General features: G+C 69.7%; 31 protein-coding genes. 20 read left to right on the plus strand and 11 right to left on the minus strand.

All coding sequences use genetic code 11. The features are described 5' to 3' along the window. Window positions 1-506 precede the first annotated feature (506 nt). Entirely contained in the window at window positions 507-1232 is a 726-nt protein-coding gene (locus QLQ12_RS44130) for an HAD family hydrolase (protein WP_282767058.1), read from the minus strand. A 197-nt stretch (window positions 1233-1429) separates the two neighbouring features. Here QLQ12_RS44130 and QLQ12_RS44135 point away from each other — a divergent pair, with 197 nt between their 5' ends. Beyond that, window positions 1430-1822, plus strand: a complete 393-nt coding sequence (locus QLQ12_RS44135) for an HflX-like GTP-binding protein (protein ID WP_282767059.1) — start codon at window positions 1430-1432, stop codon at window positions 1820-1822. 312 nt (window positions 1823-2134) lie between these two features. Then, on the plus strand, window positions 2135-2923 hold the full coding sequence (locus QLQ12_RS44140) for a hypothetical protein (protein ID WP_282767060.1): 789 nt from the start codon (window positions 2135-2137) through the stop codon (window positions 2921-2923). A 209-nt stretch (window positions 2924-3132) separates the two neighbouring features. On the opposite strand, the gene QLQ12_RS44145 is transcribed toward QLQ12_RS44140, so the two are convergent. Next, a complete protein-coding gene (locus QLQ12_RS44145) occupies window positions 3133-3558 on the minus strand; it encodes a DUF6228 family protein (protein WP_282767061.1) in 426 nt (141 codons plus the stop codon). 403 nt (window positions 3559-3961) lie between these two features. Continuing rightward, window positions 3962-4870, minus strand: a complete 909-nt coding sequence (locus tag QLQ12_RS44150) for an SDR family oxidoreductase (protein ID WP_282767087.1) — start codon at window positions 4868-4870, stop codon at window positions 3962-3964. Between QLQ12_RS44150 and QLQ12_RS44155 the strand changes: the two genes are divergently transcribed. The 4 genes from QLQ12_RS44155 (at window position 4799) to QLQ12_RS44170 (ending at window position 6617) form a co-directional block, all read left to right on the plus strand. Then, complete coding sequence (locus QLQ12_RS44155; RefSeq protein WP_282767088.1) at window positions 4799-5140, plus strand: MmyB family transcriptional regulator; 342 nt, start codon at window positions 4799-4801, stop codon at window positions 5138-5140. The two genes, QLQ12_RS44150 and QLQ12_RS44155, sit on opposite strands and share 72 nt — an antisense overlap. Window positions 5141-5376: 236 nt before the next feature. Further along, complete coding sequence (locus tag QLQ12_RS44160) at window positions 5377-6012, plus strand: aldo/keto reductase (RefSeq protein WP_282767062.1); 636 nt, start codon at window positions 5377-5379, stop codon at window positions 6010-6012. Next, the gene (locus QLQ12_RS44165; protein WP_282767063.1) at window positions 5931-6212 is read left to right on the plus strand and encodes an aldo/keto reductase; all 282 of its coding nucleotides are present in this window, start codon (window positions 5931-5933) and stop codon (window positions 6210-6212) included. The genes QLQ12_RS44160 and QLQ12_RS44165 overlap by 82 nt, the downstream gene beginning before the upstream one ends. Before the next feature lie 39 nt (window positions 6213-6251). Further along, window positions 6252-6617, plus strand: a complete 366-nt coding sequence (locus QLQ12_RS44170; protein ID WP_282767064.1) for an ankyrin repeat domain-containing protein — start codon at window positions 6252-6254, stop codon at window positions 6615-6617. 25 nt (window positions 6618-6642) lie between these two features. Here QLQ12_RS44170 and QLQ12_RS44175 read toward each other — a convergent pair whose 3' ends face one another. Next, window positions 6643-7521, minus strand: a complete 879-nt coding sequence (locus tag QLQ12_RS44175) for a hypothetical protein (protein ID WP_282767065.1) — start codon at window positions 7519-7521, stop codon at window positions 6643-6645. A 117-nt stretch (window positions 7522-7638) separates the two neighbouring features. Between QLQ12_RS44175 and QLQ12_RS44180 the strand changes: the two genes are divergently transcribed. After that, on the plus strand, window positions 7639-8559 hold the full coding sequence (locus QLQ12_RS44180) for a trypsin-like serine protease (RefSeq protein ID WP_282767066.1): 921 nt from the start codon (window positions 7639-7641) through the stop codon (window positions 8557-8559). Between the two features lie 262 nt (window positions 8560-8821). Here the strand turns inward: QLQ12_RS44180 and QLQ12_RS44185 are convergent, their stop codons facing one another. From QLQ12_RS44185 to QLQ12_RS44195, 3 genes are all read right to left on the minus strand, one after another. Then, the gene (locus tag QLQ12_RS44185) at window positions 8822-10600 is read right to left on the minus strand and encodes a hypothetical protein (protein WP_282767067.1); all 1779 of its coding nucleotides are present in this window, start codon (window positions 10598-10600) and stop codon (window positions 8822-8824) included. 271 nt (window positions 10601-10871) lie between these two features. Further along, window positions 10872-12110 carry a serine/threonine-protein kinase gene (locus tag QLQ12_RS44190; protein ID WP_282767068.1) on the minus strand — a complete coding sequence of 413 codons (1239 nt, stop codon included), beginning with the start codon at window positions 12108-12110 and terminating at the stop codon, window positions 10872-10874. A 137-nt stretch (window positions 12111-12247) separates the two neighbouring features. Then, the gene (locus QLQ12_RS44195) at window positions 12248-13192 is read right to left on the minus strand and encodes a CPBP family intramembrane glutamic endopeptidase (RefSeq protein ID WP_282767069.1); all 945 of its coding nucleotides are present in this window, start codon (window positions 13190-13192) and stop codon (window positions 12248-12250) included. 279 nt (window positions 13193-13471) lie between these two features. Between QLQ12_RS44195 and QLQ12_RS44200 the strand changes: the two genes are divergently transcribed. The 3 genes from QLQ12_RS44200 (at window position 13472) to QLQ12_RS44210 (ending at window position 17499) form a co-directional block, all read left to right on the plus strand. Next, window positions 13472-15106 carry a hypothetical protein gene (locus QLQ12_RS44200; RefSeq protein ID WP_282767070.1) on the plus strand — a complete coding sequence of 545 codons (1635 nt, stop codon included), beginning with the start codon at window positions 13472-13474 and terminating at the stop codon, window positions 15104-15106. Window positions 15107-15286: 180 nt separating this feature from the next. Continuing rightward, complete coding sequence (locus QLQ12_RS44205) at window positions 15287-16771, plus strand: hypothetical protein (protein WP_282767071.1); 1485 nt, start codon at window positions 15287-15289, stop codon at window positions 16769-16771. 38 nt (window positions 16772-16809) lie between these two features. Beyond that, window positions 16810-17499, plus strand: coding sequence for a hypothetical protein (locus tag QLQ12_RS44210; RefSeq protein WP_282767072.1), 690 nt, complete (start codon window positions 16810-16812; stop codon window positions 17497-17499). Window positions 17500-17542: 43 nt separating this feature from the next. Here QLQ12_RS44210 and QLQ12_RS44215 read toward each other — a convergent pair whose 3' ends face one another. The 3 genes from QLQ12_RS44215 to QLQ12_RS44225 all read right to left on the minus strand — a co-directional run bounded on the left by QLQ12_RS44215 (window position 17543) and on the right by QLQ12_RS44225 (window position 21766). Next, window positions 17543-19267 (minus strand): glycerol-3-phosphate dehydrogenase/oxidase, encoded by a 1725-nt coding sequence (locus QLQ12_RS44215; protein ID WP_282767073.1) that lies wholly within the window; start codon window positions 19265-19267, stop codon window positions 17543-17545. Between the two features lie 105 nt (window positions 19268-19372). Beyond that, window positions 19373-20890 carry a glycerol kinase GlpK gene (gene glpK, locus QLQ12_RS44220; protein ID WP_282767074.1) on the minus strand — a complete coding sequence of 506 codons (1518 nt, stop codon included), beginning with the start codon at window positions 20888-20890 and terminating at the stop codon, window positions 19373-19375. A 45-nt stretch (window positions 20891-20935) separates the two neighbouring features. Then, window positions 20936-21766 carry an MIP/aquaporin family protein gene (locus QLQ12_RS44225; protein ID WP_282767075.1) on the minus strand — a complete coding sequence of 277 codons (831 nt, stop codon included), beginning with the start codon at window positions 21764-21766 and terminating at the stop codon, window positions 20936-20938. Window positions 21767-21960: 194 nt separating this feature from the next. On the opposite strand from QLQ12_RS44225, the gene QLQ12_RS44230 reads away from it, so the two are divergent. The 6 genes from QLQ12_RS44230 to QLQ12_RS44255 all read left to right on the plus strand — a co-directional run bounded on the left by QLQ12_RS44230 (window position 21961) and on the right by QLQ12_RS44255 (window position 31047). Next, complete coding sequence (locus QLQ12_RS44230; RefSeq protein ID WP_282767076.1) at window positions 21961-22728, plus strand: IclR family transcriptional regulator; 768 nt, start codon at window positions 21961-21963, stop codon at window positions 22726-22728. Between the two features lie 43 nt (window positions 22729-22771). Next, the gene (glpK, locus tag QLQ12_RS44235; RefSeq protein ID WP_282767077.1) at window positions 22772-24289 is read left to right on the plus strand and encodes a glycerol kinase GlpK; all 1518 of its coding nucleotides are present in this window, start codon (window positions 22772-22774) and stop codon (window positions 24287-24289) included. Between the two features lie 395 nt (window positions 24290-24684). Next, window positions 24685-29754, plus strand: coding sequence for a DUF6531 domain-containing protein (locus QLQ12_RS44240; RefSeq protein ID WP_282767078.1), 5070 nt, complete (start codon window positions 24685-24687; stop codon window positions 29752-29754). 18 nt (window positions 29755-29772) lie between these two features. Beyond that, entirely contained in the window at window positions 29773-30075 is a 303-nt protein-coding gene (locus QLQ12_RS44245; RefSeq protein WP_282767079.1) for a hypothetical protein, read from the plus strand. Next, on the plus strand, window positions 30072-30683 hold the full coding sequence (locus QLQ12_RS44250; protein WP_282767080.1) for a hypothetical protein: 612 nt from the start codon (window positions 30072-30074) through the stop codon (window positions 30681-30683). The genes QLQ12_RS44245 and QLQ12_RS44250 overlap by 4 nt, the downstream gene beginning before the upstream one ends. 67 nt (window positions 30684-30750) lie before the next feature. Beyond that, entirely contained in the window at window positions 30751-31047 is a 297-nt protein-coding gene (locus QLQ12_RS44255; protein WP_282767081.1) for a WXG100 family type VII secretion target, read from the plus strand. Between the two features lie 54 nt (window positions 31048-31101). Here QLQ12_RS44255 and QLQ12_RS44260 read toward each other — a convergent pair whose 3' ends face one another. Next, window positions 31102-35403 carry an FtsK/SpoIIIE domain-containing protein gene (locus QLQ12_RS44260; RefSeq protein ID WP_282767082.1) on the minus strand — a complete coding sequence of 1434 codons (4302 nt, stop codon included), beginning with the start codon at window positions 35401-35403 and terminating at the stop codon, window positions 31102-31104. A 190-nt stretch (window positions 35404-35593) separates the two neighbouring features. Between QLQ12_RS44260 and QLQ12_RS44265 the strand changes: the two genes are divergently transcribed. The 4 genes from QLQ12_RS44265 to QLQ12_RS44280 all read left to right on the plus strand — a co-directional run bounded on the left by QLQ12_RS44265 (window position 35594) and on the right by QLQ12_RS44280 (window position 40498). Further along, a complete protein-coding gene (locus QLQ12_RS44265; RefSeq protein WP_282767083.1) occupies window positions 35594-37000 on the plus strand; it encodes a hypothetical protein in 1407 nt (468 codons plus the stop codon). 538 nt (window positions 37001-37538) lie between these two features. Continuing rightward, window positions 37539-38564, plus strand: a complete 1026-nt coding sequence (locus QLQ12_RS44270; RefSeq protein WP_282767084.1) for a ScbA/BarX family gamma-butyrolactone biosynthesis protein — start codon at window positions 37539-37541, stop codon at window positions 38562-38564. Continuing rightward, a complete protein-coding gene (locus QLQ12_RS44275; protein WP_282767085.1) occupies window positions 38557-39315 on the plus strand; it encodes an HAD family hydrolase in 759 nt (252 codons plus the stop codon). Before QLQ12_RS44270 ends, QLQ12_RS44275 begins: the two co-directional genes overlap by 8 nt. Before the next feature lie 22 nt (window positions 39316-39337). Continuing rightward, on the plus strand, window positions 39338-40498 hold the full coding sequence (locus QLQ12_RS44280) for a cytochrome P450 (protein WP_282767086.1): 1161 nt from the start codon (window positions 39338-39340) through the stop codon (window positions 40496-40498). The last annotated feature ends 21 nt before the right edge of the window (window positions 40499-40519 follow it).

Genomic DNA, 40519 nt, shown 5'->3' on the forward strand with positions numbered 1-40519 from the left:
CAACTGCTCGGCCAGCCGCCGGATCGTCGGTTTGGGGTCCGACTCGCGATACAGGCGCACGGCACGCGCCCGCAGTTCGTCGGGGTACTTCTTCGGTGCTGCCACAGATGCTTCCTTCCCATGATCAGTCGATCATGTTTGAGAAGCTCCGTTGAAGCGGGGGGAACTCACCTTGGCCGGAAACCCTGCGCTGCTTCCAAATCACATCGATACCCTCCTGGTATGGCCCACTCGCCTTCTCGCGAGTAGCCGGTCACCCGTCCTGCCCGCCCGACGTGCTGCTCGCCATAGCGACGGATCCGACCAGCTCAGGGGAAGCCATCATCGACGTCGCAGTACACGGATCGCGAGTTTCCCATCCTCTGCTTGCTGTAGTCAGTGACACTCCCGTTCCCTGACCAGCACGATTGCGTCAACCGGAGACCAAATCGTGGTGCAGATGCGCCGTCGTGTCTGCTCATCCAGCCGCTGTCATTGCGCGTCGCACCTTGGCGCGGCTGTCTCTGTCAGCTCCAGTCCGCGTTCTCGGGCCGGGCGAGCCTTTGTGCTGGACAAGGTGAGGCCAGGTCCGCCTGACGGGCGAACTCGGCCAGGACCGCGTCGAGAGACAAAGCCACGGCACTGGGCAGCAAGAGGTCCGCGGCCATGAAGCGGGCATGGTCCGCGTGGGGGTTCGGTATCGCCACACAGCGCAGCCCGGCCGCGCGCGCCGCCGCGACGCCGTGCGGGGTGTCCTCGAACGCGAGTGCTTCCCGTGCGGGCAGCCCGAGCCGGTCCAGCGCGATGTGATAGACCGCCGGATCCGGCTTGTATGCGGCCACCTCATCGCCGGTCGCCACCACCTCGAATCGTGCCCGCAGCCCGGCCTGATCCAGCATCGTGCCTACGTGGGTGATCGCGGAACTGCTCGCCACCGCCAGCCGCAGCCCCAACTCCGCGGCTCGGTCCAGCCAGCCGATGATGCCGGGAGCCGGTTCCAGCGCCGCGTTCAGTCGTGATCGATGCGCCATCCGCAGCCTGTGGCTGGACTCCCGGTCGTAGCCCGGTCCGACAGCGGCGGCGAGCGCGGCGTATCGCGACTCGTTCGTGTCGCCGCCGTGGTCGGCGAAGAACCCGGCGGGATCCAGTTCCAGGCCGTGCCGCCGCCATTCCCCGCGCCAGCTCTCCAGCAGCGTGGTCTCCGTGTCCATCAACAGACCATCGAAGTCGAAGAGCAGCGCCTTGGTCGTCACTCGGTCAGTATCGCCCCCTGCCTTCACGTCAGCTCCTTGGCCTCGGCGCCACGGGCCACATCTGTGCGGTTGCTCCGAATCCGCGATCCGTTCACCGCGAACACGGATTAGTAGCCTCGCTCGGCCGGCATCCTCCCTTGCCGTCGGCAGGGCGTGCTGACGGCCCGCGAGGTGACGGCGCTTCGTAACGTTGCTTCATGATGGGAAGCCGAGGTGGGCGGCCGGGCAGCCTGGTGCGGGGCGCCGACGTGATGCTGGTCGGATTGTTCTCTGCCAAGGACACGCAGGTGGACGCGAAGCTTGACCATCTGGCGGCGTTGGTGGAAGCGCTCGGCGGACGGGTGGTTGGTCGGCAGGTTCAGAGGCGGGGCGTCTCGCGCGGCGGCGCGAGGAAAATGACCTCGCCGTTCTCTCGGCGGACTTTGCTCAGCTCGGGCAAGGCTCGTGAAGTCGCGGACGCCTGCCGGTCAGCTGGGGTGGAGGTAGCCGTTTTCGTCAACCCGTTGACCGAGCATCAGCGGACCGTCCTCGGGGATCTGTTCGGTTGCCCGGCGATCGGCAGTGACGACCTCAGTGAGCACCTCGCCTGAACAACCGCTCATAGCCGCCGGCCGTGCACGCCGGCCGCCGATGAGCATGTCGCGTGCCGTAACGGGAGCTGGTGGACGCCGGTGTCCGACTTTGGGCCGATGTGAGTGCTTCGGTAGGGCCGGCGTGAGGCTCACAGGCCATCGGATGTGCCGGATCGGGTCGAAGGAAATCGCTGCAGCGGGAACTTCTCGGTGAAGGTCCTAGGGGGATTGCGTGGAGGGTTTGTGTCAGGTCTTCCGTAGGGGCGACCGCTGGCGCAGGGTCTTCGCCATACCTGCTGACATGTGGGCAGTCAATTGTGGAGAAGCCGGATGGATTTTTTGCGGGACCCCATCGTTTGGCAAGACGAGGAACATCCTCAGAGAGGATTTCCTGCGGTGCGCGCCAAGCCCGGGACGGCAGTGTGGAGCCGTCGCGGCTTGCTTCAGATAGCCCTTGGCTGTTTCGGTTGGCTGCTGGTGGCAGTCCTATGGATCACTCAGGGGCCTCCTTCGGAGGGCTCCTACCTCAGCCGGTGGATCTGGTTGGCGGTTTTCCTTTCCGCTGCGGCGGTGTCGACCACAGTCATCCTGAATGCTTTCATGAAGCGATCGTGGGGAGTCGCCATGGTGACTTTGGCCTTGGCCGCTACCGCCGTTGTCGCCACTACCCGGCACAGTCCGCAGAGCGACCACACCGGCCCTTACGGGAAGGCCCCAAAATCCCTGCCGGCGCTGGAGGCGCTGGCCCGTGAGCACGTGACCCATCTGGCAGTACACGACTGGTGCCGGGCGTATTCGGACAACAGAGAACGACGGGCAGACCAGGGCTCCAGGAGGTGCCCGGACGGGTACAAGCCGTTCGGCGATGCATCGGAGAAGCGGTTTTCTGAGCTGCGGCGTAAGCTGGATGCCTTTCCGTACGACGTGAGTGGGGTAGCGATCGAGTATGGGCCAAGCGGCGAGATACGCACGGCGACACTGACCCTCGACACCATCTATTTAGGGCATGAATGGCTCACTTACGATCCTGGTTACACGCTGCCCAGGGATATCCCACGCGAACGTGGGTACCATCGAATCGACTCGGACTGGTACCATGGCTGGGAGGACTGGAATTAGCTAGAGCATGTTTAAATGGTGATGGACCCTCCCTCAGTACGCAACAGCAGCAATCTCCACGCTCGTTAACGTCGGTCATCACGGCAACATCGTGTCGCCTATCCGGACCCGCAAAGCATGGCTCCGCGATCATCGGGAACACACGCCTTCCCGAGGTGGGCCCTGAGCATCGGCTTCTGCCGCGAGCCGAACGATGAGGCCGGGAGAGGCTACGCCAGGAAGGTGGCAACCTCGGCGGCGAAGCGTTTCGTATCCTCGCCGGCATCGAGTTGTACACAGGCGGAGGCTTCCCAGGCGTCCGCCTCGTAACCTCGGGGCCCACGAACGGCGAATCGGAGTGAGACATGGCCTCGTCGGTCGTGGGTTGCGTCGATGCGGAGGTCATGCTCCAGCGACCTCCAGCTGCGAACGCCGTCCCACCCGACATACGACTCCGCGAGTTCGGCCGTCCAGGCGGGAAGCGAGTCCCCGCCGAGCGTGCGGATCGCCCCGGTGGCACTGATACCGGCGTCTTCGATTTCGCACAGGAAGTCGAGGACCTCGTCGTTCCAGGGCCTCTCGACAGCACGAAGGCGCACACGCCCACGCCCTGGCTCAGCGGTGATCTCGAAACCGTCGTCCAACTGCGTCAACACGGGTTGATCATGCCATTTCCATGTGGTGGGGACCGAGAGCCGTCCGCCGCGACCGGCGCAGCCTGAGTCAACTCTCGTGCCACCGATCGTGTGCGGCACTGCAGGTCCGTCACGCTCCGCGTCGACTCGACGCACGCTCGTGCCGAGTAGCGGATGTTCGCCCATCGAGGGTTCATGCCGACGGCATTCGCGTCAGCTGCTTGCGACGGTGTGCCGGCGGTGGCTGAGGCCGAAATCGACGGACCCCGATGGTCAGGACGGTCATCGCCGGCTGGGTGTTCAGCCCTGACGAGGAACTGATGCCGGTGCTGCTGGCATATCCGCCGAGGGTGACGAGCGCGCCCGGCCGCTGTGCGGTTGGCGGGTCGCTTCTGCTGCCGATCAGGGGGACCTGTGTTGGTGTTCAGGCGTCGTGGGCCAGTGACGACGACAGCTCTCGGTGGGCGCCGGCCTGCTCCAGCAGCGTCTTCGCCTTCTGCTCCAGCGCACCGACGGCGTCGGCGCCGGCCACCCACCGTACCGGCGGCTCCTCAGTGCCGGTGAGCTGCACCAGTACGGCGGCGAGCTTGGCCGGGTCGCCGCCCTGCAGACCGTTCATGCCGCTCCACGCGGCCACGGTCTGCTTCGTGCGCTCGGCGTAGTCGGCGATGCTCGACGCGGCGTAGCTGGTGGACTCCGGGGTGAGCAGGTCGGTTCGGAAGAAGCCGGGCTCGACGATCATGGTGCGGATCCCGAACGGTGCGATCTCCGGCGTGAGGGACTCCATCCAGCCTTCGACGGCGAACTTCGACGCCGCGTACGCCGAGGTGAACTCCGCTCCGAGGAAACCGGCGACTGACGAGATCGACACGACCAGCCCGGAACGCTGGGCGCGCATCACCGGCAGCACGGCGCGGGTGACGTTCAGCGGGCCGAACAGGTTCGTCTCGACCTGGGCTCGGAAGTCGCCGGAGGTGATCTCCTCGAAGAACCCGGCGATGAAGTTGCCGGCGTTGTTGACCAGCACGTCGATGCGGCCGAACCGGTCGACCGCAGCCTGCACGGCGGCCTGTGCGCCGGCGGGGTCGGTGACGTCGAGCCGCACGGTCAGCAGATCGGCGGCGGCACCGACAGCCTTCTCCACCTTGTGCGGGTCACGGCCGGTCGCGACGACGGCGTACCCGGCTGCCAGGGCGGCCTTCGCGATGTCCACGCCCATGCCGCGGCTGGCGCCGGTGACGAGGAGAACCTTTGGGAACGCATCACCACCTTCACCGTCGCCATGCTGCGCACCGAAGCCGGCCGCGACCCCTACGATCGAGCGTTGACCGATCTGGTCGGCGAACTCTGCACCCGCAGCGAGGAATTCCGGACCCGTTGGGCCGACCACGACGTACGGCTGCACAGCACCGGTATCAAACAGTTCCGCCACCCGGTTGTCGGCGACCTCGACCTGAACTTCGAGACCATGCAGTTGACCGCCGACCCGGGCCTCGTGATGACGCTGCTCAGCGCCCCGGCAGGATCCGCCGACGATGACGCCCTGCGCCTACTGGCCAGCTGGGCGGTCACCAGGGAGCAGGCCTCCGCGACGCCCGAGTAGCACCGAACAGGCATCGCCTGACGATCGAGCGAAACCGTACCGGTGAATGGTGGGCTCCCAGTACACCCTCCAGCAGTAACTTCTCTGTCCCCGTGAACCGGCGTTTCCTGGAAGTGCTTGCCGCTCGGGGTACGTCGCCGACAACGTTTGTGCTCGTAGGGACCTGCCCGCGCGTGTCCTTCATCGCCGAACTGTGGGCGATGCCCAACTCACCGTCGTTGAACCAGGAGTCAGACATGAAGAACGCACGCCTCGGCGCCCTGGAAGTCTCCCGCATCGGCCTCGGAGCCATGACCATGGCGGGCACCAACACCAGTGAGGGCGGCCTCGACCACGCCGAGTCGATCCGCACCATCCACCGCGCGCTGGATCTCGGGGTCACCCACATCGACACCGCCGAGATCTACGGTCCGTTCCTCAGCGAGGAGCTCGTCGGTGAGGCGATCAAGGGACGCCGCGACCAGGTGAAGATCGCCACGAGGTTCGGGCTGGTCTCCCACACCGGTGGCGGCCCCGGCGTCGTCGACAGCAGCGCCGCCAACGTGAAGGCCGCCGTCGAGGGATCACTCAAGCGGTTCGGCACCGATCACATCGACCTGTACTACCAGCACCGCGTCGACCGCAACACCCCGATCGAGGAGACCGCCGCCGCTGTTGGCGACCTCATCGCGCAAGGCAAGGTGCTGCACTTCGGTCTCTCCGAAGCCTCGCCGGAGACCATCCGTCGCGCGCACGCCGTCCAGCCGGTCACCGCCCCCTGCAGACCGAGTACTCGCTGTGGACCCGCGACGTGGAAGCCGAGATCCTGCCGCTGCTGCGCGAACTCGGCATCGGCTTCGTACCGTACTCACCGCTCGGGCACGGCCTGCTGACCGGACAGATCCGCACCGTCGACGACTTCGCCGACGACGACTGGCGTAAGACCAACCCGCGGTTCACCGGCGAGAACTTCCGGCGCAGTCTCGCCATCGTCGACGAGGTCACCGACATCGGACGCCGCCGCAGCCCTCGAACGCGATGCCGCTCGATGCCTTTCGTACGCGCCGCGCCGAAATGCGACGTCGGCTGCTGACGCCGTTGTTACCGCCGAAGGCGGTGGCTACCATCCGGCGTGACGACTTTGCCGCCCGAACCGTCCTGGACCACCCCGGACACGCCTTTGACGCCGGCGCACCATGCCGTGGAGATGGAGGATCTACCGCGGCTGCGGGAACTGCTCGACGCGGGAGCGGACGTCGACGACCCGAACGCCCAGGGCATGACGCTGCTGCATCACGCGGTCGACGTCGAGGGCGACGGGGCCTTGCAGGGAAACCGTCCGGCCCATGTGGACGTCACGGCGTTTCTCCTGCTGCGCGGCGCGAACCCGGAGGCGAAGGACGACGGCGGTGCGACTCCCCTGGATCTGGCCCGGGAGTACGGGCACTGGCTCGCTGTGGAACTGCTCATGGCTTGGCAGGCGCGCCGGCCCGACTGAAACGGCGCATGCCCGCCGCGGGGCCCTACCACCGCCAGCCGATGCCCAGCAGTCCGCCTGTCATGTCGGCGGCCACCAGATGAACGGCGTGGTGGGAGGAAAGGGCCAACTCGCCGGTACGGCGGCGTTCGGCGGCCAGACCGGCCTGGACGAAGCTGTAGCAGGACGCCGGCAGCGCCGAGGGGTGAAAGCGCACCTCCAGCAGGTACTGCGCGACCGCATGGCGGAATCCGTAGGCGTGCGCGGTGCTGGTCCCCGGAGACCGGTCCCGGGTCAGGGTCTCGAAGACCCAGGTATCCCCGACGTGCAGCGCCTGGCCGAAGAGCAGCTCGGCGACCAGCACCGGAGCCCGCTGGTGCCGCAGCACTCGCCCCACGCGGCAGTTCTCCAGCGCCACCAGTTCGGCGGCGGGGGACGAGCCGTCGGTGTCGCCGAAGTGGCGCACGACGTACCGGTCGACACCGTCGCGCGACGCCCGCACACAGGTGCGCTGCCACAGCGAGGACGATCGGCGCTGGTCGTCGACGCGGACCTTGTCCTGGCGGCTGAGCACCTCGAGATCGGTCCGGCGGGAGCCCGGCAGCGCGTCGAGCAGCTCCGCCAGTGCACCGTCGCGCTCGGCCAGCCCGGTTCGCGGCGGGGGGTCGGTGGGGGCCTGCAGCAACGCGGCGAGCGCACCGGGCGGCAGCCGCAGAATCTCGCTGAGCGCCTCGACGGCGAGCGGCGAAGACGGACGGCTGCGGCCGTGCTGCCAGTCGCTGAGCGTGGAGAGCCCCACCGGGACGCCCCGGGCCCCGAGCCGGACCCGCAGCCGGTCGAGGGTGAGGCCGCGAGCGGCCACGGCGGCACGCAGGGCGCGATGGAACGGCCCCGTGTGCAGCAGCGTGGCGATGTCGCCCGTCACAGCCCCGCATTATAGGCCAGGCATCGACGCACATCGAGCGACGAAATTCCGGTTCTTCCACGGCCGGGCGAGCAGGTATAGAAACTTAACAATTCCTGTCCTCGTCCGGAGGTGCCCATGCGCCTACGTCAGCTCAGCATGCCCCTACTCGTCGCCGCCTTTGTCGGTCTGACCGCGCCCGCGGCCGGAGCGGCAGACGGCAACCGCCCTCCGCCCGTCGATCCGCGTATCGTGGGCGGGCAGCCCGCCACGGAGGCGTACCCGTTCGCCGCCTCCCTGCAGAGCCGCAGCGGCGGGCACTTCTGCGGAGCCGCCCTCATCCGCCCGGACTGGTTGCTCACCGCCCGGCACTGCGTACAGGGGACCACCCCGTCGAACGTGCGGGCCCGGATCGGCTCGAACGACCGCACGTCCGGCGGGACGGTCAAAATGGCCGTACGCATCGTGACCAATCCAGCCGGCGCCAGCGACGTGGCGGTCGTGCAACTCTCGTCGCCCGTGCCGTACCCGCCGGTGGCCATTGCGCCGAGCGTCCCGATCGGTGCGCAGATCCGATTGCTCGGCTGGGGCGCGACCCGCGATCCCCACCCCGGGCCGCCGCCGACCGTCCTCCAGCAGCTCGACACCACGGTGCTGCCGGACAGCCGCTGCGGCACCGGCGGGCCGCAGCTGTGCGTCGGCAACGTCGACGGCTGGCGCGGCGCCTGCTACGGCGACTCCGGCGGGCCGGCCGTCCTGCGCGCCGGTGGCGGCTGGCGACTCGCCGGGACGACCACCGGCGGCACCTCGGCCGTCTGCGGCCAAGGCCCGTCCATCTACATGGACGCGGCCACGCATCGTGGTTGGATCGAATCGGTCGTCGGCGGGAGCACACCGCCCACCGACCCGCCGCCGGGTGGGACCTGGGCCGCGTACACCGCCTACACCGCGGGCGCGGTCGTCACGTACGGCGGCACGGGCTATCGCGCACTCCAGGCGCACACCTCGGCGCCCGGATGGGAGCCGCCCCACACGCCCGCCCTGTGGCAGCCACTGTGACCCACCCACCAGGCCGCGACCGCCGGTCGCGGCCTGGTGGGTGGTTCGCGGGCCGACGCGGCGAGTCCAACGCCACGGGTGTGCGCCCACAACTCGTCAGTCAGGGATCCGGTCCTTCGCCCGATCTGCTTGACATCAGGACTGTCGATCGGGGACGGCATCAGCGCGCCTGGTAGAGGTTTGCTGATGCCGCCCGCGTCATCGGTCGCCGGGTACGGCGGCCCGGATCGTCGGTTGCCGACGAGCTTCCGGAGCGCCGACCTTACGGACGATCGGGTTCCGGCTCCAGCCTGGTGGTGAGGACAACGACGGAGTCGGCGGCGACCGACACCGGCCGGCCCGTGTCGAAGGTGCCCCTCACCTGGCCGTCGGAGACCGGGAAACCGGTGGCCGGGTCGGTGGGTGCCTTGGACGGGCTGTAGACGTACTTGTCCATGATGATCTCCCCGGTCGGTGCGGTGATCGGCACCGAGGCGGTCCGGTTGCCCCGGTTGACCAGGACGAAGGTCCAGCCGCCGGCCGGCTGGGGGAGTTTCGCGACGAGGACGCGTACGTCGGCGGGGTCGTCGGGGGCATACATGGTGGAGCCGGCCGGTAGGTAACGCGACAGCAGGCTCCAGGTGTAGAACCACGGACGCAGTTGCTTGTCGTCGTCGGCCTGGAAGTGGTCCCACATGCCGCACTGCGTTTCCGGCTGATATCCGTCCAGGCACCAGGCCAGGGCGCCGTCCACGCCGGCACGAGCCTCCTGCACGGCAAGATCGGCCATGCGCACACCGTGCGCGTACTCGCTGACGAACCGGTAGTCCTTGACGCCGCCGGGCAGTTCGGGAGCCTTCATGCCGGTCTCACCCAGGATGATGGGGACACCGCTACGGGCGGCCCGAATCTGGCCGACCGCGTTGGCCAGGACCGCCTCGGGGTAGTCGGGGGCCGCATTCAGGTCGACCTCCCGGGTGTAGAAGTGTGTTTCCAGGCCACCCACCCGAACCCGTTCCTCCATGGCCGCTTCCAGCCACCAGTCGTTGACTGTCGGATCCTCCTTGTCGCTCGGGTGGATCCAGCCGCCGGTATGTGATTCGGTCAGGCGCAGGTTGTTCATCGGATCGGTGAAGGTGCCGGTACCGACGGTGGCGTCGAGAACGGAGATCGCCCGATCCACGCCGGGATGCGCCGGCATGACCAGCCTCAGGAACTGGGTGCCCCGAGGAATCTGCGTGCCGGACGTGTCGGTGCGATATCGCGGGTTGTCGGCCACGGTACCGCCGTCCGGGCCGGGCGTGTGCGTCACCTCGATCTTCGTCCAGGCCCGGCGGTCCGGCGAGCCGTAGAACTCCCAGTCGTGGACGTCGGGGGTGCTGGCGTAGAAGCGGGCGGTGAAGCCGGTCAATTCGGGGGTGCTCCACGTCAGGCGCTGCTCCTGTGCCGCCCCGGCGTTGCCCGGTACCGCCTCCAGGCCGAGGTCACCGTCGTAGGCCGAGATGGGCGCCTCGCCGGTGTCGGGACCGCCGATCAGGTTGGTGGGAAGGTCGCGCTCCTCGAACGCGTTGCGCAACTTCTTGGTCGCGGTGACCCAGTCGGCGTAACGGTAGTCCTTGACGCCCGTCTGACGTACGTTCGGCTCGTTGACGCCGTTGTACCGGATCAGGTTGGTGTATCCGCGGCGCCGCAGCTCGGTGACCAGGTCGGCCTGTACGGCGGCCGTGTTCCGGTGCGTGTACGGGTCGGTGTCAGTGCTCGGCATGACGCCCCACATGCCGAGCTCGACCGGGATCTTCTCGGTGCGGTAGTGCTCGAGCACCCGGTACAGGTTCTTCATGGCGTTGCTGTCCCAGTCGTACTCGCCGACGGTGCCGAGCGGATTGAACCACTCCCGGTTGAGCATGATCCGTACCCGGCCGGGGCGCATGTAGTTCACCCGCTCGACCATCCGGTCGAAGGCCGTTTTGGTCCAGGCCCCGCCCGCCTGCGGCCCCCGGTAGATCGGGTCCTGGTTGTACCCGAGCCCGACCCAGGAACTGCCGACGGGCCGCAGCGGCACGGCAGCGCCTTCACTGTCCACACCGGCCCGGACCGGACCGGGCGGGACTAGTAAGGCACCGACCGCGCTGATTACAGCGGCCGAGGCAGCGAGGATCCGTCGCGAACCAGTTCTGCTGCGCATGCAGGAGCGCTCCTGACGTGAGAGGAAATTGCGTCACACCATCATCACGTACAGTCAACAGAGCCTATGTAAGAGGGTGGTAAGCGGAACGTTCGGACCGGATCTGCTCGCGAGTGGAGAGTGCTGGCGTTGGCGTGGCCTCCACCCGTCAGGGCCGCTCCTCGGCGGTGACGGTGAGCGCCGACATCCCGGCGGCCGCGTTCACGTCGATGCGGTCCGTGGCTCCGGCCCAGCTCGCCGGGGTGAACAGCGAGCCGGCGGCGACCCGCGAGTGGCTGCGCCCGTTCAGCACGACCTGGTCGGCGCCGCCGCCGACGCGGACCCGCACCGGGACCCGGCCGGCCGTGCGAACGTCGAAGAGGCTGACACCGCCCGTCATCCGCACGCTGAGTGTCCCGTCGGGGCGCGGCAGGGTCAGATTGATCCGGCTCGCGCCGCCGGTCAGGTCCACCCCGCTGACCCCGCCGCCGCTCAGGTCGATCGTGCTGAGGCTGGCGCCGCCCGCCACCCGCAGGTCCCAGCGCACCCGTGAGGTCAGCGTGATGTCGACCGTTCCCGGGCGGTGGCCGCCGGCCCGGTCGAGGAACAGCCGGACCCGGCCGTCCCGCTCGGCGACGCGCGGCACGACGGCGCTGTCCCGCGGCGTGCTTACCGCGTAGAGACGGTCGCCGAGGTCGGCGGTGCGCAGCGTGACGGCCGTTGCGCTGTCGGCCACGTCGAAGCCCGCCGTCGTGCGGCCGTCCAGCGGCGCCGTCGCGGTATGGCCCGGCGCAGGGAGGTCCGCGACGGGAGGTGCCGAGGGTTCGGCGGAGGGTGCGGCGGGTTCGACGGAGGCCGGGACGCCGGAGTCGGCCGCGCCCGGGTCAGCCGGGGCGGCGGCCGAGGCGCGGCGGTCGGTGTCGCCGCCGGAGGCGTCGGTGCCGCGGCCGACCAGAGTGATGACGCTCGCGCCGGTGAGCAGCAGGGCGGCGCTGGCGAGGCCGACCCCCACCATCCAGCGCCGCCCTGGCGCCCGGCCGCGCGGAGGGTTGGCCGGTGCCGTCCCCGCGTCATCCGGACCGGTCACGGGCGCGGCCTTGTAAGACGAGACATCCGCGAGCTCAGCGGCGCCGAGCGCGGCATCCTCGGGAACGGAGTCCATGATGACGGGCCACTCGACCGTGGGATCGTCACCCGGCTGCGGCGCGTCGGGACGGCCCGCGGGTGGGTCGGCGGGGACGTTGCCGAGGATACGCGGGCTGGCCTGCTCGCCGGTCACCATCCAGGAGGCAAGCCGCCCGCCGGCCTCCTGCGAGGGTGCGCCGGCGGGCGGTGGTGGTGCTGCGGCCGGCCCCGGCTCGCCGGGGGACTCGGCGGCGTGGTCTGCGGTCCGTGGACTCTCCTGCATGGGGGGCCTCCCTGCTGTCGGTTCCACCTACAGGTACGCACGGGAGCCACCCGGTGGCCGAGTCGGTGCCGAAGTTTCCCGGCACGCGTCTTTGCCTGGCGGGCATCCCGGCCGCCGGGGGCGTCTGTGGCCGCGTGTCAGGTGGTCGGCGACGCCGGTTTCGGCTCGGCCCGAAAACGGCCCCGCTTCCACGCCATGACGAGGGCCGCCACGCCGACGACCATGCAGACGAGCAGGGCCGGCAGCGACGCCTCGGGCCCGAAGGCGCCGCCGGTGAGCCACTCGGGTGCGTCCGGCCGGGCCACGCTGCGCGCGATCGGGTCGTCGAAGGTGCTGCCGGAGACGGCGGCGCCGAACAGGTAGCCCTGGGTGAAGTTCCAGGCGATGTGTACACCGATGGAGACCCAGATGCGGCCGGTGAGCGCGTAGAACGCGGCGAGCATGATGCCGGCTTCCACGGCGATGCAAAGGGTGGCGACCACGGAGGCTTCCGGGTTGGCCAGGTGGCCGGCGCCGAACGCCACGGCGGAGACAGCGAGGGCGACCCATGGCCCGAACGCCCGCCAGACCAACCGGAACAGCACCGCCCGGACGAGCAGTTCTTCAAAGACACCGGCCTGGATCGCGAGCCCGGCCGCATGCCAGGCCGGCGCGGCGCCCAGAAACGTGACGTCGTACAGGCCGGTACCCGCCAGGATCGCCATGACGACCACCATCAGCAGCACCCCGATCGCCAGACCGATCGCCACACCCGTGAGCGCGGGGCGGGGCGCGATCTCACTGGCCGCACGATTCTCGCCGAGGCGAACCGCCACCGCATACACGGCCAGCACCAGCAGCGCGCCGGCCGCCCGCACCGCAAACTGGCCGGCGTCGCTGGAGGCAAACAGCGACCCGACGGCATCCGACCACACGCCGAACGCCATGGCGACGACGAAGATCAACCCGACCATCCAGCCCAGCGCGCGCAGGGGGCGCCAGCGACCGGAGTGCAGTACGCGGTGGTCGCCCAGGACCGGAGGAAAACCAGCGCGGTCGCTCGGGCGCGGCACCGGCCCGCCGATGTTGATCTCGTTCGTCACGGGGCGCAGCGTACGGTCTCTCCCGTCCCGCGGCACCGGCGGACGCAGAGGCGTGCCCCCACATCGTCGTTGCCTCGGGTGGAGCCCGGCACCGACGGTTCGCCGCCAGGGCAGGGTTTGGGCCGTCACGGGACACGTAGCGCGGAGATGATCGCCCACAGGCGGCTCTGCACGCCACCAGTCGAACGGCGATCAATGACACTCGGTGGCTTGCCATGTGGAGCTTCGTGACGGCAGGATCTCTCCCATGATCAATAGAATTGAGCTTGCCGGTATTCGGTGAGCATGTTCGAGGCCCGGGTGGACCGGGTGCTGGGTGCTGGCCCGTTCTGCGAGATCGGCCGGCCGCGCGTGACCACAACCTCGCCCAACACGGCTCTCATCGCGATCGGCGGGGCGCATGTCTGGCGGCAATGGCATGGTCGGGACGTTTCTCCCCGATCCCGGCCGGATCCTGGTTGGCATCCCACGGCGGTCTACCGCTCCGACGATTTCACCTGCCTTTTCCAGGTGACTACGCGATGGCCGGTCAACGCGCTCGCCTTCCATCCCACTCTGCCGCTATTGACGATCGGCACCGGCGCGTACGACGGCGGATGGGCCTACGAAGGCGAACTGCTCCTGTTGAACCTCTCCACCGGCGCTACCGTGTCGCTGCTGGAATATCCCCGGGAGGTCCGTCAACTGACGTGGCAGGATCCGGAGACTCTCGCGCTGGTGCTGGCGATTCCCTGCGACGAGGACAAGGAGACGTTCGGCACCACGGCTCTGGCCTGCACCATCCGGCGCGACGACTGGGACCGGGCCACCGACGGCATGCTGCGAATGCCGTACGGCGAAGAGCCTTACATCGACGAATCCCGTACGGATCCCGCTGCCGCTACCGCTGTCATTGAACAGCTGTGCACGGAACGAGGATTCGCGTGGACGCCCCGCCTCGCGGTCTGGGCGATACAGGCTCTCACCGATGGTCATGTCCTCGCCGCACTCGAAGGCATTGCTCTGGAGTGTTGGACACCGACGTCTGAAGACTGTGCCTGGCGGTTGCCCGCCGGCGGCACCGGCTACCAGGTGACCACGCTGCCGGACGAACGAACAGGACTGGTTCTGACACAGGCCCTGGGCAGTTCCCACGGCGGCCGGTGGAGGAACGAGCCGAGTGTCGTGGTGGAGGTCGACTTAGGTAACGGTGCTGTCCAGGCGACACATCAGGCCGCCTCCCGCGCGATCCTGGTGTCCCGGGCGGACGGCTGGTGGGCGTTGCGCTGCACTGCCGCGAAGGCTGGCGCGGTCATGCTGGTCGACCCGAACAGTGCGCGCCGGCGCAGGGTCCAGATGGGACGCTACGACGTCTTCAATCACTACTTCGACATCCGGTACGCCCCGGACCTGCTATTTCTTCAGGGTCTGGGCGATGAACCCCACCAGGACAAACGGGTGGTCGCCGTTGACACACCGCACGGGCGGGTGCGGCAGCTATTTCCGCTTGAATGGGATACGGCGCGCGGTGGGCACCTGTTCGGTGGTTGTGGCGCCTACCTCGAAGATCGTGCCGGGCCGGCGCTCGTCCATGCCGGCACCGTTCACGACGGCGCCGGGATGTTGCCCGGGAACGCTTTCGTGGCACGCCGCACGTATCCGACGGGCGAGCCGCAGTGGGTCTTCACGACCGACGACCAGGCCACCGCACTCGACGTGGACGACGACTTCGTCTACGTCGCGTTCAACTCGGGCGAACTGGTCATCCTGCGCGCCGAGGACGGCGCGGTTCAGGTACGGCAGCAGCTACTGGTGAACGGCCACCGCGTTGTCCCGCTCTCACTTGCATGCGCGGGAGAGAACCGGGTTGTGATCGGCACCCTGGACGGCCGGGTGCTCGACTGTTCGATCACAGCCTTGCCACGGTCGGAGTAGCCCTGCTCGGTTCGGCCCCCCAGCCGGATCTACATCGACCGCGGATTCTCCGGCACCAGCCGCAGGAACCGCGCTGGCTTGCAGCCTGTGCGTAGCGCCGCACCGTCCGGAAGCACAGACCCGTCTGCCTGCTGACGGTATTGAGTGGTTCCCTGCGATCATCAGAGCCTGAATAGCGGTGTGACGCTCGCGTTCGCCCACGTTAATCCGCCGCTGCTCACCGACGGCATCTCGGATCTGATCCCGCAGCACTGGCGTGACGATGCCGGCCATCGCATCCGCGGGCCGGCGACGCAATTCGTCGGGCAGGGGTGCTGCGGTGTCCTCCTCGTCAAACGGGTGCCACTGAGAGACCCGGAACGGCGTACGGAGAATGTCGGCCCGGCCGAGGTGCCGCCTGGTTCACCCGGGCGAGTGCGTTGCCGACGTAACGGCCCGGATCCGGGTCGGCCGAACGAGAATCGGTGGGTGTTCGGGTGCCTTCCGACCAGTAAGGCGGACGCCATGCCTGTTGATCGGATGGCATGGTCCCGTGGTCTCGCGTTTGTCCTGGTCGCCGCGTCGTGTCTGGCGGCCGGGGGATGCACCGGCTCCGACGAGTTGGAGTCGGCAGGACCGATGAACGCGAGCCGGCATCCGTTGGCGGCGTCGGGTTCGCCGTCGGTGGACCCGATCCGAAGCGAGCCGACGCCGGGCGATCCGGTGCCGGAGACCGTCGCGACGTGGTCGTCTGCGGCTCAACCAGTGAGAACCAGCGGTACACGCCTTCCGGTTGCGGCCGCCCGGAGCCGGCTGGCCTCGCCGAGCCCGAGCGGCCTCAGCACGCCGGTCGCCTCCACCTCGCCCGTCGCCCTCCCTGCAGTACTGCCGCCCGGTGGCCAGCCCACGGCCACATTGGCGCCGAGCGGATCAGCCACACCGCATCGCCGCTTTCCCCGAGGCTGGATTCAGTACGTAGGCGACGGCGTCGACTGGGGAGGCACCGAACCCGATTGCCGCGACACGCACGTCGCCGGCGCGAACGGCCTGACCGTCACCGTGGAGCGGCTTCAGTTGGCGGACCTGTGTTTCACAGGGTTCGCCCGAAGCCCGGTTCCCGTCATGACGTTGATCTCGCCGACCGGAGCGCGGGAGGTCTTCACCGGAGAGTGGCAGTCGCCCGGCGACTGGGTCTGGCGGCTGCAACCGGGGCTGGCTGGTGGTCCCCTCCCGGGAATCGGGACCTACACCATCGAAGTCGCCGGCCACCTGCAGGAGTCTGGTGGCGTCAAGAAGGCCGTCGTCTCGTCAGGTCGCGTCATAGTGGTGCCTGCCCGGCTGCCACGCGTCGCCTTCTCCGGTGGCCGAGGGCAGTGGACGACGTCGCTGTACAGGGGAGAGGCGATCCTCGTACAAGTGGCCGGCTATCCGCCGGACAGCGAGGTCCATATCGCTGTCGACGACGACAACCACCGCCCGGCTGCACGCCTGCCGAGTGTCCGGGTCGGCCGTAACGGCGAGGGCGCGGTGCGGTGGTCGGTACCGACGACGGCCGCCAGCGGATGGCACGTGATGCGGCTGAGGCCAAGCCCGGAGGAGCCGTATTGGTGTTGGGTCGAGACATGCGCGGCGTTCGCGGTCACCGAAGAGGTGGGCAGACAACCTTCCGGAGGCGCCAGCCCGTGATCCGGCTCGCGGGCCCGGCGGATCCATCCCCGACGCCGATGAGCCAACCGGAGCAGCCTGCCGCCGGTTCGGCTCTCGACTGGGCTGTGCGGTACGCGGTCCCGCTGATGGCCGGCGTCGGCGTGCTGCTCTACGGAATGCTGCGCCTCGCCTACGTCTTCTTCTATCTGCAGCTGCGAGCCACTCCCCAGGATCTCGGGTATGGCTACGTGGAAATCCTTTCCAGCCAGCTCGTCGGCACGATCGAGCTGGTCCTCGTGCTGACCGCCGTACTGGTGGCCGTCGCTCTCACCGGGCGCGGCTTGCGCCGTACGGCGATGATCCTGACCGGGCGTGCCCGGCCGGCGCCGGCCCACCGGCCGTGGACACGCTTGGTACTCCAGGCCGGCGGGGCGGCGGTGGTGATCGTTCTGACCTTCCTTCCCGCGGCGGCATGGCTGTGGGGCACCGAGGCGCGGCACGGCTACACCGTCCGCAGCGTCTACCTCGCCCGGACGGTGCGAGTCCCGGTGCTGGCAGTACAGGCCCTGCCGGCCGTGGTCGCCTGGAGCACCGACACCCCCTCCACGTTGCAGGATCTGATGACTCGGCGATGCCTGCTCTATCTCGGGCAGGCGGCCGGGACGACCGTGTTCTACGACGTGAAGAGCAGGGAGAGCCTCCGGGTCCCCTCGGCGCAGATCATCGTCGCCATCCAGAACACGGACGGGGTCCCGTTGGACTGCTGACAGGTCGATCGGCGCACCGCCGGGGCCGATGCGCCGGCGGTGGTCAGGCTGGCAGGGCGGCCGCCGGCACCACCTCCGGTGCCTCCGAGCGGGCCGCGTCGGCGGACTCGTCGTCCGGCTGTTCGTGGGCGGCGCGTTCGGCCCGCACCCGCGCGGTGTAGTGGGCCACCTCGCGTTCCACCTGCTCAGCTGTCCAGCCCAGCGGCTCAGCCATGAGCGCCGCGGCGGACCGGGCCGCTTGGAGACCCCGGTCGAAGGTCTCGATCGAGATGTGGGTGCGCCGTGTCAACACGTCCTCCAAGTGCCGGGCCCCCTCAGCGGTGACCGCGTAGAGCACCTCCACCCGCAGGTAGTCCTCCGCGCCCTCCATCGGCTCGGCCAGCGTCGGGTCATCGCGCAGCAGTTCCAACACCTCGTCGACGAGCGTGCCGTAGCGCCGCAGCAGGTGCTCCATCCGCTCGACGGACATGCCGTGCTGTTGTGCCAGCCCCTGGCGCTGGTTCCACCGGGCCACGTACCCGTCGGCGCCCAGCAGCGGCAGCCGGTCGGTGCAGGACGCGGGCAGTCCACCGCCGAGGCCGCGTACCGCCTGATCCACGGCGTCGCGGGCCATCACCCGGTAGGTGGTGTACTTGCCGCCCGCGACCACGACCAGGCCGGGCGCGGGGGTGGCCACGGAGTGTTCCCGCGACAGCTTGGCGGTCAGCGCCGACTCCCCGGACACCAGCGGGCGCAGCCCGGCGTACACGCCCTCCACGTCGTCGCGGGTCAGCGGGGTGGCAAGCACCGCGTTGACATGCTCAAGCAGGTAGTCGATGTCGCCGCTGGTCGCCGCGGGGTGGGCCTTGCTCAGGTCCCAGTCGGTGTCGGTGGTGCCGATCAGCCAGTGCCGTCCCCACGGAATGACGAACAGGACGCTCTTCTCGGTGCGCAGGATCAGCCCGGTCTCGGAGCGGATCCGGTCCCGCGGCACCACCAGGTGGATGCCCTTGGAGGCGCGCACCTGGAAGTGCCCGTCCGCACCGATCAGGGCCTGGGTGTCGTCGGTCCAGACGCCGGTGGCGTTGATGACCTGCCGGGCCCGCACCTCGTACACCCGATCGGTCTCCAGGTCGTGCACCCGCGCCCCGACCACCCGGGCACCGTCGCGCAGGAAGCCGACCACCTGGGCCCGGGAGACGGGGTGCGCGCCGTGCTGCGCGGCGGTGCGGACCAGGAAGGTCACCAGCCGGGCGTCGTCGACCTGGGCGTCGTAGTATTGCAGCGCACCGGTCAGCGCGTCCGGGCGCAGCGACGGGCAGGCCTGCAGCGCGCCGCGGCGACTCAGGTGCCGGTGGGCAGGCACACCGCGGGAGTTCCCGCTGGACAGGCTCATGGCGTCGTACAGCAGGACGCCGGCGCCTGCGTAGAGCCGCTCCCAGCCGCGGTGGCGCAGTGGGTAGAGGAAGGGCACCGGACGTACCAGGTGCGGGGCCAGCCGCTGCACGAGCAGACCGCGTTCGCGTAGGGCTTCCCGTACCAGCCCGAAGTCCAGCATCTCGAGGTAGCGCAGGCCGCCGTGGATCAGCTTGCTGGACCGGCTGGAGGTGCCGCTGGCCCAGTCGCGGGCCTCGACGAGTCCGACCGACAGACCACGGGTGACCGCGTCGAGTGCGCAACCGGCGCCGGTGACGCCGCCGCCGATCACCAGGACGTCCAGTTCATGGCCACTGCCGAGGACGGCCATGGACCGGTCGCGGGCGGCCGGTGACAGTGTTGCGGAGTGCATCTGATTCTCGCTTTCGGGTCGGGCACCCCTGGGGCCGGCGCCGCTTGATCCCGGACGGCCGGCGCGGGGGCCGCCGGCCGTCCGGGTGTAGAGGGTGGGCGCGGGTCAGCCGACGTCGACCCAGTCGAGGGTCCGCTGCACGGCCTTCTGCCACCCGGCGTAGCCCTTCTGGCGCCGCTCCGAGGACCAGGACGGCTGCCAGCGCTGGCTCTCGTTCCAGTTCTCCCGCAGCTCATCGGTGTTCTTCCAGAACCCCACGGCCAGGCCGGCCGCGTACGCCGCGCCCAGCGCCGTGGTCTCCGCGACCACCGGCCGGCTCACCGGCACGCCGAGGATGTCCGCCTGCAACTGCATGCACAGATCGTTGGCGGTGACCCCGCCGTCCACCTTCAGGGTTTCCAGGTGTACGCCGGAGTCCTGCTCCATCGCCTCGACAACGTCGCGGCTCTGGTAGCAGATGGACTCCAGGGTGGCCCGGGCGATGTGGGCGTTGGTGTGATAGCGGGACAACCCGACGATCGCGCCCCGGGCATCGGAGCGCCAATAGGGCGCGAAGAGCCCCGAGAACGCGGGCACGAAGTACGCGCCGTCGGTGTCCTCGACCTGCCGGGCCAGGGTCTCGCTCTGCGACGCGCCGCTGATGATGCCGAGCTGGTCGCGTAGCCACTGCACCGCCGAGCCGGTGACCGCGATCGACCCCTCCAGGGCGAACACGGGCGCGTCGTCGCCGAACTGGTAGCACACCGTGGTGAGTAGGCCCGCCTTGGACCGGACGATCTCGTGGCCCGTGTTGAGCAGCATGAAGTTGCCGGTGCCGTAGGTGTTCTTCGCCTCGCCGGGGGCGAAGCAGACCTGCCCCACTGTGGCGGCCTGCTGGTCGCCGAGGTCGCCGGTGATCGGTACCGCGCCGGCGAAGGGGCCGTGCGGCACGGTGCTGCCGTACGAACGGGGGTCGGACGACGGGCGGATCTTCGGCAGCATGTTCCGCGGGATGTCGAAGAACGACAGCAGTTCGTCGTCCCAGTCCAGCGTCTCCAGGTTCATCAGCATGGTGCGGCTGGCGTTGGTCGGATCGGTGACGTGCACGCCGCCCTGGGTGCCGCCGGTGAGGTTCCACAGCAGCCACGTGTCGGTGTTGCCGAAGACCGCCTCGCCCCGCTCGGCGGCCTCGCGGACCCCGTCGACGTTCTCCAGGATCCACTGGATCTTTCCCGCGGAGAAGTACGTGGCCGGTGGCAGTCCGGCCTTGCGCCGGATGACGTCGCCCTTGCCCTCGCGCTCCAGGGCCGAGGCGATGCGGTCGGTGCGGGTGTCCTGCCAGACGATGGCGTTGTAGTAGGGCCGGCCGGTGTTGCGGTTCCACACCACGGTGGTCTCGCGCTGGTTGGTGATGCCCAGCGCGGCCAGGTCGGACGCGGACAGGCCGCGGGCGTTCATCGCGGTCTGGACGACCGCGGAGGTCCGCTCCCAGATCTCCACCGGGTTGTGCTCGACCCAGCCCGCGCGCGGCAGGATCTGCTCGTGTTCGAGCTGGTGGCGGGCCACCTCGTTGCCGCCGTGGTCGAAGATCATGAATCGGGTGCTGGTGGTGCCTTGGTCCACGGCGCCAACGAAGTCAGCCATGCGGGTCTCCTAGGTGAAGGATGCGGGTGGGGTAGGCGACGGAGGTCAGGCCCGGGCGGGCTCGACCGCGGGCTCGGGACGCTCGGTGGCGAGCGCTCCGGGCTCGGGTGCTTCCTCGCTGGGCAGGAAGCGGCCGATCGTCAGCTCGTAGAGTCCGGCGCCGATCACCCCGCCGACCAGCGGGCCGACGATAGGCACCCAGAAGTACGGGTAGCCGCCGGCATCCTGGAACGCCGTCTCGTAACCGGTCAGGAACGAGGCCAGGCGGGGTCCGAAGTCCCGGGCCGGGTTGATGGCGTAACCGGCGTTGACGGCGAACGCCATGCCGATGGCGACCACGATGAGGCCGACGATCAGCGGCGCCATGTTGGCGCCCGGCAGCGAGTTGCGGGCGTCGGTGACGGCCAGGATGAGGAACAGCAACAGGGCGGTGCCGATGATCTGGTCGCGCAGCGCGCCCCACTCGGTGACACCGGCGCCGGGCAGGGTGGAGAAGACCCCCTGGCTCTTGCTCGTGAAGCCCGGGTCGAAGCGGGACAGCACCTCGCTGTAGTTCCACCGGATGATCAGGGCGGCGACGAACGCTCCGGCGGTCTGGGCCAGCGCGTACGGCAGCACCTTGCGCCACTCGAAGCCCTTGAAGACGGCCAGGGCAAGGGTGACGGCCGGATTGAGGTGCGCGCCGCTGATCCGGCCCGCCACGTACACGCCCAGGGTGACGCCCAGGCCCCAGGCCCACGCGATGCTGTCGAACTCGCCGGTGCCGCCGGCGACCACCTGGGCCACCACGCCGACGCCGAACAGGATGATGACGGCGGTACCGGCGAATTCGGCGACTAATTCACCGACCAGCCCGGGAACCCTCGGTAGGGTCATGATTCCTCCTTGTATTGGGAGCAGCCCTCGGCGTCGGGGCAGAGAAACGGATTGCCCGAAGTCAGTGGCGCCGCGGTCGCGTTTTGTTACCGTGCGGCGAAACGTTAGAAACGTCACCGACACAGGTCAACGAACCCCAGTCGACAATGTCGAACACTGTTGCGTCGGCCGGATCGCCGTTACCATCCCGCTTCATGCCTGGTCAGGTGCAGTCCATCGCACGCGCCGCGGCGATGCTTCGCTTGCTGGCCAACAGTTCCGGCCGTCTCGGCATCGGCGAGATCGCCCGGTCCCTCGACCTGCCGAAGGGCACCGCGCACGGCATCGTGCGCACCCTGCAGGACGTGGGCTTCGTCGAACAGGACAAGACGTCCGGTAAATATCAGTTGGGTGCTGCCTTGCTGCACCTGGGCACCAGCTACCTCGACATCAACGAACTACGGTCCCGCTCCATCAACTGGGCCGACCCGCTGGCCGTACGCAGTGGGCAAGCCGTGCGCATCGGCACCCTGTTGGAAGGCAAGGTGCTGGTGGTGCACCACGTCTTCCGCCCCGACGACACCCTGCAGACCCTCGACGTGGGCACGCTGCTCCCGCCGCACGCGACCGCGCTCGGCAAGGTGCTGCTCGCCTACGACGGCGCCGCGGCCAGCGCGGTCATGCAGGGCGGGCCCGAGCCCTACACCCGCCGCACGCTGGTGACCGCACGAGCCCTCGCCAAGGCCCTCGCCGAGATCCGCGACAACGGCTGGGGTGCCGAGGTCGAGGAGATGACCCCCGGGGAGGCCGGCATCGCCGCGCCGATCCGAGGCTACGGCGGACTGGTCGTCGGCGCGATCGGGCTCTCCGGTCCGGTCGACCAGGTCTGCACCGCCCAAGGCAGCCCTCGGCCGGCCTTGGTGGCGCACGTTCGCGATGCCGCACGTGCCGTTTCCCGAGACCTCGGGGGAGCGCGCTGGTGAGCCGTCCGGCCGCTTCCCTCTTCCCGTCAGACGAGGACGCACCATGAGCGAAAGCTACGTCGTCTCCATCGACCAAGGAACCACCTCGACCCGGTGCATCGTGTTCGACCGGCGGGGCAATCTTGTCGCGGTGGCCCAGCGTGAACACCGTCAGCACTTCCCCCGCCCCGGCTGGGTCGAGCACGACGGCCTGGAGATCTGGCGCAACGTCAGCAAGGTCGTGCCGCGGGCCCTGTCCCAGGCTGGCATCGGCGCCGACGAGGTGGCTGCGATCGGTATCGCCAACCAGCGGGAAACGACGTTGGTGTGGGACCGGCGCACCGGCGTGCCGGTGGCCCCCGCCATCATCTGGCAGGACACCCGCACCGACACCCTGGTGGAGACGCTTGCCTCGGCACCTGGGGCCGAGGACGTGCAACGCCGCTGCGGGCTGCCCATGGCCACGTACTTCTCCGGGCCCAAGTTGCGCTGGCTGCTCAACGCCACGCCCGGGCTGTACGAGCGGGCCGAGCGCGGCGAGGTGTTGTTCGGCACCATGGAGACCTGGCTGATCTGGAACCTGACCGGCGGTCCCGACGGCGGGCTGCACATCACGGACGTCACCAACGCCAGCCGGACCATGCTGATGGACCTGCACAGCCTGCGCTGGCACCCCGACTCGCTGGCATTCTTCGGCATCCCGGCGGCGATGTTGCCCGAGATCCGTTCCTCCTCCGAGGTGTACGGCACCGCGACCGCCGTCCTGCCCGGCGTGCGCATCGCCGCCGCCCTCGGCGACCAGCAGGCCGCCCTGTTCGGCCAGACCTGCTTCGCCCCCGGGGACGCGAAGTGCACCTACGGCACAGGCAGCTTCCTGCTGCTCAACACCGGCACCAAGGCGGTGCACTCCACGCACGGCCTGCTCACCACCGTCGGCTACCAGATCGCCGGCCAGCCCGCCGTGTACGCCTTGGAAGGCTCCGTCGCGATCACCGGTTCCCTGGTGCAGTGGTTCCGCGATCAGTTGGGACTCATCTCCAGCGCCCCGGAGATCGAGACCCTTGCCCGCACCGTGGCGGACAACGGCGGCTGCTACATCGTGCCGGCCTTCTCCGGGCTGTTCGCCCCGCACTGGCGCGCCGAGGCGCGCGGGGTGATCGTCGGGCTCACCTCGTACATCAACAAGGGACACCTGGCCCGGGCGGTGCTGGAGGCCACCGGCTGGCAGACCCGCGAGGTGGTCGACGCCATGAACGCCGACTCCGGCCTGGCGCTGACCGCGCTGCGTGTCGACGGCGGGATGACCGCCAACAACCTGCTCATGCAGTTCGTCGCCGACGTGCTCGACGTGCCGGTGGTGCGCCCCATGGTCGCCGAGACGGTCTCCCTCGGCGCCGCGTACGCGGCCGGGCTGGCCGTCGGGTTCTGGCCCGACCTCGAAGGCTTGCGCCGGAACTGGCACCGGGCCGCCCAGTGGGTGCCGCAGATGGACGACCGGCACCGGGCCGAGGAGCACGAGAACTGGCAGCGGGCGGTGGAACACACGTTCGGCTGGATCAAGTCGGACGTTCGGACCGACTGACGCTGATCCCGCGACCAGCCGGCGCCTTGAACACCACGGGAATCCAGACGACGGAACGACCTGGTTTCCGCGCGACCGGGGTTGGTCGTTGCCGCAGCACGGGCCGGGGCCGGTTGCCTCGATGGTGAGACCGAACTCGACGGCGAGGTCGTCGTAGTAGGCGGCCCATTCGGCGGGGCGTTCCTGTGTTCGTGTTGGTGGTCTCCTCGTCCCTCGCCTGCCGGCAATGCCCGTAGCGGTGTTTGTGCGAGTGATCGTGGCGAGGGTTAACCGCATCACTGCGAATGGGAACGTTTTGCGGGGTGTTGTACGGTCCACGGGTCACTGTGGTCGAACGTAAAGTTTCGGCCTGATTTGGGGCGTACGCGCCTGGCGACAAACGGTAGGAGTAGCTGATGCCGCGGCCGAGCGACTGGTGGGTACTCGACCTGGAGTCCGATCCGAGTCCCGGTCAGCCGGCGAATCTGGTCACCACCGGCAATCGCCTCCTCGACTTCGCCGACGACGCGCGGCGCGCCCGGCAGGCGGTGGACTCGTTGCAGGGCGACGGGGCGGTCCTGACCTGGATCGGTCAGTCCGGCGACGCGTTCCGTGAGCAGTTCGGCGAACTCCCCGAGCAGTTGCGCAAGGTGCACGACTCACATCGCATGGCGGGTGACGCGCTGCTCGCCTTCGCGCCCAAACTGGAGAATGCCCAGGCCATGGCCGACCGGGCGCTGGCCGACGGGCGTGCGGCGCGCGAGCAGTTGAGCGGGCTGACCGGTCAGCTCCAACTGGCGCAGGGTGACGCGGCGACGATCGGACGGCAGGCGACGGCCCTGCAACAGCACACCGATCCCGATCCCGAGCAGATCAAGCAGGCGGTTCGCGACGCCGAGACGGCCAAGCAGCGGCTGTCCGATGTGCAGGGCCGGGTGGCTACCGCGGAGCAGGCGCTGAACGCGGCGAAGTCGCTGGCCGACCAGGCCCGGCAGTTGCGCGACGGCGCCGCGCGGGAGTGCCGGCGGGAGATCGCCGAGGCCTCCGACGCCGGTATCCAGCCGAGATCCTTCTGGGACAAGCTGGGCGAGTTCCTCAAAGGACTGTGGGACGTCATCTGCGAGGTGGCCAAGTGGGTGGCCCTGATCGCCGGCATCATCGCGATAATCATCGGCGGGCCGCTGGCCTGGATCGCGCTGGCGGCGGGTGCGATTCTGCTGATCAAAGCGATAGTCGACTTCGCCCAGGGTAAAGGGAGCATCACCGACCTGATCTTCGCGGTCCTCGGGATCATCCCCGGGGTGCGCGGCCTGACCTCGCTTTCCCGGCTGTCCACGCTCTACAAGGCCGGTGGCTTCAAGGCGATCGCGCAGGCGGCCCTGACGTCGATGCGCAACACCGTACGCGGCCTCGCCAACGCCGTCACCAACGCGGCCCGCGGCGTCGTCAACGTGGTCAAGTCCGGCTTCAACAAGCTGGTCAACAAGATCAACACGGTGCCGGTCAACACCTCGAAACGGTCGTTCGAGATCCCGGCCTGCGGTGACCCGGTCGACATCAGCACCGGCCGGGTGTTCCTGCCCGAGACCGATCTCGATCTGCCGGGATCGCCACCGCTGCTTCTGGAACGCACCCACCGCTCCGACTATCGGGCCGGCCGGCTGTTCGGGGTGTCCTGGGCGTCGACGCTGGACCAGCGGATCGTGGTGGAACCCGACGCCGTTCATCTGCTCGCGGCGGACGGGACGCTGCTGACCTACCCGGTGCCCGGCGCCGAAGGCCCGGTCGTGCCCCGGCACGGCCGCAGCCTGCCACTGCGCCGAGCCGGTGATGGATTCGTCGTCACCGATCCGGCTACCGGCGCCTCTCTGCTGTTCGCCGCGCCCGAGACGGAAGCGGAGCCGGAGTTGGCCGGCCCGGTGCTGCCGGCCACCGTGCTGGATTCGGCCGATGCGGAGCCGGCCCGGTCTGCGGCGCTGGTCGCGATCGTCGACCGGGACGGCGGGCGGATCGAGGTGGTCCGCGACGACGTGGGCCTGCCGGTCGAGGTTCGGCACGGCGACGGCCGGCGGGTCACCGTGACCACCGAGAACGGGCGGGTCACGGCACTGCATCTGATCCCGGCCGGGGACGGTGCGCCGGTGCTGCTGCGGACCTTCAGCTACGTGGACGGGCATCTCGCCGCGGTCGCCGGGGCGTCCGGGCAGCCCATGCGGTTCAGCTACGACGCCGACGGCCGGATGATCCGGTGGGACGACAGCAACGGCCAGTGGTACGCGTACCGGTACGACGCGGACGGCCGGTGTGTGCTTGGCGAGGGCCGTGACGGGTACTTCGGCTACCGCTTCGCCTACGAGCCGGAACAACGCCGGACCAGCGCCATGGACTCGCTCGGGCACACCACGGTCTACGAGCTCAACGAGGACCTGCAGGTGGTCGCGGAGACCGATCCGCTCGGCAACACCACGCGCAGCGAGTGGGACACACAGCACCGGCTGCTGTCGCGTACCGATCCGCTCGGCCGCACCACCCGATTCCTCTACCACCCCGACGGCAGCCTGGACGCCGTGGTGCGGCCCGACGGCAGCCACGCGAGGATCACTTATCGGGGCCGGCGGGTCGCGGCGGTCACGGTGACCGACGACGACGGGCGCGTGTGGCGGCGCGACTACGGTCCGGCCGAGTCACCCGATCCCTTCACCGATCCGCTCGGCGTCGACCAGCGGATGGGCCGTCAGGAGCAGGCCGACGACCGGCCGCGGATCGCCGCGACGACCGTACCGGAAGCGGTGCCCGGCCCGGCTGCACCGGATTCTCAGCGGATGCGCATCGGCGGCCTCAGTCCCGCCGTGACGGTGCTGGCCCGCGATGATCACGGCCGCGCCAGCGTGCTCGGTGACACCGCCGGCTGGCAGCTCTCCCGCGGCTGGACGGCTGACGGTGAGCCGGCCTGGCAGATGAATCAGGCGGGCGAGCGCGACCAGTGGCAGTACGACGCCGAAGGCAACCAGACCGCGTACACCGACGCGCTGAACCGCACCACCCGCACCGAGTACGGGTCGTTCGACCTGGTGGTGGCCACGGTGAGCCCGACCGGCGCCCGGACCACCTACGACTACGACGCCGAGCTGCGGCTGACCCGGGTCACCGATCCGGCGGGACGGCGCTGGCACTATGAGTATGACGCCGCGGGCCGACTGGTACGCGAAGCCGACTTCGACGGCCGGGCCAGCGACTACACGTACGATCCGGCCGGCCAACTGGTCCGCATGGTCAACGCCGCCGGGGAGAGTGTCGATTTCGAGTACGACCTGCTCGGCAACCTCGTCGGCCGGCGTGCCACGTCAGCCGAGGAGAGCCGCGCGACCACGTTCAGGTACGACCCCGTGGGGCAGCTCGTCGAAGCCACCAGCCCGGACGCCGTCCTGACGATCACCCGGGACGTCTTCGGCCGGGTCACCGGCGAGTCGGTCAACGGCCACGCCGTCACCCACACCTACGACGACGGCAACCGCACGGTGTCCCGGGACACGCCCGCGGGGGTGCGGACGCTGTGGTCCTTCGACCCGTCCGGCTTCCCCGTCGGCATCGGCATGGCCGGACACGACCTGGCACTCTTCCACGACGCCCACGGTCGCCCCGTCGCCGAACAGCTCGATGATTCGGTGACCGTGGTGCGGCACTACGACGCCGGCGACCGGCTCGTCGTCCAGCGGGTCAGCGGCGGCACGGGACCGGACGTGGAGCGCGCCTTCGGCTATCGGGAGGACGGCTCGCTGACCATCGTGGACGACAGCCGCGAGGGCGCCACCGTCTTCCGCCTCGACGACGAGGGACGCGTCACCGCGGTGGACGGCCCGGATCGCCGGGAGGACTACCGCTACAACGTCGCCGGTGACCTGGTCGAAGCGTTCTCCCGCAGGGAGAGCGCGGCGGTTCACGGCGAACGCCTCTATCACGGCACCGACATGATCCAGGCCGGGCAGACCAGCTACCGCTACGACAGCGCGGGGCGGCTGGTGCATCGGCAGGAGGGAACGCGGGCCTGGACGTTCCGGTGGAACGCCGAGGGCCGGCTGCACGGCGTGATCACGCCGGAAGGCGGCCGGTGGCGGTACCGGTACGACCCACTCGGGCGGCGGATCGCCACGCAACGACTGACCGACGGGCCGGCGGATGATCCGCTGGACGGCCCGGTGCTGGCACAGACCGACTTCGCCTGGGACGGGCCGGTGCTGATCGAGGAGTCGGACTCCACCGGCCGCGTCACCACCTGGCAGCACGACCTGGACGGGCTCCGGCCGTTGCTGCAGTGTGACGGCGACCGGCTGCACCTTCTGGTCTGCGATCCGAACGGGGCACCGACCGACATGGTGGCCGCCGACGGCGCCGTGACCTGGCGCTCCCGGGCGGCATTGTGGGGCCACCAGCTCGATCCCGAGCCTGCCGGGGACTCGACGCCGCTGCGCTTTCCCGGCCAGCACGCCGACGCCGAGACCGGGCTGCACTACAACCTGCACCGCTATTACGACCCGCGGACCGGCCGTTACCTCAGCCCGGATCCCCTCGGCCTGAGCGCGGGGCCCAGCCCGGTGCGTTACGTTGACGATCCGCTGCTGCAGAGCGACCCGCTGGGCCTGTCTCCGCGAGCCTGCACCCAGGGTAAGCGGCCTCGCTACGACGACGCCTACGACGACCTGGACGACCTGCTCGACGATGCGGAGATGCTTGCCGTCGGGAGCGCGCTGAAGAAGGTCAAGGTAAGCGCTCCGAAGACCAAGTTTCCACCGCCACCGGGAAAGCTGCTGGTCAGCGAAATGAAGGCGGCACTGGCGAAGTACGACTCCGATTTCCATACGGCCGACGTCGGCAAGTTCCACGGTCCCGTGGACAAGAGAGTCGTCCTCTCGAAGGTCGTCGACATTGGCTCCAAGACCACCAAGCTCGAGGGCTGGTCGGTGGAGTGGCTGAACAAGTTCCAGCGCAGCGATGGCGTCACCGATTATCTCGAGAAGTCCGGCACCAAGAACGTCTGGGTGCGCGGGCATCTGATCAACGAGGACTTCGGGATCACCGGCTCCACGCACAACTTCGCACCCATGACCAGCAAGGGCAACGGCGCCTTCAAGAACGCCTTCGAATCGCGCGTGAAAGACGCGTTCGCGCGCATGGACCAGTTGCAGAGGAACTACCCCGCGGAGTTCAACGCCCTCGGTAAGGAATTCACCGTCGACATCAAGGTGACGCTGAGTGACGCGAAGCTGTTCGACGGCGTACCCAATGTGGACGTCGCGGAACTGGCGGTCCCCAAGTACATCAAGGTGGAAGCCCAATACATGTTCGACGGCAAGCCACTCGCCGACGATGTCCTGAAGGATCTCAACAAGAGATTCTGGAAAGAGCTGCCGGTCAAGCCCCTGCCGTCGAATCACAACATGAATCCGGTGACCGGGCAGTGGGATCCTCCCGTTCCCGGCAAGTTCTGAGGGCAGGGAGGTCGACGGATGGCTTCGTCCGATCAGTTGAAGGTGGACCTGAGCGGCCTGGAAGAGCTGGCCACCACGCTCGAACGCATCCGGGAGGGCATGAACACCACGGACCGCTGGATGTTGCAGTTCGCCGGTGAGCTCGGCGGCGACGACGTCGATGACGCCCTCGACGACTTCGAGTCGCACTGGAGCGACGGGCGGTCCCGGGTGGACAAGAACTGTGAACGTCTGGCCAAGAGCGCCAAGCAGGCGGTGGAGCACTTCCGCAAGGTCGACGAGGAACTGACGAAAGAACTCCGGGAACAGGTGAAGAATTGACAGAACCCACCGGCTTCGCGATCACCGTTCCGGACTCGTGGTTCGAGATCGACGTGCATCCGGACACCCGCAACAGCGCGATCAGCGCGCTGGTGAGCGACCGGGTCCGGGTGGTGCCCGAGCTGGCGCCGCATCGGGCGGCGCTGACCCGGGCGCTGCGCGGCGTCGCCCGGACCGCCTACGCCAACGGCGCCGCTTACTGCGGGGCGATGGTGCAGGGCTTCGACGAGGCGCTGCTGACGGCGAGCGTCACGGTGACGATCCTGCGGGCCCCGAACGAGGAGTCGGATGCCGCATCGGTCACCGCCCAGTTGCGGTCACTGCCGCGGATCGGCGCGGACGGTCCGTGGCGTGAGGTGGTGCAGGCCGATCTGCCCGGAATCGGCAGTGTGCCGCGGACTCGGGGCGTCACGGACGTCGTGCTGCCCGAAGGGGAGGGTTGGATCCGGTCTGTCACGATGCAGACCTTCGTGCCCTTTCCCGGTGAGCGGGACGGCCGGATCGCCGTGATCACCGGGAGCTCGCCCATCCTGCCGCTGACCGAGGATCTGCTGGATCTCTTCGACGCGATCAGCGGCACATTCCGATTCATCTCGCCGGACTCCTGACCGCCCCTCGGTCGCCGGCCCCATCACCGGGAGCGAAGGCTCCCGCCGCACGAAGGGAAATGCCGTCATGGCGAACGTCAACGTCACTTACGGGGACATGCAGAATGCCGCGAACCGGCTCACGCGTGGAAAGGACGAGGTCCTCGACAAGCTGAACGAGCTGCGCCGGATGGTGAACGAGCTGGTCAACGGCGGCTACGTCACGGACTCGTCGAGCAAGCAGTTCGAGCAGTCGTACGACGAGTTCAACCAGGGCGCCACCAAGATGGCCGAGGGCCTCGAGGGCATGGGCAAGTACCTCACCGCCGCGGCCGACGCGTTCAAGCAGGCCGACGAGGAACTGGCCAAGGCGCTCAAGAGCTGAGCGGTCACCAGGTGACACGGGGCCGGCCGGGATCACCCGGCCGGCCCCGTCGCGTCAACGCGGCACCTGCACCACGATCGGCTCGCCGTCACCCAGGTAGAGCAGGGCCCGTCCCGGCTGGACCGGCTGGCCCACCGCGGTCCGGGGCAGGCGCACCCCGACCAGATCGCCGTCGGTGCGGTTCTGTGGCGACAACAGAGCCCCGCGGCGGGACTTGCGGGCGTCCACCAGCCAGCCGGTGAACCCGGCGCTCAGGTCCTCCGGGTCACCGGCGTAGACGATCGCCAGTTCCCGCCGGTCACCGCCGCGCAGAATGTTCCGCAGTTCCCCCGACGCGGCGACGTCCCGCAGCGCCTCCGCGTCGTCCACCGCGATCAGCGTCCGGCCGGTCACCTTGTCCAGCGCCGCGGTGAACTCGGCGGCGTCGACGTCTGGGCCGGTGAACGCCGCGATCACTCCCGGCTGAGCGGCGAGATCTCGCAACGGTGAGGTCCGCGGTGCCATCAGGATCACCTGCTGTCCGGCGTCCAGGGCGCACCGGGTCAACGCGACCAGCGCCGTGCTGCGGCCGGACTTCGGCGGGCCGCCCACCGCGAAGGCCGGGACTCCTTCGGCAAGGTCCGGGCCGAACGCGGCCAACTGGTCCCCGCCCACGCCGAACAGCAGCCAGCCGGCGCCCGCGTCTGCCGGGCGCAGGGCCGCGACCTCGGCGTACGAAATCTGGGCCGGCAACTCGCCGAGCCGGAACGGCCGCGCCGCGGCAGGCACCGAGGCGTCGCGTTCCCGGGCCCAGCGCCCGATCTGCGCCAGGGCGGCGGCCTGGCCGGGACCGCTCGCCTCGCCCGGCAGCAGCGCGATCTGGACCTCGACGCCGGAACCGGCCCGCAACGCGCGGCCCGGCGCCATCTGCGGTGGCACACCGCGCACCGGGATCCCGGCCAGCGACATGTCACCGGGATCAGGCATGCGCAGCACGATCTTCTCCTCGGAGAGCGTGGCGATCCGCCCGGTCAGCACCGAGCGGTCTCCGGAGACGATCAGGTGTACGCCACAGCTGGCCCCCTCCCGCAGGAACCGCAGAAGCACGTCGGTCAGAGCACCGGCGTCGAGTTCGCCGAGCGAGGCGAGGAAGCCCTCCCAGCTGTCCAGCAGCAGCACGATGTGTGCCAGTGGCCCGTCCGGTGTGGTGGCCGCGCGCTGCTCGGTCAGGTCGGCGAACCCGCCGGCGGCGAGGATCGCCTGCCGGCGGCGGATCTCGTCGTCCAGCCGGCGGATCAGCCGTACCGCACGTTCGACCTGGACCCGGGTCACCACCGCGCCGCAGTGCGGCAGTTCGGCCGTCGCGAGCAGGGCGCCGTTGCCGCAGTCCAGGCCGTACAGATGCAGGTCGGCCGTGGAGTAGGTGCGGGCCAGCGAGCCGGCGATCGTGCGCAGGACCTGCGAGCGGCCGGTACGCGGCGCGCCCGCCACCACCAGGTGACCGAACGTCTCCAGCTCCACGACCGCGGTGTGGCGAGCCTGCTGAGCCGGCAGGTCGTCGATGCCGTACGGCGCGCCGGCGTCCGCCCGCAGCTCGTCCACGGTGATGCTGGACGGCAGCGCCGGCAGCCACGGACTGTGCTGGGGCGGGATACCGCCGGCCTCGGCGGCGGCGCTGATCGCCTTCACCAGGACCTGCAGGTCGGTGACGTCCTCCTGGTCGTCCCGGCGGTTCACTCGCTCGTCCTCGGCAGGCTGGCCCAGATCGGTCCAGCCGAGCGGGCGTACCGAGGGATCGGGCAGGTCGGCCAGCCGCGGACCGGACCGGCGGCCGCCGACCCGGGCCGCCTGGAAAGGCACCAGGGAGGCGTGGCCGAGCCGGACGTACGCCCGGCCGGGTGTGCTCTTGGCGATCCGCGCCGCGTCCGGGGCGTTGATCACGTCCTGGCTCTCCGAGGCGTCGGTGACCCGCAGGGCGATCCGCAGATTGGTGTTGGCCCGGATCTCCGGGGAGACCACACCACCGGGGCGCTGGGTGGCCAGCAGCAGGTGGATGCCGAGGGACCGGCCCCGCTGGGCGATGTTGACCAGACCGGTGACGAAGTCCGGCAAGTCACGGACCATCGATGCGAACTCGTCGATGACGATCAGCAGCCGGGGCAGCGGCGCACGGCCGGGGTCACGGTCGGCCGACCGGACATAGTCCTCGATGTCCTTCGCCCCGGCGGCGGCCAGCAGGTGCTCACGGCGCCGCAACTCGGCGCCGAGCGACTCCAGCGCCCGGCGGACCAGGTGTTCATCCAGGTCGGTGACCATGCCGACGGTGTGGGGGAGCCGTACGCAGTCGCCGAAGGCACTGCCGCCCTTGTAGTCGACGAGCACGAACGTCATGGCGTCCGGCCTGTTCGCCACCGCCAGCGAGGCCACCACGGTCTGCAACAGCTCCGACTTGCCCGAGCCGGTAGTGCCGGCGATCAAGCCGTGCGGGCCGTCACGCCGCAGATCGATCTCGAAGGGGCCGTCGTAGGACTCGCCGACCACCGCGGCCGTGCTGCGGCCGCCCATCCGCCACCGGGCCAGGATGGTGTCCGCGCCGGGCGGCTCCAGGGCCAGCACGTCGAGCAGGCGGCTGGATGAGGGCAGCACGGCGTCCTCGTCGTCGTCGCTCACGTCCCGCAACGGGGCCAGCGCCCGCGCCACCCGGGCACACCAGGCCGAGTCCAGGTAGTCGGGGCGTACGCCGGTCACCCCGTCGCTGTCGGCCTGCGTCACGTGCAGCCCGGCGCCGGTGACCTCGACCACTGCCTGGCACTCGGCCGGCAGCAGCCGCCGGTCGTTGTCCAGGCACAGCGCGTAGATGCCGACCGCCGGACCGGCGCGCAGCAACTGCACCACCCCGGGCAGCGAGCGCAGGCGGCGGGAACCGTCGAGCACCACCAGGATGTCCGGCTCGCCGGCGGGGACATCACGGGCGTCGGTACGCACACTCGCCCGCTGAACACACATCTCCAGCAGTTCGGCGACCCGCCGGCTGACCGAGTCCGCGTCGGTGCCGATCAGCACGGCCGGGCCGGACTCGCCCGGCGGCCGGGCGTGCGGCAGCCACCGCGTCCAGTCCCAGCACTCCCGGCCATTCGGCTCGGTCAGCACCACGATCTGCAAGTCGTCGGGACTGTGCAGGACCGCCGCCTGCACCACCGCCCACCGGCCCAGGGCACGCGCGGTGCCGTCGCCACCGGCGATGCCGACCACGCCCCGCTCGCGCAGCGGAACCGTCGCCGGCACGTCGCCCGAACTCCACCGGCTGGACCGGCGGTGCTCCTCCTGCTCCATGTCCTCCACCGTCACCTCGGACGGCTGCACCGCGGTGCCCACCCGCAGCCGCAGGTAGTCGCTGTCGCGGCGGCGCCGTTCCCACAGCCGGTGCCGCGGGCCGACCGCGATGCCCTGGACCGTCGCCGGGTCCGGGTAGAGGTGCCGGCGTTCGTTGCGCTCCAACCGGACCGCCTCACGGATGTCCGCCTCGATGCCGGCCCGCCGGGTACGGAACTCGCTCATCTGCTCGGCGAACGAACGACGGCCCTGCCGCCGGTTGACGATGTGGTTGCCGAGCATCGACAACGGGCTGAGCAGCGCCAGGAACAGCATGGTGGTGTTGCCGGTGAGCAGCATCAGCGCGACCGCGGCGACCAGGGGCAGCAGCGCCATCAGCCACGGCAGCCGGGAGCGAGCGCCCTCGACCGGCGGGGCGGGCAGCCGGAAACGGGTCTGCCGCGGGACCGGAAGGATCCTCGGTGGACGGTTGTAGTCGATCGTGACGCTGTCGGTGGACATCTGCAACGCCGCGTCCGCCAGTTCGTACTGCGCCAGTTCGAGCACCGTCGCGCCGATCGTGACATGCTCGCCGACCGACCACTCGGTCCGGCTCTCGACCGGTTCGCCCTCGATCTCCAGGGCCGCCCCAGCGGCCGGCTCGATCCAGCAGCGGCCGCTCAGGTCGACCGTCAGGCGGGCCGCCACCGGCGCCAGCCCCTGATCCGGAACGGTCACCCAGCAGGCGTCGCCCGAACCGAGATCGCCCACGCCCGCGCCGAGGGCGTGCGCCGTGCCGGCCGCGGGGCCGCCGGTGACGCGCACCTCCATGAGCCCCGCCGGGCCGGGAAGCGGGTCGCCGCCGGGCGCGTCCAGGCCGACGACGGCACCCTCGCGCAGCGCCGACTCGGCGAGGGTGAGCGTCGGATCCAGCGGGCGGCCGTGCACGTACAGGGTGGCCGAGCCATCCGGGCCGCCGGTGCGATGTGCGGCGTCGCGCAGCAGCGACTGCAACACCCGGCCGAGATCACCCACCCGGTTGCCCGCGTCGGCCGTCACGGCCACGTCGGCTCGTTCGCTGGTACGTGGATCGACAACAGTCAGTAAAAACCGCACTGAATCTCCGTTTTCGTCGCAAGGTCCACTCGGCATTCCATCGCCATCGGTCAAGGGGCGGGACGGCGGACTGGCTTATGGACACATGGGATGACACGCGTAGTATTTTCGCGTTCGTCCAATCATCTCAGGGGATTCCATGCCGAACCGAGCGCTACCGTCACTGTCGACCTTGGCCGTCACCGCCTTGCTGGGACTGTCGGGAGTGGTTGCCGCCGGTGGCCTCGCCACGCCGTCACCACATCCGGTCGCGTTCGCCGCCGAGGAGAAGGTGAAGTACTACGTGGTCCAGACCGCGTACAAGGGCGAGCCCGAGTTCCTCTACGAGATCGCCGAGCGGTTCCTGGGCAACGGCGAGCGGCACCCGGAGATCTTCGAACTGAACAAGGGCCGTCCCCAGCCGGACGGCCGCGCGCTGACCAAGCCGGAGGAAGTCGAGCCGGGCTGGATCCTCCAGCTGCCGGAGGACGCCAAAGGCCCGGAGATCGTCGTCGGCCCGCTGCCCGAGGTGAGCGCCCCCGCCAAGGCGACGTCGAGCCCGGCGGGGGCGGCCACCACGGCGCCGGCGGCGCAGGCCGCCGCCCCGAAACCGGGAACGAACCTCGGACTGGTGCTCGGGCTCGCCGGCGGCGGTGTGGTGCTGGCCGGGACGATCGCCGGTGGCCTGGTGCTGCTCCGGCGGCGTCGCGCGGCCGGCTCGACGGCGGCCGAGCCGGGTGACGGCGCCTCCAGGTCGCCGTTGCCGCGGGCCGCGGCAGCGGCGGGGCTGTCGAGGTCGAAGCGGTCGCAGCCGCCGGTGTTCCTCGACCGGGTGGACAGCGCCGCCAACTGGACCGTGGACCGGGCTCTCCGGGTCGTCGCGACCGCCTGCCACGAGGCGGGACGGCCGATGCCGCTGCTCTACGCCGTGATGGTCGATGTGGACCGGATGGTGCTGCGGCTTGCGGTGTCAGACGACCGGCCACCGGCACCGTGGTCGGTGGCGGAGAACGGCCGGGCCTGGGAATCGTCGTTGCGGGATCTGCAGGCCGCGCCGGTGGACCTGGCCGTACCGTTGCCGGCTCTGCATCTGGTGACCCTCGGAACCGCCGACCGGACCCGGGTGCTGCTCGACCTGGGCCAGTGCCACGGTCTGATCTCGCTCACCGGTGACAAGGCCGCGACGCGGGCCCTCGCGCTGATGTGGGCCGCCGAGCTGGCCACGAACTCCTGGTCGGCGCAGAGCGACGTGCTCGCCGTCGGGATGGGCGGCGCGCCGGCCACCGGTGGCGACAGGATCCGGTTCCTCGACGGCGCGCGCGCCGCGCTCGACCACATATCCGGGTCCGGTGTGCCGAGCGCGCTCTTCCTGGCCGCCCCGCCGTCCGGCCGGGACGCGGCGGTGCTCAAGGCCACCATCGCCAGCCCGGAGTGCGGCCTCGCGGCCGTCGTCATCGGGTCGGTGCCGGACGCCCGATGGACGTTCACCCTGCACCCGGACGGGCGGTTGGACACCGGTGCGGTCGGCATCGTGGTGCACGCGCCGCTGGTGACAGCCCTGACCTGAGCCTCTTCGTGAAGGCCGTCCGCTACTGCGGTGAGAACGACCGGCTGTACGACACAGCACAAGGCGCGCCGCCTGCCGGTGATCGACGCCATCAGTGAGTAAGGAATCGACGACGTGACGGCCCGCAGACATCGGGCCGTCACGTTACTTCGTGGGCCGAAACCTCGATCTGGCTGACGGCCCGGGGTGATGTCGGTGTGCTGGATGAGGTCCGGGCCACCGCACGGCGGCCCGACCGGTTGCGCACCGTCCATTGTGTTGCCGATATGAACGGCGCATCAATTCTATGTGTCGGGCGCATTTCGTTCTTCGCCATTTGTCAACGCGCTCGAATGGGCCGCACCCTACCGGTCTCCGAGGTTGGGGATATGCCTGCTTGGGGGATCTTGGAGTGTGGTAACTGTCACTGCCAATAAGCCGCGTTCGTCCGTTTTGCGCGCTCGTGGAGAGCTCACCGGTAGGTACTATGATTCTCATACCTCCGCTGGGAAACACATTCAGTCGTGGGGCGGGGGACCAGTGATACGGGGGAGGAATTATGTCTACGGCAACGCCGACGCTGAACGCAAAGCGTCCCGAGCTGAGCTTCAACGCGACGATTCCGCGGAATCTTGTGCACCGGGCTTCGGTGTGCGAGGTGTTTCTCACTGATGCGGTCCAGGTGGACGCCGACCATTTCCTGTGTGGCGGCCAGCTGCCGCGGGTGCACAGCTTCTTCAGTGACCAGGCGGGCGCCCCGCCGCGGTACGACTCGCTGCTGCTGATGGAGGTGGCTCGGCAGGCATCCATCTTGGTCGCGCACCGCTTCCTCGGGGTGCCGCTCGACCACAAGTTCACCTTCATCTCCGGCGGCATCTCGGTGGTCGACCCGCAGGCGCTGGTCTTCGGCGCTCTGCCGGGCGAGCTGACCGTGGACCTTCGGATCGTCGGCGAGCGGCTGCGCGACGGCGAGCGGGTCGGTGTCGAGGTGATCCTCGACATGGCCGTCGCCGGGGCGCCGGCGGCGACCGCGCGGACCGCGTTCATGTGGATGACCCCGCAGCAGTGGGACGCCTTCCGGGCGCGCGGGCGGGCCAAGCGCGGCATCATCGGCGGCGACCCGCTGCCGCTGGGCCCGGGGGCGGACCCGGCCGCGGTCGGCCGCGCGGCGGCGCAGAACGTGGTGATCGGCCCAATCGTCGCCGGTGACCAGGACTTCCTAGCCCCGGTGCGGGTGGATCTCAGCCACCCCTGCCTGTTCGACCACCCGCTCGACCACGTGCCCGGCATGCTGGTCTTCGAGGCGTTCCGGCAGGCGGCCATGGCCTCGGCCGGCGCGCACCACGGACTGGCCCCGGCCAACCTGGTGATGTCGGACTGCACCGCGGACTTCGTCACATTCGGTGAGTTCGAGCACCCGATCATGTGCCACGCCGAGGTCGGCGACGTCGTCGACTCAGCGGCCGCCGAGGCGTACCCGGTGGTGCCGGTTCGGCTCGAGATGCGCCAGCAGGACCAGACCATCGCCCGGGCCACCATCGAGCTGTCGGTGCACTGCCACCGGGTGCGGCGTATCGGTGGCTGAGCTGCTGTCGCCGCGGCGACCCGGTGCGCCCGACGCCTCCTGCCGCGACCGGCCCCGCGCGGTGTGGACCGACTTCGGCGGCGTGCTCACGCCGCCGCTGGCGGTCCTGTTCGACGGGTTCGAACGCCGGACCGGGTTGAGCCGGCCGGTGCTGGAGGCGGCCATCCACCGGGTCGCCACGGAGCTCGGTATGGCGCCGCTGGCCCCCATCGAGCTGGCGACGCTCACCGAGCGCGAGTGGGGCGCCCGCCTCGCGACGGCGCTGCGCGGCCACGACGCCGATGTGCGCTTGGACCGGGTCGAGCTGACCGACTTCGGGCGGTACTGGTTTCGGGAGGTGAGCGCGAACGCCGATCTCCTGGCGTTCCTCGGCCGGCTGAAGCAACGCGGTTACCTTGTCGGGCTGCTGACCAACAATGTGGTCGAGTGGGAACCGTACTGGACCGCGATGTTGCCGATGGAATTGTTCGACGCGGTCGTCGACTCGTGTCGGGTCGGTGTCCGGAAACCGGACCCTGAGATATACGAGCTGGCGGCCGCTCGGCTGGGACTGACCGGCGCGGAGTGCCTTCTCCTGGATGACCTGACCGAGAACTGCGTGGCGGCCGAGGAAGGCGGCTGGCGGGCGGTGCGATTCCGGGACAACGAGCAGGCGATGGCAGAGGTCTGCGCCATTCTCGACGTGCCGGTGCCGCCGGTCGCCCGGCCCGACCGACCAATCACCCGGGAGGCGTCAGAAAATGTCTACTGAGCTGCGATTCTCGATACAAGGAATGCCCAACCTCGACCCCGCCCCGCACTACACGCCGATCGGGGAGGTCGCGGGACTGGCGATGGTGCGGCTGCCGAGCGGGCACGAGGCGGTGCACCTGACCAGCTACGCCGACGTGCAGCGGGTGCTCGGCGACAACACCTTCGGCCGGGCCGCGCTCAATGTCGAGCACGGGCCGAGCTTCCTGCCCACGATTTCGCCGCCGGAGTTGCTGCTCAACCTTGATGAGCCCGACCACGCACGGATGCGTGCCGTGGTCACGGCCGACTTCAGCAGCGCCGGCGTGGCCAGGCTGCGTCCGGTGGTGGAGCGGGTCACGGCGACCCTTGTCGACGACTTGGTACGGCAGGGCGGCCCGGGCGACCTGTACGCCACGGTGCTCGACCGGGTGCCGTCGCGGGTGGACTGCGAGCTGCTCGGCATCCCGGAGGCCGACGTCGAGTACTTCCGCTCGCGGTCGCTGACCGTGCAGATCTCTGACCCCGGGGACGTGCCCGGGCTGCTGAAGAGCTTCGAGGAGCTGTACGGCTATCTCATGGAGCTGGTCCGGGGGGAGCGGCCGGCGCGCGCCGACGGCCTGATCCGCCGGTACGTCGCCGAGCGGGACCGGCACGACCCCCCGCTGACCGACGAGGAGATCGTCGGGCTGCTGCTCGGGATCCTCATCGGCGGTGACCAGAACATCGTCACGGTGCTGACCAAGGCGGTTTACGCGTTGCTGGCCGCCGACGGGGCCTGGGCCCGGCTGGCCGCCACGCCGGAGCAGACGCCGCGGGTACTGGAGGAGCTGCTGCGGCTGCTGCCGCTCGGCGCGATCTCCAGCTTCCCCCGGCTGGCCACCCGGGACGTGGCCGTTTCCGGCGGCACGATCCGTGCCGGGCAGGTGGTCTACGCCGATTCCTGGGCCGCCAACCGCGACCCGGCCGTGTTCACCGATCCGCTGCTGGTGGACGCTGCCCGGCCGGCCCGCCGGCACCTGCAGTTCAGTTACGGCATGCACCACTGCATGGGCGCCGCGCTGGCCCGGCTCGAGCTGGACGTCATCCTGCGGGCGCTGCTCGAGCGCCTGCCGACGCTGCGGCTCGCGGTCACGGCGGCCGAGGTGCCCTGGGTGGAGGGGACCGTGGTCCGGCGACCCCGGGCGCTGCCGGTCATCTGGTGACCGCTCCGGCGTGACGCCGCT

Source organism: Actinoplanes sandaracinus (assembly GCF_030009775.1).
GTDB classification, from domain to species: Bacteria; Actinomycetota; Actinomycetes; order Mycobacteriales; family Micromonosporaceae; genus Actinoplanes; species Actinoplanes sandaracinus.

Coding starts and splice junctions, on each gene's coding strand:
- QLQ12_RS44135 (WP_282767059.1), top strand. CDS start 1,430: ATGATGGGAAGCCGAGGTGGGCGGCCGGGCAGCCTGGTGCGGGGCGCC.
- QLQ12_RS44140 (WP_282767060.1), top strand. CDS start 2,135: ATGGATTTTTTGCGGGACCCCATCGTTTGGCAAGACGAGGAACATCCT.
- QLQ12_RS44160 (WP_282767062.1), top strand. CDS start 5,377: ATGAAGAACGCACGCCTCGGCGCCCTGGAAGTCTCCCGCATCGGCCTC.
- QLQ12_RS44180 (WP_282767066.1), top strand. CDS start 7,639: ATGCGCCTACGTCAGCTCAGCATGCCCCTACTCGTCGCCGCCTTTGTC.
- QLQ12_RS44190 (WP_282767068.1), bottom strand. CDS start 12,110: ATGCAGGAGAGTCCACGGACCGCAGACCACGCCGCCGAGTCCCCCGGC.
- QLQ12_RS44210 (WP_282767072.1), top strand. CDS start 16,810: ATGAGCCAACCGGAGCAGCCTGCCGCCGGTTCGGCTCTCGACTGGGCT.
- QLQ12_RS44215 (WP_282767073.1), bottom strand. CDS start 19,267: ATGCACTCCGCAACACTGTCACCGGCCGCCCGCGACCGGTCCATGGCC.
- glpK (WP_282767074.1), bottom strand. CDS start 20,890: ATGGCTGACTTCGTTGGCGCCGTGGACCAAGGCACCACCAGCACCCGA.
- QLQ12_RS44225 (WP_282767075.1), bottom strand. CDS start 21,766: ATGACCCTACCGAGGGTTCCCGGGCTGGTCGGTGAATTAGTCGCCGAA.
- QLQ12_RS44230 (WP_282767076.1), top strand. CDS start 21,961: ATGCCTGGTCAGGTGCAGTCCATCGCACGCGCCGCGGCGATGCTTCGC.
- glpK (WP_282767077.1), top strand. CDS start 22,772: ATGAGCGAAAGCTACGTCGTCTCCATCGACCAAGGAACCACCTCGACC.
- QLQ12_RS44240 (WP_282767078.1), top strand. CDS start 24,685: ATGCCGCGGCCGAGCGACTGGTGGGTACTCGACCTGGAGTCCGATCCG.
- QLQ12_RS44245 (WP_282767079.1), top strand. CDS start 29,773: ATGGCTTCGTCCGATCAGTTGAAGGTGGACCTGAGCGGCCTGGAAGAG.
- QLQ12_RS44255 (WP_282767081.1), top strand. CDS start 30,751: ATGGCGAACGTCAACGTCACTTACGGGGACATGCAGAATGCCGCGAAC.
- QLQ12_RS44265 (WP_282767083.1), top strand. CDS start 35,594: ATGCCGAACCGAGCGCTACCGTCACTGTCGACCTTGGCCGTCACCGCC.
- QLQ12_RS44270 (WP_282767084.1), top strand. CDS start 37,539: ATGTCTACGGCAACGCCGACGCTGAACGCAAAGCGTCCCGAGCTGAGC.
- QLQ12_RS44280 (WP_282767086.1), top strand. CDS start 39,338: ATGCCCAACCTCGACCCCGCCCCGCACTACACGCCGATCGGGGAGGTC.